The sequence below is a fragment of the Delftia sp. K82 genome (assembly GCF_002193035.1).
GTDB lineage: Bacteria > Pseudomonadota > Gammaproteobacteria > Burkholderiales > Burkholderiaceae_C > Comamonas > Comamonas acidovorans.
In genome coordinates, this window is the sequence record NZ_MYFL01000007.1 from 1 (window position 1) to 57,671 (window position 57,671).

The 57,671-nt window shown below is 57.0% G+C and carries 46 protein-coding genes, 6 pseudogenes and 1 other annotated feature (1 of these 53 running past the window's edge); of the genes and pseudogenes, 28 read left to right on the forward strand and 24 right to left on the reverse strand.

The annotated features are described in order from the left end of the window. The 6 genes and pseudogenes from KDK82_RS32335 to clpK form a co-directional block, all read left to right on the forward strand. Positions 1-489: hypothetical protein (locus KDK82_RS32335; RefSeq protein ID WP_218827100.1), on the forward strand; the 489-nt coding region annotated here is incomplete at its 5' end. A gap of 150 nt (positions 490-639) precedes the next feature. Then, positions 640-1,923 (forward strand): phage/plasmid replication protein, II/X family, encoded by a 1,284-nt coding sequence (locus tag KDK82_RS29100; RefSeq protein ID WP_179217993.1) that lies wholly within the window; start codon positions 640-642, stop codon positions 1,921-1,923. A 72-nt stretch (positions 1,924-1,995) separates the two neighbouring features. Continuing rightward, a complete protein-coding gene (locus KDK82_RS29105) occupies positions 1,996-3,387 on the forward strand; it encodes a Fic family protein (protein WP_088166927.1) in 1,392 nt (463 codons plus the stop codon). A gap of 205 nt (positions 3,388-3,592) precedes the next feature. Next, positions 3,593-3,823, forward strand: a pseudogene (locus KDK82_RS33500) (helix-turn-helix domain-containing protein). A gap of 28 nt (positions 3,824-3,851) precedes the next feature. Beyond that, positions 3,852-4,424 (forward strand): Hsp20/alpha crystallin family protein, encoded by a 573-nt coding sequence (locus tag KDK82_RS29115; protein ID WP_003052321.1) that lies wholly within the window; start codon positions 3,852-3,854, stop codon positions 4,422-4,424. Between the two features lie 100 nt (positions 4,425-4,524). Then, on the forward strand, positions 4,525-7,380 hold the full coding sequence (clpK, locus tag KDK82_RS29120) for a heat shock survival AAA family ATPase ClpK (protein WP_003052325.1): 2,856 nt from the start codon (positions 4,525-4,527) through the stop codon (positions 7,378-7,380). Positions 7,381-7,434: 54 nt separating this feature from the next. On the opposite strand, the pseudogene KDK82_RS29125 reads toward clpK, so the two are convergent. After that, positions 7,435-7,767 (reverse strand): annotated as a pseudogene (locus KDK82_RS29125) (integrase core domain-containing protein); the annotation flags it as partial. Between the two features lie 22 nt (positions 7,768-7,789). On the opposite strand from KDK82_RS29125, the gene KDK82_RS29130 reads away from it, so the two are divergent. The 4 genes from KDK82_RS29130 (at position 7,790) to KDK82_RS29145 (ending at position 13,029) form a co-directional block, all read left to right on the forward strand. Beyond that, complete coding sequence (locus KDK82_RS29130) at positions 7,790-10,597, forward strand: EAL domain-containing protein (RefSeq protein ID WP_088166928.1); 2,808 nt, start codon at positions 7,790-7,792, stop codon at positions 10,595-10,597. A 183-nt stretch (positions 10,598-10,780) separates the two neighbouring features. Further along, complete coding sequence (gene psiE-GI / locus KDK82_RS29135; RefSeq protein ID WP_088166929.1) at positions 10,781-11,281, forward strand: heat resistance protein PsiE-GI; 501 nt, start codon at positions 10,781-10,783, stop codon at positions 11,279-11,281. After that, a complete protein-coding gene (locus KDK82_RS29140; RefSeq protein ID WP_088166930.1) occupies positions 11,259-11,852 on the forward strand; it encodes a hypothetical protein in 594 nt (197 codons plus the stop codon). Before psiE-GI ends, KDK82_RS29140 begins: the two co-directional genes overlap by 23 nt. Positions 11,853-11,874: 22 nt before the next feature. Next, a complete protein-coding gene (locus tag KDK82_RS29145; protein ID WP_088166931.1) occupies positions 11,875-13,029 on the forward strand; it encodes a S1C family serine protease in 1,155 nt (384 codons plus the stop codon). A gap of 617 nt (positions 13,030-13,646) precedes the next feature. Here the strand turns inward: KDK82_RS29145 and KDK82_RS29150 are convergent. Next, positions 13,647-14,711 carry an alkene reductase gene (locus KDK82_RS29150; RefSeq protein ID WP_088166932.1) on the reverse strand — a complete coding sequence of 355 codons (1,065 nt, stop codon included), beginning with the start codon at positions 14,709-14,711 and terminating at the stop codon, positions 13,647-13,649. A 210-nt stretch (positions 14,712-14,921) separates the two neighbouring features. After that, the gene (locus KDK82_RS29155; protein WP_088167001.1) at positions 14,922-15,884 is read right to left on the reverse strand and encodes a GlxA family transcriptional regulator; all 963 of its coding nucleotides are present in this window, start codon (positions 15,882-15,884) and stop codon (positions 14,922-14,924) included. 117 nt (positions 15,885-16,001) lie between these two features. Here KDK82_RS29155 and KDK82_RS29160 point away from each other — a divergent pair, with 117 nt between their 5' ends. Then, a complete protein-coding gene (locus KDK82_RS29160) occupies positions 16,002-16,304 on the forward strand; it encodes a putative quinol monooxygenase (protein WP_007182542.1) in 303 nt (100 codons plus the stop codon). Between the two features lie 124 nt (positions 16,305-16,428). On the opposite strand, the pseudogene KDK82_RS29165 reads toward KDK82_RS29160, so the two are convergent. The 3 genes and pseudogenes from KDK82_RS29165 to KDK82_RS29180 all read right to left on the reverse strand — a co-directional run. Next, positions 16,429-16,941: pseudogene (locus tag KDK82_RS29165) on the reverse strand (N-6 DNA methylase); the annotation flags it as partial. A 14-nt stretch (positions 16,942-16,955) separates the two neighbouring features. Next, a pseudogene (locus KDK82_RS33310) lies at positions 16,956-17,536 on the reverse strand (transposase); the annotation flags it as partial. 338 nt (positions 17,537-17,874) lie between these two features. Further along, positions 17,875-18,201 (reverse strand): helix-turn-helix domain-containing protein, encoded by a 327-nt coding sequence (locus KDK82_RS29180; RefSeq protein WP_034383156.1) that lies wholly within the window; start codon positions 18,199-18,201, stop codon positions 17,875-17,877. 136 nt (positions 18,202-18,337) lie between these two features. Between KDK82_RS29180 and KDK82_RS29185 the strand changes: the two genes are divergently transcribed. After that, positions 18,338-18,952: a hypothetical protein gene (locus KDK82_RS29185; RefSeq protein ID WP_088166933.1), complete on the forward strand. Its 615-nt coding sequence runs from the start codon at positions 18,338-18,340 to the stop codon at positions 18,950-18,952. A 35-nt stretch (positions 18,953-18,987) separates the two neighbouring features. Next, the gene (locus KDK82_RS29190) at positions 18,988-20,526 is read left to right on the forward strand and encodes a flagellin (protein WP_088166934.1); all 1,539 of its coding nucleotides are present in this window, start codon (positions 18,988-18,990) and stop codon (positions 20,524-20,526) included. 236 nt (positions 20,527-20,762) lie between these two features. Here KDK82_RS29190 and KDK82_RS32340 read toward each other — a convergent pair whose 3' ends face one another. The 7 genes from KDK82_RS32340 to KDK82_RS29220 form a co-directional block, all read right to left on the reverse strand. Then, a complete protein-coding gene (locus KDK82_RS32340; protein WP_143343528.1) occupies positions 20,763-21,134 on the reverse strand; it encodes a hypothetical protein in 372 nt (123 codons plus the stop codon). 109 nt (positions 21,135-21,243) lie between these two features. Beyond that, entirely contained in the window at positions 21,244-21,717 is a 474-nt protein-coding gene (locus tag KDK82_RS29195) for a DUF6527 family protein (protein ID WP_218827102.1), read from the reverse strand. Beyond that, on the reverse strand, positions 21,714-22,895 hold the full coding sequence (locus tag KDK82_RS29200; protein ID WP_088166935.1) for a ThiF family adenylyltransferase: 1,182 nt from the start codon (positions 22,893-22,895) through the stop codon (positions 21,714-21,716). The genes KDK82_RS29195 and KDK82_RS29200 overlap by 4 nt, the downstream gene beginning before the upstream one ends. Continuing rightward, complete coding sequence (locus tag KDK82_RS29205; protein ID WP_088166936.1) at positions 22,870-23,619, reverse strand: multiubiquitin domain-containing protein; 750 nt, start codon at positions 23,617-23,619, stop codon at positions 22,870-22,872. Before KDK82_RS29205 ends, KDK82_RS29200 begins: the two co-directional genes overlap by 26 nt. 123 nt (positions 23,620-23,742) lie before the next feature. Beyond that, positions 23,743-26,835, reverse strand: a complete 3,093-nt coding sequence (locus KDK82_RS29210) for a UvrD-helicase domain-containing protein (RefSeq protein ID WP_256974579.1) — start codon at positions 26,833-26,835, stop codon at positions 23,743-23,745. Positions 26,836-26,839: 4 nt separating this feature from the next. Next, positions 26,840-28,023, reverse strand: a protein-coding gene (locus KDK82_RS29215) for an IS3 family transposase (protein WP_088165044.1) whose coding sequence is annotated in 2 segments (ribosomal slippage) — positions 26,840-27,732 and positions 27,732-28,023 — 1,185 coding nt in all. Because the reading frame shifts where the segments join, the coding sequence is not laid out codon by codon here. A 60-nt stretch (positions 28,024-28,083) separates the two neighbouring features. After that, a complete protein-coding gene (locus KDK82_RS29220) occupies positions 28,084-29,412 on the reverse strand; it encodes a DUF927 domain-containing protein (protein WP_088167002.1) in 1,329 nt (442 codons plus the stop codon). A 53-nt stretch (positions 29,413-29,465) separates the two neighbouring features. Here KDK82_RS29220 and KDK82_RS29225 point away from each other — a divergent pair. Beyond that, a pseudogene (locus KDK82_RS29225) lies at positions 29,466-30,625 on the forward strand (IS3 family transposase); the annotation flags it as partial. Beyond that, positions 29,669-29,785, forward strand: a sequence feature (AL1L pseudoknot). Its footprint overlaps the pseudogene before it by 117 nt. Positions 30,626-30,808: 183 nt before the next feature. Here the strand turns inward: KDK82_RS29225 and KDK82_RS29230 are convergent. Continuing rightward, a complete protein-coding gene (locus KDK82_RS29230; protein WP_080747018.1) occupies positions 30,809-31,153 on the reverse strand; it encodes a DUF4148 domain-containing protein in 345 nt (114 codons plus the stop codon). A 256-nt stretch (positions 31,154-31,409) separates the two neighbouring features. Between KDK82_RS29230 and KDK82_RS29235 the strand changes: the two genes are divergently transcribed. After that, entirely contained in the window at positions 31,410-32,435 is a 1,026-nt protein-coding gene (locus tag KDK82_RS29235) for an IS481 family transposase (RefSeq protein ID WP_088166938.1), read from the forward strand. A gap of 97 nt (positions 32,436-32,532) precedes the next feature. Continuing rightward, positions 32,533-32,817, forward strand: coding sequence for a heavy-metal-associated domain-containing protein (locus KDK82_RS29240; protein WP_034398819.1), 285 nt, complete (start codon positions 32,533-32,535; stop codon positions 32,815-32,817). 51 nt (positions 32,818-32,868) lie between these two features. Here KDK82_RS29240 and KDK82_RS29245 read toward each other — a convergent pair whose 3' ends face one another. Together KDK82_RS29245 and KDK82_RS29250 are read right to left on the reverse strand one after the other, a co-directional pair. Continuing rightward, a complete protein-coding gene (locus tag KDK82_RS29245) occupies positions 32,869-34,260 on the reverse strand; it encodes a heavy metal sensor histidine kinase (protein WP_088166939.1) in 1,392 nt (463 codons plus the stop codon). Beyond that, on the reverse strand, positions 34,261-34,944 hold the full coding sequence (locus KDK82_RS29250; protein ID WP_088166940.1) for a heavy metal response regulator transcription factor: 684 nt from the start codon (positions 34,942-34,944) through the stop codon (positions 34,261-34,263). It abuts the gene before it with no gap. Between the two features lie 365 nt (positions 34,945-35,309). Here KDK82_RS29250 and KDK82_RS29255 point away from each other — a divergent pair, with 365 nt between their 5' ends. The 5 genes from KDK82_RS29255 (at position 35,310) to KDK82_RS29275 (ending at position 42,423) form a co-directional block, all read left to right on the forward strand. Further along, positions 35,310-37,199, forward strand: a complete 1,890-nt coding sequence (locus tag KDK82_RS29255; RefSeq protein ID WP_088166941.1) for a copper resistance system multicopper oxidase — start codon at positions 35,310-35,312, stop codon at positions 37,197-37,199. Positions 37,200-37,224: 25 nt separating this feature from the next. Further along, positions 37,225-38,196 carry a copper resistance protein B gene (locus tag KDK82_RS29260; protein WP_179217995.1) on the forward strand — a complete coding sequence of 324 codons (972 nt, stop codon included), beginning with the start codon at positions 37,225-37,227 and terminating at the stop codon, positions 38,194-38,196. A gap of 107 nt (positions 38,197-38,303) precedes the next feature. Continuing rightward, the gene (copC, locus tag KDK82_RS29265; RefSeq protein WP_063664208.1) at positions 38,304-38,690 is read left to right on the forward strand and encodes a copper homeostasis periplasmic binding protein CopC; all 387 of its coding nucleotides are present in this window, start codon (positions 38,304-38,306) and stop codon (positions 38,688-38,690) included. A 4-nt stretch (positions 38,691-38,694) separates the two neighbouring features. Beyond that, positions 38,695-39,621 (forward strand): copper homeostasis membrane protein CopD, encoded by a 927-nt coding sequence (gene copD / locus KDK82_RS29270; protein ID WP_088166942.1) that lies wholly within the window; start codon positions 38,695-38,697, stop codon positions 39,619-39,621. Between the two features lie 351 nt (positions 39,622-39,972). Further along, positions 39,973-42,423, forward strand: coding sequence for a heavy metal translocating P-type ATPase (locus KDK82_RS29275; protein WP_088166943.1), 2,451 nt, complete (start codon positions 39,973-39,975; stop codon positions 42,421-42,423). A 185-nt stretch (positions 42,424-42,608) separates the two neighbouring features. On the opposite strand, the gene KDK82_RS29280 is transcribed toward KDK82_RS29275, so the two are convergent. Then, positions 42,609-43,792, reverse strand: a protein-coding gene (locus KDK82_RS29280; RefSeq protein WP_088165044.1) for an IS3 family transposase whose coding sequence is annotated in 2 segments (ribosomal slippage) — positions 42,609-43,501 and positions 43,501-43,792 — 1,185 coding nt in all. Because the reading frame shifts where the segments join, the coding sequence is not laid out codon by codon here. 4 nt (positions 43,793-43,796) lie between these two features. Here KDK82_RS29280 and KDK82_RS29285 point away from each other — a divergent pair. After that, a pseudogene (locus KDK82_RS29285) lies at positions 43,797-44,941 on the forward strand (IS3 family transposase). Between the two features lie 118 nt (positions 44,942-45,059). On the opposite strand, the gene KDK82_RS32350 reads toward KDK82_RS29285, so the two are convergent. Together KDK82_RS32350 and KDK82_RS33505 are read right to left on the reverse strand one after the other, a co-directional pair. After that, positions 45,060-46,409 carry a hypothetical protein gene (locus tag KDK82_RS32350; RefSeq protein WP_143343530.1) on the reverse strand — a complete coding sequence of 450 codons (1,350 nt, stop codon included), beginning with the start codon at positions 46,407-46,409 and terminating at the stop codon, positions 45,060-45,062. 273 nt (positions 46,410-46,682) lie between these two features. Beyond that, complete coding sequence (locus tag KDK82_RS33505) at positions 46,683-46,964, reverse strand: helix-turn-helix transcriptional regulator (RefSeq protein ID WP_368731472.1); 282 nt, start codon at positions 46,962-46,964, stop codon at positions 46,683-46,685. A 218-nt stretch (positions 46,965-47,182) separates the two neighbouring features. Between KDK82_RS33505 and KDK82_RS32355 the strand changes: the two genes are divergently transcribed. After that, on the forward strand, positions 47,183-48,052 hold the full coding sequence (locus KDK82_RS32355; protein ID WP_143343531.1) for a hypothetical protein: 870 nt from the start codon (positions 47,183-47,185) through the stop codon (positions 48,050-48,052). A gap of 218 nt (positions 48,053-48,270) precedes the next feature. On the opposite strand, the gene KDK82_RS29295 is transcribed toward KDK82_RS32355, so the two are convergent. The 3 genes from KDK82_RS29295 to KDK82_RS29305 all read right to left on the reverse strand — a co-directional run bounded on the left by KDK82_RS29295 (position 48,271) and on the right by KDK82_RS29305 (position 50,186). Beyond that, on the reverse strand, positions 48,271-48,627 hold the full coding sequence (locus KDK82_RS29295) for a DUF86 domain-containing protein (RefSeq protein WP_088166945.1): 357 nt from the start codon (positions 48,625-48,627) through the stop codon (positions 48,271-48,273). Beyond that, entirely contained in the window at positions 48,624-48,914 is a 291-nt protein-coding gene (locus tag KDK82_RS29300) for a nucleotidyltransferase family protein (RefSeq protein WP_088166946.1), read from the reverse strand. Before KDK82_RS29300 ends, KDK82_RS29295 begins: the two co-directional genes overlap by 4 nt. Before the next feature lie 81 nt (positions 48,915-48,995). Then, positions 48,996-50,186 carry a site-specific integrase gene (locus tag KDK82_RS29305; RefSeq protein WP_179217996.1) on the reverse strand — a complete coding sequence of 397 codons (1,191 nt, stop codon included), beginning with the start codon at positions 50,184-50,186 and terminating at the stop codon, positions 48,996-48,998. Positions 50,187-50,760: 574 nt separating this feature from the next. Here KDK82_RS29305 and KDK82_RS29310 point away from each other — a divergent pair. Beyond that, complete coding sequence (locus tag KDK82_RS29310; RefSeq protein ID WP_088166947.1) at positions 50,761-52,233, forward strand: glycosyltransferase family 39 protein; 1,473 nt, start codon at positions 50,761-50,763, stop codon at positions 52,231-52,233. Between the two features lie 24 nt (positions 52,234-52,257). Here KDK82_RS29310 and KDK82_RS29315 read toward each other — a convergent pair whose 3' ends face one another. After that, complete coding sequence (locus tag KDK82_RS29315) at positions 52,258-52,776, reverse strand: hypothetical protein (protein ID WP_088166948.1); 519 nt, start codon at positions 52,774-52,776, stop codon at positions 52,258-52,260. 197 nt (positions 52,777-52,973) lie between these two features. Beyond that, positions 52,974-53,633 (reverse strand): TetR/AcrR family transcriptional regulator, encoded by a 660-nt coding sequence (locus KDK82_RS29320; protein ID WP_088166949.1) that lies wholly within the window; start codon positions 53,631-53,633, stop codon positions 52,974-52,976. Between the two features lie 60 nt (positions 53,634-53,693). Here KDK82_RS29320 and KDK82_RS29325 point away from each other — a divergent pair, with 60 nt between their 5' ends. From KDK82_RS29325 to KDK82_RS29340, 4 genes are all read left to right on the forward strand, one after another. Beyond that, on the forward strand, positions 53,694-54,902 hold the full coding sequence (locus tag KDK82_RS29325; protein WP_088167004.1) for an arabinose transporter: 1,209 nt from the start codon (positions 53,694-53,696) through the stop codon (positions 54,900-54,902). After that, positions 54,895-55,668 (forward strand): siderophore-interacting protein, encoded by a 774-nt coding sequence (locus KDK82_RS29330; protein ID WP_088166950.1) that lies wholly within the window; start codon positions 54,895-54,897, stop codon positions 55,666-55,668. Before KDK82_RS29325 ends, KDK82_RS29330 begins: the two co-directional genes overlap by 8 nt. Positions 55,669-55,800: 132 nt before the next feature. Then, the gene (locus tag KDK82_RS29335) at positions 55,801-57,234 is read left to right on the forward strand and encodes an amidase (RefSeq protein ID WP_088166951.1); all 1,434 of its coding nucleotides are present in this window, start codon (positions 55,801-55,803) and stop codon (positions 57,232-57,234) included. 1 nt (position 57,235) lies between these two features. Then, positions 57,236-57,671, forward strand: the start of a protein-coding gene (locus KDK82_RS29340; RefSeq protein ID WP_013803733.1) for a polysaccharide deacetylase. It continues 440 nt past the right edge of the window; only the first 436 of its 876 coding nucleotides appear in the window; it begins with the start codon at positions 57,236-57,238; the stop codon falls past the right edge of the window.

Consider the following 57,671-nt stretch of genomic DNA (forward strand, 5'->3'; position numbering starts at 1 on the left):
CGTGGAAACGAGGCAGGGTCATGGTGTTGTGCAGGGATGCTGGCTAAAAAGTTCAATCTGCTGGACATTGATCGCAAAACCCTCGTTGCTTCCGTTCGCCTGGTGCTGGAGGAGCATTTGAAGCGCAACGTTCATGGCAGCCACAGCGTTGCCGAGCAAGTCGTGGCAACTGTACGTGCCTGTATTGACCAGAACGCGAGCAAGTTTCCTCCTCTCGCACAGTTCCATTCACCTGATCATTCACGCATCTATGGGTATCGCGTCGGTCACGGTGAGGATGCGGAGTATCTGTTCCTTCCTTCAGTTTTTGAACAGCTTGTTGGCCAGAAATTTGGCACAGAAGCCGCTGCACGCGCCCTTTTGGCTGCGGGGTTTCTGAAATGCACCAAGGTTGCTGGCTATCAGCATCAGAAGCGCGTTCCAAGCATGAACGGCGAATCAGAGCGCAAGCGTTTTTATGCAGTGCTCGGTCGAATTCGTTTCACCTGATCGCGCTGGATAGCTAGTTCCTGCTGTCACGTTGTCACAACGTCACAACGTCACAAGCACTAAGCATGACAGTGTGGCAGCAAGCATCACTCAATTCATGACGGGCTGTAATACATGACATCAGCCTGCTCAAGCCCCTGGATATTCCCAATGAATTTCAATAACTTAGCACGCAGCACAACAAAGTTGACTTTGCGTGAACGTTTGCTGGCAAATATTTGTAGTGCTTCACTTCCCGAGTTCAAGCGTGTTCCAAGCCTGGTGGGAGTAGATTTCAATTTGAATTCAAGCTCCCACGTAGGTTTGGCCTTTGACTTGGACTTGTCCTTGGACTCCAAAGCCAAAGCCAAAGCCAAAGCTGAAAGCAAAGCCAAGGCTAAAACCAAGGCATGGAAGCCGTTTTACTCATTGTTGATTGATACGGTCAAAGTCAAGGTGCGGGTGAAGCACCCACCCTTGCAAGAACTTGCGCTGAACAATGCCAACGTCAAGCAGGATGGCTACAAGTTCCTTATCAAATGCCCACTTACTGGTGCGTGCGTTCAAATGTTCAGCCAAGAAAACTGCCAGGCGTTGTTGCTGGAGTTCAGCGTACCCAAATTTCTAACAGGGCAAAACATCGTAGGTCACTTGGACCTGCACGCTGGAGCTCTTGCTGCTATCAAGAAGGCATTCAAGCTTTTGGGCTTTCTTCCATCACCGGAGGAGCGTGCAGCTATTGGTCGCGGTGACTACGCCCTCACGCGTGTTGATGTGGCGGTACATGTTGATTGCGGATCATCGGAGCATGCCCAAGCCTTGATGATTGCCCTGCGTGAATACATCGTCAGCAACGCTGGTGATGTGAGCTTGTATGGCTTAGAAACGGGCTACATTGGGCAGGGCTCGAAACGCCGAACCTTCAAGTGGTACCGCAAGGGTATCGAGTTGAAGAAGAAGGGGCGTGCAATTCCTGCTCATGTGCATGGGTGCGAATACTTGACGGAAGTTGCTGATCGTTTGGTGCGCTTTGAACTGACGCTGCGTGGCAAAGAATTGGCACGCCTCGGTTTGACTTCACCAATGGCGTGGGATGAAGGCGTAGCCAAAAAGCAGCTGTTGCCTTGGCTGCTCAAGTTGAAGCAAGCTGAGGGTGTGCTGCCTGACGTCAACGGCATCAATCGGCTCTCCCCAGTCATGCAAAACAAGCTTCGGCTTTGGCTTTTGGGTGATGTTCTAGCCTTTAGCCGTGGTGTTTCCAAGGATGCCTATCGTGATGCCCGCAAGAAGGTCAAAACGGCAACAGGCTTGGACATCGAGCTGACTCGGAGCCCAGTGCAGCAAGCGGCTGCATTCACAACTATTCGCCAGCTGTTTGAGCGTGGCCTAGGCTTTAAAACCTACGGGGAAAAGTGGGGTCTGTTGGTTCAGAGTGCCCACCAGGGCAGCGCCTAGCAGTTGTCACAACGTTCTCTTATTGCGTCAATTGATTGGCGCAATTCATAGTATTGCGTCATAATTCGCGTCATGAATAGCGTCAAACCAAAGCAAGAGCTCGACTTGTTGGCCAGCGTCATTGAGCGTCACCCAGAAGGGGTGAGCGCCGAAGAGGTGCGGCATGAGTCTGGGTTGGCCTTGCAACGCCGTAGCCTTCAGCGCCGATTGGCCTTATTGGTTGAACAAGGGCGCATTAGGGTGCAGGGGCAAGCGCGGGCCGTGCGCTACTTTCCTGTTCTGGAAGATGAAAGCGCAGGTGGCGTAGGTTCTTCAGGCACAGAGGCTGCGATCGAGCCATATGTTCCTGTCAGCGCTGAAGGCGAAGCCATCAAAGCGTATGTGCGTCAGCCCCGGCACCTGCGCAAGCCCGTGGTCTATCGCACAGAATTTTTAGAACAGTATCACCCCAACCACACCGCGTACCTGCCTTTGAAGCTGCGTGAGCAGCTACATGCACTGGGGCGCTCACCTGCCGAGCAAACACCAGCAGGTACATTTGCCAAGGACATTCTTAACCGCTTGCTGATCGACCTTTCTTGGGCTTCGTCACAGCTGGAAGGCAATACCTACAGTCGTTTGGATACAGCACGGCTGATTGAGTTTGGCCAGGTGGCAGAGGGTAAGGATGCGTTTGAGACGCAGATGATCCTGAACCACAAGCAGGCCATCGAATTTCTGGTGCATTCGCCCGAGCAAGCCTTGGTGTCACAAGACACCATCGTGGCCTTGCATGCGTTGCTTTCCGATGGCTTGATGCCTGACCCTGCCATGTGTGGTCGTATTCGCAGCCGTGCAGTTGAAATTGGCGGCAGCGTCTACCTGCCAGTGGCGTTGCCTCAACGCCTGGAAGAGCTGTTCGGCATCGTGGTGGGCATGGCCGCTGAAATCGAAGATCCCTTCGAGCAGGCATTCTTTTTGATGGTGCACTTGCCTTACTTGCAGCCTTTCGAGGATGTGAACAAGCGGGTGTCGCGCCTGGCTGCCAACATTCCGTTCATTCGCCACAACCTGTGCCCGCTGTCATTCATTGATGTGCCGCGGCAAGCCTATGTGGACGCCATGATCGGTGTGTACGAACTCAATCAGGTGGACCTGCTGCGGGATGTCTTTGTGTGGGCCTATGAGCGCTCATGCCAGCAGTACGTGGCTGTGCAGCAAAGCTTGGTGCCACCCGACATCTTGCGACTGCGCTATCGGCAGGTGCTTGGCGAAGTGATTGCAGCTGTTGTTCGCGGCGGCCTGCCCGTGAATGAGGCCAGCGTCCAAGCCATGCTGCCTGGAAGTGTGCAGCCTGAAGACCGCGAGCACTTCACACAACTCGTACTCAAGGAACTAGCTGGCTTGCATGCAGGGAACGCCGTTCGGTTTGGACTACGGCCGCTTGAAATGATCGATTGGAAGCAAGGGCAAACTCGGTCTTAACAAGGTGTTTTTGAAACCGGAGGTAGCCCATCCATAGGCAGCCATGATCGACATGAGGGTGGACACGTCTATGTGTCTAGTGCGCCTTGACAACGTTTCTGTCTAGCACATACTTTGCAAAGATCTGCAAGAACTCCCAATCGTTTGTATAGATGAAGGAGCATGGAGAAGGTGCGATGAAAGCCTGGAGTGCTCCCCGTATTTGATGCTCGCTAATCGAACACTGTATGGACTCGCCGCGAAAGGGTAGATCCGCGCGTTCAAAGTGGGTGGTGTATGGCGATTTCGGAGAGGTGAGATTGATCAGTGGATTGCCGATCAGATGCAAGTCAGCACAAAGAAGAAGGAGGTGATGCGCAAATGTGAAAAGCAGAAATCAGCCGATCAGGTCTTGTCGCAACTGCGCGATGTTCGTCGCAGCAGGCTAACGAAATGACCGAATCTTCTCTATGTGGAGGTGTGATATGGATATTGACTTCAAGAAGTTGGCACCCTGGAACTGGTTCAAAAAGGAGCAGGAGGAGCAGCAAACAGCCTCTTCCGCTCTGCCCGTGCAGCGCAATGATCGGCTGGTGACAGCTGGTGCGGTCAGTCCGATTTTGCAGTTGCATCGCGAAATTGACCGTCTGTTCGACAATGCATTTCGGGGCGGCGGATTTCCTGCACTAGCAGTGCAGCGCTTACCAGCCGACTGGTCGGGCATGCTAATGCCGGCTCTGGACATCCAGGAAGCCGATAAACAGTACAAGATCGCTTTGGAACTTCCCGGTGTTGAGGAGAAGGATATCCAGATTACCCTCGACAACGACGTACTGGTAGTGCGTGGTGAGAAGCGTCAGGAGCAGGAAAAGAAAGAGAGTGGCTTTCACCGCATCGAACGCTCCTATGGCAGTTTCCAGCGCGCCCTGAATCTGCCAGATGATGCCAACCAGGATTCGATCAAAGCCAATTTTAAGAACGGAGTGCTCACGATCACCATGGACAAGCGTGAGGTCAGTGCACCAAAACAGGGGCGTTCAATCCCGGTCAATAACTGACGCCCTCAACCAACTCTTTCACATCGAAACTGATCAAACGACCGGCGCGGCACTGTGCCATACGGTGCCTCGCTGCCTATCTAAGTTAAGGAGTGTCAGCATGGCCAGAAAACAATGCCAAGTCTGCGGTCAGCCCGCCACGGTGCGGGTGGAAGCCAATCTCAATGGTCGCCACAGCACCATGCTGCTCTGTGACGATCATTACCGTCAACTCGTGCGCCAGCAGAAGCGCACCGTTTCTCCGCTGGAAGCCTTGTTTGGCGCGCGCAGCGGTCTGTTTGAGGACTTTCTGGGTAGCGACTTTTTCCGTATTGGTGACGAGTCGGCGACTGTTGCTGCCGATGCCGATGATGTGGTCGATGCCTCCTTTGGCGAACCGGCTTCGGCGGGTTCAGGTGCACCGCGCCGTCGAGGCAGCGGACTCGCTAGCCGCATCAGCGAGCAATCAGAGGAGTTGCTTCAGGAAGCCGCCAAGTATGCGGCCGAGTTCGGTCGTCCGGAAGTGGATACTGAGCACCTGCTTTTGGCACTGAACCACAGCGACGTAATCAAGACCATCCTCGGTCAGTTCAAGATCAAGGTCGATGATCTCACGCGACAGATCGAATCCGAAGCCAAACGCGGTGACAAGCCGTTCGAGGGCGAAATTGGCGTGTCGCCGCGCGTCAAGGATGCACTGAGTCGTGCTTTCGTGGCATCCAACGAACTGGGTCACTCGTATGTCGGCCCGGAACACTTCCTGATCGGCTTGGCAGAGGAAGGCGAAGGTTTGGCCGCCAACCTGCTGCGCCGATATGGCCTCACGCCGCAGGCGCTGCGTCAACAGGTGAGCAAGGTGGTCGGCAAGGGGGCCGAGGACGGTCGCGCTGAGACGCCGACCAACACACCTGAGCTCGACAAGTACTCGCGAGACCTCACCAAAATGGCGCGCGACGGCAAGCTCGATCCGGTCATCGGCCGCGCACAGGAGATTGAGACCACCATCGAGGTGCTGGCCCGGCGCAAGAAGAACAATCCGGTACTGATCGGCGAGCCGGGGGTGGGCAAGACAGCCATCGTCGAGGGACTGGCGCAGCGCATGGTAGCTGGCGAAGTACCCGAGACATTACGCGACAAGCGCTTGGTGGAGCTGAATATTAACGCGATGGTCGCGGGGGCCAAGTACCGGGGTGAGTTCGAGGAGCGTGTACAGAAGGTGCTCAAGGAAGTGACCGAGCACCAGGGCGAGCTCATCTTGTTTATCGACGAGGTGCACACCATCGTTGGTGCTGGCCAGGGTGGTGGCGAAGGCGGGCTCGACGTGGCCAACGTCTTCAAGCCGATGATGGCGCGCGGCGAACTCAACCTGATCGGTGCCACCACGCTCAACGAGTACCAAAAGTACATTGAAAAGGATGCCGCGCTGGAGCGTCGCTTCCAGCCGGTGATGGTGCCCGAGCCGACGGTAGCACAGACCATGATGATCCTTCGTGGTCTGCGCGACACCTTTGAAGCGCACCACAAGGTCAGCATTACGGAGGACGCGATCATTGCTGCGGCTGAGCTCTCTGACCGGTATATCACAGCACGCTTTCTCCCCGACAAAGCCATCGACTTGTTGGATCAGGCCGCCGCGCGCGTGAAGCTGTCGGCCACGGCGCGCCCGGTGGCGGTGCAGGAGCTTGAATCCGAACTGCACCAATTACGCCGCGAGCAAGACTATCTGGCATCGCGCAAGCAGTATGACAAGGCTGCTGAACTTGGCAAGCGCATCGAGGTCAAGGAAGCCGAACTCAAGAAACTCGTCGAAGACTGGGAGCGTGAGCGTGCTTCGGGCAGTGCCGAGGTCAAGGCCCAGCACGTAGCGCAGATCGTGTCGCGTCTAACTGGCATCCCGGTCAACGAACTGACGGTAGAGGAGCGCGAAAAGCTGCTGCACCTGGAGCAACGGCTACACGAGCGTTTGGTGGGGCAAGACGAGGCCGTGCGGGCGGTGGCCGACGCGGTACGACTGTCACGGGCGGGGCTGCGCGAAGGCAGCAAGCCGGTGGCTACGTTCCTGTTCCTCGGCCCGACCGGCGTGGGTAAGACCGAACTCGCCAAGGCTTTGGCTGAAGCCATCTACGGCGATGAGGGGGCGCTCTTGCGCATCGACATGTCTGAGTACGGCGAACGCCATACCGTCGCACGTTTGGTAGGCGCACCTCCGGGCTATGTCGGTTATGACGAAGGCGGACAACTCACGGAAAAAGTACGTCGCAAACCGTACAGTGTGTTGCTGCTTGATGAGATCGAGAAAGCACATCCCGATGTCTACAACATTCTGTTGCAGGTCTTCGACGATGGGCGCCTTACCGATGGCAAGGGACGGGTGGTGGACTTCACCAACACCATCATCATCGCCACGTCCAACCTCGGCTCGGACATCATCCAGCGGCGCTTGAAGGCTCGCGGTGCCGCAGATGAGGAGTACGAAAAGACCAAGGCCGAAGTGATGGACGTGTTGCGCGGGCACTTCCGCCCCGAGTTTCTCAATCGCATCGATGAGATCATCGTATTCCACTCCCTGGGCAAGGAGGAGATTCGCCATATCGTCAGCCTGCAGCTCGAGCGCGTGGCGCGTAACGCGGCCAGCCAAGGGGTCACACTGACTTACGACCAGACGCTCATCGACCACTTTGCCCAAGAAGGTTACAAACCCGAGTTTGGGGCGCGTGAGCTCAAGCGATTGATTCGCAGCGAGTTGGAAACCGCGCTGGCGAGGGAAATGCTCGGTGGCGGCATCGGCAAGGACGATCATGCCAATGCACGCTGGGACGAGAAAGCTGAGCGCCTGAGCTTCGAGCGCAAGGAGCAGCCGGAGGCCGAGGCCGAGGTCGGAACGGAGAAACCTAACGAAGCCAAGACCGCCGAGGAGCCGCAAAGCGATACGGGCAAGACGGGGCGCAAGAAGAAACCGTCGAGCGGGCAAATATGATGTAGAAGTTGCGATCTGATCTGACAGTTGTTCCCGTTTCGATCGGGTCAGTTGTCAGATTAGTTCAGTGCTTGTACCTTCGTCGCACACCTCTTTTGCTTCGATCAGCGTTTGCATAGGCGGCCTGCCGCAGCACATTTTGCCCTGATGTGTGCGCTGGCCGCTGTAGTAGTCGATCCAGTCATCTAGATCCACCTGCAATTTGTCGATGGATCGGTAGATCTTGCGCCGCAATGCCACTTGGTAGAACTCCTGCAAGATGGTCTTGTGGAATCGTTTGCAGATGCTATTGGTCTGGGGGGCTTTGGTCTTGGTGTGTTTAATGTCATTAACGGCCAGGTATAGCTGGTAGTCATGCGTCTCGGCCTTGCCGCAATACTCCGCACCGCACCAATAAGGAGCGTCATCTTTGAATGAGAATCCTCAAATCTCAGCACGATACTGTGGCCAGATTAACCAGAATGCCCATTTGGGCAGTTGGCGTCTCGATCTTGGCTCGCAACTCCTCACTTGCTCCGATGAAGCCTGCCGCGTGCTCGGCCTGGATGTTGGTGCGCCAATAGCCTTCGAGCGATTCCTGCAGTGCATTCACCCTGAAGACCGCCCCCTCTTCGATAGGGCATGGGATGCTGCCATGTGCGGAAAGTCCCTTGATCTGCGGTATCGCATCGTCAGCGGAGGGCAGGTTCGCTGGATACACCTGCGGGCAACATTCAAGGGCGACACCTCTGGTCGGCCCAGAGCGGCAGACGGGACGGTAGAGGACATCACCGATCTCAAGAGGGTCGAGCAGGCGCTGAACTCTATGCGCCGACAGCGAGAAGAGTTGGCCAGCCACGTTCCCGGTATGCTTTACCAATACCGTCTTCGTCCGGACGGCAGCTCGCACTTCCCTTATGCCAGCACGAGAATACAGGAAATATACGGGGTTGCACCGGAGGATGTTGTTGAAGATGCCACTCCTGCGTTCGCTGCGCTACATCCTGAAGACCGCGACCGTGTGCATGAAACCATACAGGCGTCGGGGCAGTCACTCGCGCTTTGGCATGACGAGTACCGAGTGCAGTTTCCAGACGGTCGGGTGATCTGGGTCGAAGGCGAGGCATCGCCTGAAGCCATGCCTGATGGGAGCATCCTCTGGCACGGCTATATCCATGATGTCACCTCACGCAGAAGATCCGCGGAAGAGCTTCGCCTTGCGGCTAAAGTTTTTGAGCACGCAGGAGAGGGCATCCTCGTTACGGACGCTCAAGGCCACATTGTCAACGTCAATCTGGCGTTTTCCGTGATCACTGGTTATGCGCGGGAGGAAGTAATGGGGCAGACACCTCGTCTGCTCGAGTCCGATCGCTATGACGATGAGTTCTATCAGACCGTTTGGCAGGCTCTGCGTGAGCACGACTATTGGCACGGAGAGCTCTGGTGCCGACGCAAGAACGGCAGTCAGTTTGCCGCGCTGCTGACGATCAGTGCAGTCCCGGATATGCGGGGCAATATCGAGCATTACGCAGCCATGTTTTCCGACATCACAGCGCTGAAGGAGAACCAGCAACAGCTTGAACGCGTTGCTCATTACGACCTGCTCACCGGCTTGCCCAATCGACTATTGCTTGGAGACCGCCTTAAGCAGGCCATTCGTCAGACACGTCGGCGTGGCATGCACCTGGCGGTTGTCTTCATCGATCTGGATGGATTCAAGAAGGTCAACGACCAGCACGGCCACGGAGTCGGCGACAAATTGCTTTCCGTCCTGTCCAGGCGTATGACGCAGGTGTTGCGCGAAGACGATACCTTGGCCCGTCTTGGTGGCGATGAGTTTGTCGCTATTCTGGTCGACCTGCCGGATATTTCCATCAGCGTACCGATTCTCGATCGCTTGATCCAGGTGGCTGCACAGCCCGTACCGATTGGTGACGCACTGTGCGAGGTGAGCGCGAGTATCGGTGTGAGCTACTACCCGCAAGGCGAAGATATCGACGCCGACCAACTGCTGCGGCAGGCAGATCAGGCTATGTATCGTGCCAAGCAAGCCGGCAAGAATCGATATCACGTTTTCGATACGGAGAAGGATCGTACGCTGCGCACCCGTCACGAAGGATTTGACAGCATAGAGAATGCACTTGTCAATGGGCAGTTTCTGCTTTATTTCCAACCTAAGGTCAACATGCGCACCGGTGAGGTGCTGGGCGCCGAAGCCTTGATCCGCTGGCAACATCCGACGCGTGGCTTGTTATCTCCTGCCTCCTTCATACCCATCATTGAGAACCATCCGCTCGGGATTGACGTGGGGAAATGGACCATCGAGGCTGCGCTGACCCAGATCGAAGTTTGGCGCAAGGCCGGCCTTCATGTCCCGATCAGCGTGAATATCGGTGCGCGGCACTTGCTGCAACCGGACTTCATCATGCATCTACGGGGTATGCTGTCACGACATCCCGGCGCCCAGCCGCAAGACCTTGAACTGGAAATCCTCGAAACCAGCGCCGTGGAGGACTTCGTTCAAGTGTCTCAGTTGATGACGCTGTGCGAGCGGATGGGATTGCGTTTTGCCCTCGACGATTTCGGCAGCGGCTATTCATCGCTGACCTATCTGAAGCGCCTGCCCGCGCACCTGCTCAAGATCGACCAAGGTTTTATACGCGACATGCTCGAGGATCCGGACGATATCGCCATCCTGGATGCGCTACTGGCACTGGCAAGGTCGTTTGGCAGGAACTGCATAGCGGAGGGAGTCGAATCCATTCAGCATGGTGAAATGCTGCTGCGTATGGGATGCGAGTGGGGCCAGGGTTATGCCATCGGGCATCCGATGCCGGCGCATGAATTCGAGCAATGGCTACACACCTGGCAGGTACCCTTATCCTGGAAGGGATTCAAACCTGACAGTCGCTCCGCGCTGCCCGTGCCGTTCACATACGTCGACCACCGGGTCTGGATTTCCCAGATGATCGACTATCTGTCAGGTAAGACCCAAGTGCCGCCTCAACCCGAAGCACTCCAATACTGGCGGGATCAAAGTGGCCGCCCTACGTTCTTCGGCAAGGATCCTGATGATCAGGTCGATGTCCTGCATCAGAGCATCCAGCAGTTAGCGCACACCCTGAGTGAAATGAAAAATGCCGGCCGTGTCGAGGCATTGAGGGCTGGCATCGACAAGTTGCAACATTTGCAGGCGGATCTGCTGGGATTGCTGCCGCCAGACCAGAAGCCGGATTGATGCCATGCATGGGACAAAGGGTTGACGTGCAAGAGGCTGATCCACCCATCGGCGGCGCCACGGGCGCGCAGGACACTATGCGCTGGGTGGCTTCGCAATTGCCTCGGCAATCCAGGTGTAATCGAGTCGTCTTCTCGGACTCCCCGTTCCATTAACGTTTCATTGAAAGAGAGAGCAACGCTTATGCATAAGGAATCTGACCACACGGCCCTTGACGAGATGCGCTCCCAGTGGCGGTTGATGACGGTTTACGAGCGCTTCGAGCAGGTCGTCGCCCTCGTTCTGTCGGCGGTAATTGCCGTCATCATCGTGGTGTCGCTGTTCCAGCTCATCGCCATCGTCTTCACGCTGCTGGTCCTCGATGCCTTCAATCCCCTGGATCACAAGGTATTCCAAAGTGTGTTCGGCATGATCATGACGCTCTTGATCGCGATGGAGTTCAAGCATTCCATCGTGCGCGTGGCGCTGCGTCGGGACAGCATCATCCAGGTCAAGACCGTGATCCTCATCGGTCTGATCGCGCTGGCGCGCAAGTTCGTGATCCTTGACCCCGAGGCGAGCCCCGCAAAGATAGCCGCGCTGGCAGGCGCCACGCTGGCTCTGGGTGCGACCTACTGGCTGCTGCGCAAGCGCGGCGACCGCGCCGCCGAGACCTCTGAGCATGACCCGTCATCATCCCAGTGATCCGCGCACGGCGCTGTTGCAACACCGCTGGCTCAACCGCCTGCAGACCGGGCTGTTGGTCCTGACCCTGGTCGGGATCGCAGCCGCAGCAGGGAGACTGTCGTTTGGGGAAGGCGGCCTGTGGCTCGCGCTGTTTGCCGTTGCAGGTGCGTTGCTGCTGGAACCGGTAGCCGTGTCAGCGCTGAGCTTGCGCCTGTACCGCGTACGGGCCTTGCACCCGCAAGAAGCGCCCGAGATTTGGGCCATGTTGCGCGAACTGTCCGCCCGTGCCGGTTTGTCCGCCACGCCGGTGCCGCACTACGTGCCCAGCGGCATCGTCAATGTCAATGCCTTTGCCACCGGCTCCAGGCGCCTTGCCTCCATTGCCCTCACGGATGGTCTGCCCGGCTGGGGAAATCCCGAGCCGTCTTGGCTGCGCACGCATACGGCGGCAGAGGCTCGTATCGCGCGCCTGATGGAGCTGGCGCCTCAGCCATCGCAGACCCTGCCGTTCCAAACGGATTATCTCGTGCCAAGGTCGTTCGCCCCGATGTGCCCACCATGCCGGGGCCTGAGCGGCCTTTGGCGCTAAATCACTCGAAGGAGCCTCCGTCATGTCTTCCCCCGGTCCTTACCCACAACGCCCAGCTCCGGATCATTTCGTCCGGCGGTGGCTCGTCATCACTGCGTGCGTTGCAGCACTCATGCTGTTCTGGCAGTTCCTGCCCGCCATCGAAGCCTGGTTCAGCCCGCGCCAAGCCGCTGAGCGCACCGTCACGCCGCGTGGCGATCTGGCCGCTGACGAACAGGCCACCATCGAGCTGTTCGAGAAATCCCGGACGTCGGTGGTCTACATCACGACGTCCCAACTGGTACGAGATGTCTGGACGCGCAACGTCTTTTCTGTGCCGCGCGGCACGGGTTCGGGTTTTATCTGGGATGACGCCGGTCATGTTGTTACCAACTTTCATGTGATTCAGGGGGCGTCGGATGCCACGGTCAAACTGGCCGACGGCCGCGATTACCAAGCCGCGCTGGTCGGCGTGAGTCCGGCCCACGATATCGCGGTGCTCAAAATCGGCGTCGGCTTCCAGCGCCCGCCCGCCGTTCCGGTCGGCACCAGCGCAGACCTCAAGGTGGGACAAAAGGTGTTCGCCATCGGCAACCCCTTCGGCCTGGATTGGACACTCACCAACGGCATCGTGTCCGCGCTAGATCGATCGCTGCCCGGAGAATCCGGCGGAGTGACCATCGAACACCTGATTCAAACCGATGCCGCTATCAACCCCGGCAACTCGGGTGGGCCGTTGCTCGATTCCGCCGGCCGCCTGATTGGCATCAACACAGCGATCTACAGCCCTTCCGGTGCATCGGCTGGGATTGGCTTCGCCGTACCGGTGGACACGGTCATGCGTGTGGTGCCACAACTCATCAAGACAGGAAAATACATCCGCCCGGCGCTTGGGATCGAGGTAGACGAGCAGCTCAACCGCCGATTGCAGGCACTGACCAGTACCCAAGGCGTGTTCGTGCTCCGTGTCGCCCCTGGCTCAGCGGCGCAAAAGGCGGGCCTGAGCGGTATCACCGTTGGCCCCGAAGGCATCGTGCCGGGAGACCGTATCACAGGCATAGGTGGCGCTCCCGTCGACGATGTCGCCAAGCTGCTCGCACGGCTTGACGACCAAAAGGTGGGGGATGTGGTTGTCTTGTCAGTTGAGCGGGCCGGTAAGCCAAGGGAGGTGCGCGTGGAGTTGCAACCTGGCGCCTGATCTGAAGTTGAGAACTTCTGGGGATCGGTAAAAAATAACGATGGATGCATCAAGTATTCGAGCCGCAGAAACTTGATGCCCTACACTTTGGTTGCCAAGGCTTTTTGCTTTTGGGCTCGGACCTCTTCTTGCGCTAGTCCTTATATCGGCAGCAGCTAGCACCTCAGTTCTCGACGCACAGCAGAAGATCACGCTTGCATCTTGAGCCGCCGGTAAGTAGCGGCGGGCTGCCGTTCGCGGCCTAACCGTCACCTCAGGGCGTCTTACAGATAACCGTTATCCGATTGCCCGCAGTTTTACCAAGCCAAGGGCAGCTGACACTGGCGGTGCGCAGAATTACAGCGGTGTCTCGAGCGGCTGCTGCCGTAGATTGCGACCAGGAATTTACGAACCTGACTGAACTCGATATGGGAGGATAGCGCGGCCTCGGCGCTACCTGAGCCGGAGACGATGTACGAGTTCGGCGGGCGGCGAAGCAAACCGAGGCAACTTATCAATTAAAGATCGTGATGGCGCACAACACTCGGTAGACGCCATCGATTCACAGCTTCGCAAGATCGAAGAGCAGAGCCTTGGGTATAAAGTGGCTCGTTTCTTCGGTCTTCTGGGGCGGTGATTTACGCGACCTGCAGTGTCGGGTAATCTGTATAGCCCTTGGCGCCACCTGCGTAGAACGTGTTGGAGTCAGGCGCGTTCAGCGGTGCCTTGGCCCTGATGCGTGCGGGCAGGTCCGGGTTAGCCAAGAAGGCGGTGCCAAAGGCCACAGCGTCAAGCTTACCTTCGGCAATAGCTGCCTCTGCCTCATCAGCGCTGTAACCCATATTGCCCACCAACACACCCTTGTACTTTTCACGCGCTACGGGCATGACATCGGCCTTCTGCACGCCGAAGAAATCGGCGCGCATCACGTGCAGGTAGGCTAGCTTGAAGGCATTGAGCCTATCGGCCAGGAAGCCGATGAGGGCCAGCGGGTCGCTGTCTTTCATGCTGTTGAAGCTGTTGAGGGGCGACAGGCGCAGACCCACACGTTCGGAACCGATCGCCTGGGTCACGGCAGTGAGTACCTCGAACAGCAAACGTGCACGGTTTTCCAGCGATCCGCCGTAAGCATCGGTGCGCTGGTTGGGCGTGTCGCGCAGAAACTGGTCAATCAGGTAGCCGTTGGCGCCGTGTACTTCCACACCATCAAAGCCGGCGGCAATGGCGTTGCGTGCGCCTTGAGCAAACGCAGCCACGATGCCGGGAATCTCTTCGGCGGTCAGGGGGCGGGGCACCGCGTGCGGCACCTTGCCTTGGGGCGTGTGGATCTCACCCTCAATAGCGGTGGCGCTGCTGGAGACAATGGGGGCGCCATCGGCAGCGCCAGGGTAGGCTGCGCGGCCAGCGTGCCAGATCTGCATGAAGATGCGTCCGCCCTTGGCGTGCACCGCGTCGGTCACCTGCCTCCAGGCTGCAATCTGCGCGTCGTTGTAGATGCCAGGCTCATTGACGAAGGCCGATGTACCGGGCGCCACCATGGTGCATTCGGAAATCAGCAGGCCGCCGGTGGCTCGCTGGCTGTAGTACTCGGCCATCAGCGCGTTGGGCATGTGGCCAGCGTCGGCACGGGCGCGTGTCAGTGGTGCCAGAAGGATGCGGTTGGGCAGGGTGAGAGAACCTACTTGAAGTGGATTGAATAGCATGCGAATGAAAACCCAGATTAGTGAACAGAAAACAGTGGTAAAGCTAACAGTATTCCCAATACTCAGACCTTTGAAAGGTCACTGAAGACTGCTTTGGCACGGCTGGTGCTTTTGCACCCAACGCACGATGTAGTAGACACAAGTGGGTAAGCCTTTGCTTCCGACAGTTTCGCGGCGGTCTCCAGCCGTACATGCACCAAACGCCTTTGGTCATCCACCACGTCGCAACTCCCTGACACCCCTGCCCAGCTTGCGGCGCAACAGGGCCCGCAGCGTCACTCCATCCGAGTACCCGACCTGTGCGGCGACCTGGTCGACGCTGGCGTTGCTTGTGCGCAAGAGATGGACGGCATGCTCCACGCGCAAGTCCTGGAAATACGACAGTGGTGTCTTGCCCAAAACGCTTTGCAGCCGCCGCGCCAAGGTGCGCTCGCTTGTGCCCACGGCGCTGGCCGCCTCGGCCAGCGAGAACCCCTGCGCGAGCCGACTTCTGGCCCAGCACTCGAAGCGCTCTACCATCGGGTCGGCATGCGCAAGGTGGTCGGGAATCACGAACTCGGCTTGCGAACTGCGTGTCTCGACCAGCAGATAGCGTGCCACCAGGGCCGCTAGCGCCGGACTGCGCCCTCGGATGATGCGCAAGGCCAAGTCGACGTGGGCCAAAGCGGCACCCGCGGTGGTGAAGCGTGTCGAGTTCACGATCATGCGTGACTCGTCCAGCGCGACGTTCGGATAGCGCTGCCGAAACATCGGCCCCAGCCACCATGATGTCGTCGCACGATGCCCATCAAGCAGGCCACTCTCTGCAAGCAAGAAACTACCGGAGCAAGCGGCACCAAGGTGCGCGCCAGAGGTGGACCACTGCTGAAGCGCGGCGACCGCATCGGGCACATCGGGGCGTGTGAGTCGAGCCGAGAGCGTGTCAGGCATCTTGTCGCCAAACGCTGGCACGAGCACGACGTCTGGTTCGGGCACACCACGCGCAGTGACCACGGGCACCGTCAAGCCTTGCGCTGTTCGGATGCGACGCCGCACACCCACCAGCGTGAGCTCTATGTGCGCGGGAGCCTGTGGCAGCGATCCCGCCATCGCATTGGCTAAGCCCACTGTGTCAGTGAGCGCCGCAAGCCCCAGATCAAACACGCCATCACAAACAAGGAGGTGGAGTTTCATGGCAACAATGATATCAATGTTGTCATTATTGCCTATAGAGAAGTCTGTCATGAAGACTTAGACTGCAGTCTCTTCGATCCCTTCACCCACTTTTCCATTTACCCAAAGGAATACAGCATGACCAAGCTCGCCCTGTTTGTTCGCCTCGAAGCTAAACCCGGCCAGGAGGCTGCGCTTGCCGACTTCCTGGCCAGCGCACTGCCGCTCGCCAACGCCGAGTCCGGCACCACGGCCTGGTTCGCATTGAAGTTTGGCCCTTCGACGTTTGGTGTGTTCGATGCCTTTGCTGATGAGGCAGGTCGCCAGGCACATCTGAACGGCCAGATCGCCGCGGCCTTGATGGCCAACGCAGCGACCTTGCTCAGTTCTCCGCCCAATATCGAGAAGGTCGAACTGCTTGCAGCCAAACTGCCTGCATGACAACTCGGCCTTGACCCAATCAGGTCACGCTGCAGGATGGGGGTCAAACAGCCCTACGTGCGATCCCAACCTCCTTGCTGTCATTCTTGCAGTCTATGGATTTTCCGGCGAGAAAAGGGCAGATTCAAACCTGCCCACCCACACCCTTGAACTTCTCCACAAACGCAGCTATCTTTTGAAACACCGTCTGCTTCTTGGTCAGATATTGAGGGTTCAGCGGGCTCATCTTGGGCAGCACGCTATTCAACTCGGTTCCGCTGTCGCTGGCAAATTCGCGCTTCAGGGAGTTGGTGATGTAGCGCTTGGCAGCATAAGTATTGAGCTTTTCTTCGTCAATCAATGCCTGTGCTTCACGCTGCTGCTCAGCCTCAGCCTCGACATAGCTGCTGACCGACAGGTTGTAGTCATTGCCTGCCACCTTCTCAAAAGGCACAGACTGGGCAAAGTGATCCACATGGGCCTTGCTGTCAAACACGGCCATGATCTGCTCGATGTGTTCATCCAGCAGCACGTTGTTGTTGGTCTCTTTCTTGAACAGACCGCTGGCATCAATGAACTGGGTGGTGGTGTCGGTCTTGCTCTTGGACAGCACCAGAATGTTCACGGCAATCGTGGTGCCAAAGAACAGATTGGGTGACCGCCTCGGGGGCTGGGACGTCTGCGGTAACCCCGCTGAGCCTGCAAGCCTTCTTGCTTGAGCAGCTTGGCCACCCGGTGTTTGCTGCACCGCTCGCCCAGGTCACGCATGTCCAGGGTGAGTTTGCGGTAACCGTACACCCCACCGCTTTCCAGCCAGGCGTGTTTGAGCAAACCCAGTAACCTGCGGTCGTCCTGGGCACGGGCACTTTGCGGTTGCGTCTTCCAGGCGTAGTACCCGCTGGGGTGCAGCCGCAAAACACGGCACATGCCTCGCACGCTGTACAGAGCTTGGTGCTGAGCGATGAATGCGTACTTCAGCGGGACTGCCGCGCGAAGTACGCCGCCGCTTTTTTTAGGATGTCACGCTCCTCGGTGACCCGTTTGAGCTCGGCCTTCAGGCTGCGCAGTTCATCGCTTTGGCTCAGTTGCTGGGTGCGTGCTGCCAGTAGCATTTGGCGTTCACGCACCCATTTGTACAGGCTGTGGGTGCTTACGCCCAGGCGGTTGGAGACATCGGCCACGCTGTGGCCGTGGTCAAGGATTTGTTTGACCGCCTCGGTCTTGAATTCTTCGGGGTAACGTTGACTGCTCATACTGGCTCCTATTGGACAGGAAATAGGAGGCTCTTGACTGTCTACAAAATCCTGGGCGATTCAGTTCAGGCTGGTTGCCGCTACTGAGATTTGGCAAGCCGGTGACCGCTGCCGCCGATACCAGACGTTGATCTGCTATCTGACAAGACGTCCGCTGAGGACCTCAAACCGAAAGCTGGCTGCATCGTAGTGCGCCAGACAACTTGAACGACAGTTCTTCTAAGCTGCGAACTGGTGCTGCCGACCCGTAGCAGTCCATCAAGCCTATCCGGCCAATGACTGCAGTGCAGCCAACGTCGGCGAGGTGGTATAGCCCGTGCTTAGCGCAAACCTAGCGACTACATGTCTCGCGGAGGCTGCTCAGCAAGGAGCGCTTGAATCCTCAGGCGAACTTCTTCATCAGCATTTCCGTACCTGAACAACAGCTCGGCAATTTCATCGTCCGTGTCGGCGTAGAAAAACGCCACAGGCACCTTCAGCACCTGAGCCAACTTGCGCACAGTCAGCAAGTCTGGCTTGTGGATGCCAAGCTCATAGCGATTGATGCGCGTGCTGGCCACGAACGCATCAATTCCCGCTTCAATACCCAGCATCTTTTGCGACAGCCCCGCAGCCAAGCGGGCCTGCTTGAGCCTCGCGCCCCATTGTTCATCCGCGTCGGACATCTCGCACCTTCAAAAGGCTACGAGATTCGTAGTTATGCTTTATTCTCGATACTACGAGTTACGTAGTTTTGCTGGTTGATGCTCAAACCAGCAAAGCGCGCAAATTGGCTTATCAGAACAATCCATCGAGGGAAGCATGGCTACGACCAAAAAAGAGGACGATCAGAACGCAGCGCTGCTGTATTGCATACCAGCCATCCTGGCAACACTGGCCTTTTCGCTGTATCACTTTTCCAAGCTCAAAAAGCACTACTTGGCCGGTGCCAATGCCAGGCGCGTGTTCGACATTGGGGCACAAGGCGCTGAGCTGGCTGCCAGCGGCTTCTTTGGTCTGGCCTGCTACATGGTGGGCGTGTGGCTGTATTGGCTCACGCCCCTGTCGCTGGTTGTGACACTGCCTTTGGGCGTGTTCTTGTTGAACTGGGCAGGCAAGGCCCAGGCTTACGCCTTCTTGGGCGTCATCGTTGACTATGACCAAGGGCTGGTGTTCTTTCCACCCAATACGGAAAGCTTGGACATCGTGGATCGCTTGATGGTGATACCAATGATCAAGCAAATGACATCGATGGATTCTGTGCCGCTGGCCAGCATTGAACGCATCACGCGCCAAGCAGGCAAACGGGTGTTGCTGCACGGTGAGTTTGGCTCTCGCCATATCACTTTCACCGACAAGCTCAAGCGCGATGAATGTCTGCATTTGCTCATGGCCGGAAACAGCCGACGCCGTACCTTGATGCAGGAGCTGGAATGACAGTTCGCCATACCGCCTCAGCCAAGTAGCTCGACATGCCCACGATCAACACGAACTTGCCATCGCTGACTGCGCAGCGGCATCTGAGCGCTTCGCAGCTGAGCTTGACTACTACCATGCAGCGCCTGTCTTCGGGCCTGCGTGTCAACAGCGCCAAGGACGATGCTGCAGGCTTGGCCATCAGCGAGCGCATGAACACCCAGGTGCGGGGGATGGCCGTAGCCAGCCGCAACGCCAACGACGGAATTTCTCTGTCCCAGGTGGCCGAAGGTGCGATGCAAAAGCTCACAGACATTTTGCAACGCAGTTGTGAACTGGCGGTTCAAGCGGCCAACGGAACCAATTCCAGCAGCGACCGCCAAGCTTTGGACAGTGAACGTGCGCAGTTGCTGCAGGAGTTTTCTCGCATCGCCAGCACCAGCAGCTTCAATGGGCAAAAGCTCATTGACGGCAGCTTTATGGCGCAAAGCTTTCAGGTGGGAGCCAATGCCGGTGAAGTGATCGGCGTGAACTTGCCTTCACTGCAAGCGCCGAACCTTGGTGCGTATGGCTGGCCGCTGCAGCAAAGCCCCACCACCAACAGCTATGCGATTGCCCGAGGTAACGACGAAATGGTGCCCGCTGGTGATTTGGTGCTGCGCGACAAGCCAATTGCTATTGAGCGCAATGAAAGCATGGCTTCGATTGCGCAGAAGATCAACGATGCCGGGTTTGATCCCAAAATTTACACTCAAGCCAGCACCAGTGCCGTGCTTTCATTCAACAAGTCACTTCCACCCTCAACACCGTCTGTGGCTGTCACGGTGAAGCTGATCGCAGGCGATGACTTGTCCAAGGCGCAGTCGGTTTCTTTTACCTGGGATCATGCCAACCCTGATATCGCCAGCATCAAGCAGGCGATTAACGCGGTCAGTGGTCAAACCGGCGTCCGAGCGGAAGATGGGCCTTACGTGGATGACGTGCGCCTGGCGAATGACGCAGGGGAAACAATCCGGGTACTCAACGATTCAGCACCAGGCGTAAGCATGTTCATTCGTAACAACCTAGGTGCAGCCAATGCGTGGACCAATGGTATGACAGTGCCAGGTGCCAATGGTGCGGGCGTCCTAGGCGCAGGTGCCCACGACATTCAAGTGCAGGGCAATTTGGCGATGATGTCCGAAGACTCCTTCGCTATGGATGGAGGGGATTACGACTTGGACGGCGATCCCACTGGGCCATTTCCATCCATGCAGAGGACAGTGCAAAAGTTCAAGCTGACAGATGCTCGCTTGGATACGGCGGAACACGCCAGGCAAGCCCTGATCATCTACGACGCAGCCTTAAGGCAAGTGACCAGTGCTCGTGCTGACATGGGGGCGGTGCAGTCGCGCTTTGAATCAGTCATTGCCAATATCGACATCGCTGCAGAAAACATGGCGGCATCGCGTAGCCGCATTGTGGATGCTGACTATGCGGTGGAAACAGCCAAGCTGGCTCAGCAGCAAATCTTGCAGGATGCCGGTACCGCTATGTTGGCCCAGGCACATTCGGTCGTGGCTGAGCAAGCGCTGGCATTACTCAAGGATGTGTAATTGACACACGAAATATGCCTAGTAGTTGCTTGGCAGGGCTGGTGCTGAATCGGAGGCTTTCAAAGGTGCAACTGCAGTGCTCTCCCCAGCCGCTCACATTGGCCAGTTTCCGTTTTGCAGCGATTACGGTCCTTCAAGCTCGCTGCAGGAAAGGCTGCTCTTTGCTATACAGCAGTCATTCACAAAAATCGAAGATGCAATTTTGTGAAGTAGGGAGCTATCTAGGAAGTGCTGGTCTATTCACTTTCCAATCCATGCTTGCCGCGAAGGTGTCGCACCAAGTCTGCTGTACGCAGCTCTACCTGACTCAGTTTCCGAGCAGGAATACCCAAATCATCTGGCATTGTTGCTACCTCAATCTCTGCTGCCTCCTTTGCCATGCCATCTAGATAAGCAAATCCATGAACTTCGATCGAGTGACCGTCAGAAAACACCAATTGCAAAAATCCACTATCGTCATCAGAATCCTCTAATTTCCCGGTAGGGAACACACGCACCCCCGTGTACATGTGGGTTAGCATCCCATCGATATCTGAAGAGTAATGAAACTGCGGCAACTGCTTCAAAGCGTTGATGTAACGGCAACTCAGATTCACAGAGTTTTTCATATCGATTTACTGAAGATAGATTAAGAAGTCAATCTGCGCACGAATCCACACTGCATCACCCAGCTACTCCAGATTCGATGATTGGTCAGCAGAATGGAGTTCATACCGGTTATTTCCAAAACAAGGATTTAATGATCGACCAGATAGTGGGTGGCTGATTTATCGATTTTTGAGTGGAAGCACCTTTCTTTTCAGTACTTGCACTGGAGTGATCGTTACCTGAAGGACTCTTGCTGAGTCGGCCATAGTGCGCTGCCTTGGCACTCTTATCTCTACGGCGTTCAGCTTCAACCTGCGCTTCCGTCCAGGGCCCGGATTCCAATACACGGCCACGTTGGATCACATAATGCGAGCGGCACTTCTGATTCCAGTTCCCTACTGATGGGCTCAACGAGATGGTCTCGCCATCAAACGTCATGCGCCAGTCAGTGGGCGTGAATGGCGTCACCACTCTCTCACCGCAACCGCAGCAGCAAGAGTGAACTGCAGTCGCGTAGTCAATCGAGATGTACAACACGCCCGGCTCCAACTCGCGCGGCACTGTACGGACAAAACGATGCACCAGAGTCTGGTGAAGCATCATGGCTGGTCTCCGTTGAGTAACATGCCGCCATCAGTCGTATACGTACTGTGGTGTTCGTTCTCCAGATCGCGATAGAACCCGCGTAGCTTCTTCCACTTCACTACCGCTAAGCAGGCATTCAGTGCGTTCAAATCCGCCACCTGGATGTTGGACGCGTACACATCCTGCCCGCCACCACCCTCAAAAGAGATGCGTCCGGCATGGACATGATCGCGCTTCTCTGGCGTACTCGTGGTCACCCGCAGGATGCCCCCCAGGCTGCCATTGGCTGCCAAATCCAGCCCCATACCAACATCAACGAACGGTACGCCCAGCGCTTCCAGCTTCGTGACCACGGCACGCTTTTCTTCACCGGCATCCATGCTAATGAACGCGAAGGTGATGCCATCCAGCAGACCCAGCGTTTGCACTTCCAGCTTCACGGCATGCGGAACGATGTTGCGGTGCATGCGGCTGTAGATACCTTGGAGGTAGTCCACCTTTTTCGGAGCTTCACGCAGCTCCTCCAACGATGGGGCTCCCGGCGCACGGAAAGCGTTGTGTGACAGAAACTCATCGCTGTCATAAAGACGGATTTCCTTGACCGGCGTCTTGGCCACCAAGTCCAGGATGTAGCTACCGGTGCCTCCAACTCCCAAGATGCCCACCACCTCATTCTCGAGCTTACGGGCAAGCGCACCCAGGCCAACCCGGCTGGAAGCGGTATCGATGTAGTTGAAAACGCTCAACTCCTCTTCCTCGTCAGTCCCTCGGATCACCCGAGGGCTCATGCCTGGCTTCAGGACATTCGCCGGTCCAGCCAAGATGGTCGCATACGTCGACATCTTGTGGTGATAGTCGGTGTAGCCCTGGAGCGGCTTGTTGGAGAAACTGTGGCGCGCCTTGAGCCCATACCCCAGGTCAGTGTTTGCAGACTGATGAGCAATCGCAGGTAAGGGCGTTCCATTGGCGTTGCACGGAAAGTCACCATCCCAATGGATCACGTGATTCTCCGGCCTACAGGTGCGGTCCCCAGCCAAGTTCAGGTCGGACACCAGTGTTCCGGTACGCACTTGTCGCTGTGAGTCGACGTAGGGCACTTCGCGCATCACCAAGAGGTTTCCCTCAACGCGCACGAAGTAGCCATCGGCCCGCAGGCGAGCCAGGTCCGGATTAAGACTGAACAGTTTTTGAGACATTGAAGATGCTCCCACGCTTCTTGACTTCCACAGAGCCGCCCTCGCCGAGTTCACCGGAGTGTGGGTGCGATGCCGCATTGCGGTACGTCATAGATAACTTGACGTTGGTCTCGACCGGCGCGTTCGGGAACGCCAGCTCCACGACCTGCTCGAAGGTGACATGCTTGTCCGGCACGTTCTCTTCGGAAGCATTGACCACGATCACATAGCCCTTGTTAGGGCGCGGAGCGGTGATGAAGCGCTCAATGCCGGGTTCATCGAGGTCGATGTGGTCGTCGGACTCGATAAGACGATCCTCTCCACCTCGCACCTCAAGGAAGATGGCTTCATCTGGGGAAGGATCGGCCAGGTCGTACAAAACGCTGCTTGGCAGGTCAGCACGGCCCCACGTCATCTGGCGTTCGTTCAGCATGAACTTGAAGGCGCGGTCAGACTTGAACGCAATGAAACGTTCGGCGCCTTTACCTCGCAAGTCCACTGTCTCATCGAGACGAATGTCTTCAAAGTCACCCGAGTCCAGGAGCGCGAAGAGCAGGTAGTCAATGCGGCAGTCCAGGCCCGCGCTGTCGAGAATTTGCCGCCCAGTGGGGACCGGGTCCGGCACATCAATGTTGCGGAAGGTCAGCCCTTCCAAGCCAAAGCGAATACGGTAAGCAGCCGCTGCTTTCAGCGGGCGATCCTCACGAATCGCATCGCCAACGTCGTCAAAGTCAAGTTGGTTCATATGAGCCTTTAGGTTGTTGAGGCAAGGTTGTCTTGCCTACAACTACTCAATCGACCCCACTGATCCGAACCGGGAAGCTTTCCTTAAATTTTTCAAAAATATTTGGAGCCCTCGCCTACGCGCTCAAACTGATGGCAAGGATGGACAAACGTATGAGTACGTACAGCGTGCGCAAGGGAATTTGGTGGGGGCTTGATTGAACTTGCCAGTAACAAGCCCTGTGGCAAGCGTAGAAATAGCTGACCGATCTGTCACGTACTGGGGCTGAACCTCTCTCGAGGTAAGGCGGATAATGTCGTACAAGGTTGCAGCTCTGATACGCGATTCAGTGGTTGACGTTAATTGCATCAGCTGACCAAGAATTCTGTCCTGACGGTCACGATTCCCACCTGAATTCGGGTAGAAATCGACACAGTGCAGGCGTAGACCTCCAGGCTCATTTGTCACCAGTCCCCACGGCAGAGCTACGGACACACCTTTGACTGTCGTAATAGCTTCAAAGAAGCTGCCGCCAACTCCGTTGAGGTATGTCGCTCCCGCATACAAAGCGGCCCAGGACTGTGCCCACAACTGAGGATCGTCAGCTGGCTTCGGCAACCTTGCTGCATCCCATCCCCTCCTGAAAGTATCTTCAAGGAGGTCGTATCGGCCAGACGGAGCAAGCTCTTTGAGCGCCCGCTTAACTAAGGCGCGAGCCTGCAGCGACGGGTTGGGCGAAAGCTCTTGCCCCATCTCAAGGCCGAACCTGTAGAGGAATTGGCGCGGACATCGGTCATAAGAAAGGAATTGCTCGTTGGTAACGCTACTCCAGCCTGCTTGGGCTGTTGGTTCTGATGCGATCTGAGGCATAACTCCGGCGGCCCGAACGCTGCCTAACTGCAGAACCCTGTGTTGGACAACATGTTCAAGAGCATCCACGGGCTGGTGGGGATATTCCTTCGTGTCCTCATAGATGGTCAGGGCATCCTTCGCCCGTGAAACGGCGACATACAGCAGGTTGTGCGATTCGAGATTAGATTCCTTATCGTATTGTTCCCTGGTGCTGTTGATTGCCTCAGGCGGAAGCAGTGAGCTGGGCACGTTCGCTCCTGAGAAATCCGAACCGTTGACAGCTACTAGATGAACAGAGCGGAACTCTAGCCCCTTGCTTGAGTGGAGTGTCATGACTCTCACTCCCTCGAGCGCATTGGTTTCGGGAGGCAACTCGCGGTCAATGAAGACATCCCGAAGCTGTTGACGCAGTCGGAGACGGTGTAGCAAGCGGAAGAGCGTGGGCCTTTTCTTGTCTCCGTCGCCGACCCGCGACATGTAAGCAAACTGCCATTGAGCAAGACGACGCATATGACCGTCGATGCTGGTGTCATGTATGTCCGCAAGAAGGAATCGTCGCTCTAGCAGCAACTCACAAAAGAAGTCCCATGGACTTGTCGACCACGTCAACCCGCGCAGTATGTGAGCAAGATTCTGTCTGCCTTGGTTCCCTTGGGCAGAGATGCCCAGCGTGCTCGTCTTAAGCCAAGCACTCCGTTGGAGCTCTCGATTCGCAGAAACGGCCTCAAGTATCGCCGTCACATCCGCACTCTTGATTTCTGGCGCGGTGAGCTGTGCTACACGCAGCAGCGCTCTGGGACTTCGTTCAACAATGAGCTGAATGACCGCGAGGATGTCCTTGACCTCAGGCCGTCCCGTCAATTCGCCGACATATACGACAGGGATGCCTCGGGTCTTCAGCTCAGAGGCAGCGGAAGCAACTGCCGCCCCTTTCCGAGCGATGACGACCTGCTCGTGCAATGGAATTCCGATGGCTAAATCGTTACTGATCCTACTAGCAAGCTCAGCCCAAAGCACCGGCCGACCAGGCGCTTTAAAAAGCAACGGTACTCGTGTGCTGCGACCTCGCGCGCACTCTGCTTGAACAAGCGGCAAAGTGTCTTCTAGAGGGTGGTGCCTACCGACAGCCGTGGTCACGTCAATGACCTCTTGAACGCTCCGCCTGTTCATTACCAGGTCGTAGCGCTTGGCAGAAGCGAAGCGCCCCTCGAAATCCAGAAGTGCTTTAAGCGATGCGCCCCGCCAGTGATAGATCGCTTGACGGACGTCACCGACCACCCAGAGACTAGCGTTTACCGTCAACTGAGACGTCAGGGACAGCATGGCCGTGGTGAGGTCCTGAAATTCATCAACCAAGACATGCTCGTACCCATCCGCAATCTCTGTGTAGAGGGTGCGGTCTTCTGCGATGGCTATTGCTGGTTGCGCTACAAGGTCAACGAAATCCACGATGCCAGCATCCGTGAGAGCCGCCTCGTATGCACGGGCGACAGTCGCGACGTCGCGAAATATTTTCCGCTCCTCATCATCGGCTGCAACTGCCAGAGACTCCTTCAGGTAGTCGTCAATCGAAACCAACTCCTCCTTGACTCTCAACACGCTGTCTAGCACCGGCTGCAGCCACTCATACGGATCGTCTGTGCGACGGTAATGCTCAAGCTGAACATTGGCCAACGCCTTCGCGGTCTGAGTCAACTGGGTAAGCTTGTCGGCAACCGAGACATCTTGGGCTACGCCAAAGTGCTGGTAATACTTTCGCAGAAACTCGAGACCAAACGCATGGAAGGTTCCAGCCCATATTTCTGAAGCGCCCTTAACGCCGGCACGTTGCAGTCGGTCAACGAGCTCAGCAGCCGCCTTGTTGCTGAATGTCAGCACGAGAACCTTGCGTGGATCGACGCCGCCAACCTCAATCAGCTTCTTGACTCTATGGACGAGCGTGGTTGTTTTACCCGTACCAGGTCCAGCTACGACATGAACGTGCTTTTCCGTCGCATTGATAGCAGCTTGCTGGTCAGGACTTGGTACGGGAAGCGGACCTAGTGGCTTTGGTACATACGGGGGCAGAAGTACGGCGTCGAGCACTTGCTGCCTTGCCACCTCTAGCGGAATCTCCAGTTTTCCGGCTATAGCCCTGGGGCCATCTCCAGCAAAGAACAACTGTCTGGCCAACGAGCGTGGAAGGAGAAGCTCGCGCCCAAATACGTTCTTCTGAAGCTCATCCCGTTCTCTTGCCCCATATGCCTCCACATAAGCAGAAGCAGGTGAGGCAGGCACGAACTCATCTGCCGTGCGATGGACAGTGTCTTCATCTACATCAGGGTCGAGCCGAAGATGACCCAGCTCGTGCCCGATGAGGTGACCCTGCCTCGTTTCCACGTACACCAAGTCATGCAGCCAAACGAGCGTTCTCCCAGGTCACTGGGGGCAGGAAGCCGTTGGCCGAGTGCAGGCGCTGGCGGTTGTACCAGCCCTCGATCCAATCGACTATGTCCAGCCTGGCCTGCGCTCGCGTGTCGTAGCGTACCTGATGGATGCGCTCGACCTTCAGCGTCTTGAAGAAGCTCTCCATCGGCGCGTTGTCCCAGGCATTGGCCTTCCTGCTCATGGACATCGTGATGCCCAGCTCGGCGGCCAGTGCCCGGTAGCGCCCGCCGGCATACTGCGACCCGCGGTCGGTGTGGACCAGCAGCCCCTTGGCAGGTTTGCGCAGCCACCATGCCGACTTCAAAGCGGAGCACACCAGCGTGGCGTCGATGGTCTCGGACATCGACCAGCCGACGATGCGCCGACTGGCCAGGTCCAGCACGGCGGCCAGGTACAGCCAGCCCTCGCAGGTGGGCACGTACGTGATGTCCGCCACCCACGCCTGGTCGCTCTGCCAACCATCAAAGCGCCGATCCAGCAGATTCGGCGCCACCGGCAAACGGTGCGCCGAGTCGGTGGTCGTCACGAACGGCTTTCTGTACACCGGGCGCAGGCCCTGGCGCCGCAGGCTCTTTCGCACTCGCTCGGCGCTGACGACCTCTCCCTGCTGGCGCAGCTTGTGAACGATCCGAGGGCGGCCATAGCTTCGACGGCTGGCATCGTGGATGGCCGCCACCTTGGCGTCCAGAGCCTGGTTGGCCAGCGTGTTGGGACTGGGCGGGCGCACGCGCCATTGGCAGTAGCCGCTGCGAGACACCTGCAGCACGCGGCAAAGCCGACTGACGGTGTATTGGTCGCGATGCTCGTCGATCCAGGCGTACTTCATCGCGACCCCCTGGCGAAGTACGCCGTCGCTTTTCGAAGGACTTCCACATCCAGCTTCGCGTCGGCCAGTTCTCTGCGCAGGCGGCTGTTCTCCGCCTCCAGTTCACTCACGGGGCGGCGCGCAGGCGCCTCGGTGGGCGGCACAGCCGCGCCACTGCCGCCGCTCGCTGCGACACCTCGCCTGGACCAGTTGCCCAACGTTGCCACCGGCACGCCCAGGCGACGTGCTGCCTCGTGTCCGCCGACTGACGCCGCGAGTCTGACGGCCTCAGCCTTGAATTCCTGTGTGTACTGCCGCTTGGGCAGCTTGCCTTCTTTCATTTCGATTCTCCGTACCTCTGAAGTTATCAACTTCTTGCTGTACGTGAAATCGAGGCAGGGTCACCAAGCAGCCATGCCCTGCACCAGACGGGCCGTGACAGGGTTGTTGACAGGCAACCCTTCCAACAACTCCTCCTCAAACAGAGCAAGATTTTTGTCAAGCCCATTGCGGATATAGGATGCATTTTTAGCCACGCTATGCACCCATGTGTCCCAAACTGCACCATACACACGAGACGTAGCAAGCTTCATGTGCTCAGCGAACTGCTTGGCAGTCATGTTGTCAGGCAAAACATGGAAGGTGCCGTGTGGCGCCTGAATGTGTAGTTCAAGCAAACGTGCGGCAAGACCTTCGTTGACCTTGATCCCCCGCGCACCCGACGTCATTTCGGCCACTGTGCTTTCGTTGGCAGCCACCAGCGTGACTCGAATGGCACCCCGCTGAACGACCTTCTGCGCACCTGAACTAACTTTGCGATTTGCTCCGTTCTCAATGTCAAAAACCAGCTTGATCAAATCGAAAGGTGCATCGGCCTGTCGAAGTTCATCCATGAACGCAGGTGCGTCCGAATGTTCGCGTAACTTCAGTTCAATGCCTTTAGTGGTTCCCGCAAAGGTTTCAATATTCTTGCCAGAGTTGATAAGCGACTGCCCCACACGCAGCAGTGTTGTTTTGCCTTGGCTGCTGGGGCCGACAAACATGAGCACCAATTTCGGCAACGCGAATGCTTGGTTCAGTAAGGGAGTCAAGCCAGCCAGTACGGCAATCAGCATGTAGGGGTTACGAACAACGTACACCCCAACTTCTGACTTCCACTGTTCTACAGTTCCAGATGCAGGTGGATAAGTCGCAACGCCCAGCAAAATGCGCAGCGCGATGGGCGAAGGCTCATCACCAAACATATGGATCTTGTCGCGCCACACAAAAAACTCGATGACATGACCGTCATAGTCCACCCGATGGTAGCCATCATGCTCAGCGATGTAAGCAGGCTGATGGTATGGGGGCTGGCGGATCAGCGCTGCAAGCTCATTGGCTCCTTTTCGAGATTGGAAGGGAAACAAGTCTGAGTCGACAGCGAGCGCAGCCACCTCTTCCAAGTTTCCATTGCTCATCTTCTTCAGGTCAATTTGACTCAGCACTTTTTCACCGGCTTCATTCACTGACTCGACAGCAATGTGACCAGTTCGCTTACCGTGTGCATCGACAACACGAAAGACAGCTTTGATGGCCTTAGGCAAAGGGGAGAGAACATTTTCCTCGTCGAGGCCGGGTTGTTCTTTGGTTCGTTTATCCTTCTTTGGTGAAGAAGGAGTGTCCTGCTGTGGGCTTTGCGTTGTGGGATCGGTGTGCAGCGCGGGGCTGCCATGAGCCTTCTTGCGCTTCATGCTGCCCACTCAATTGTCAACCGATCGGAAATCAAGTCGCTATTGAACGAAGCTACCCTTCGCTGTGGGCCGCCATTGAATCAATAGCCCCCAAGATTGGTTGCGTAGCGCACACCCTTCACGAATGGGTCAAGAAGGCCGAGGTCGACAGCGGCCAGCGTGCCGGTACCACCACGTCAGAAGCCCAGCGCATCAAGGAGCTGGAACGTGAGGTCAAGGAGCTGCGCCGGGCCAACGACATCCTGAAGACGGCCAGCGCGTTTTTTGCGCAGGCGGAGCTCGACCGCCGATTGAAGTCTTGAAGAACTACATCGACCGCCACCGTGACGACTACGGGGTCGAGCCCATCTGCCGGGTGCTGCAGATGGCCCCGTCGTGTTACTGGCGCCACGCAGCCCGGCGGCGTAACCCGCAACTGCGCAGTCAACGCGCCCAGCGTGACGAGTGCTTGCAGGCCGACATCCAGCGCGTGTGGCATGCCAACTGGCAGGTCTACGGGGCCGATAAGGTCTGGCTGCAGATGAACCGCGAGGGCATCCCGGTGGCACGTTGTACTGTGGAGCGACTGATGCGTGCCATGGGCTTGCAAGGGGCTCGCCGTGGCAGGGCGGTACGTACCACCACGCCTGACACATCAGCGCCGTGCCCGCTGGACCACGTCAACCGGCACTTCAAGGCCAGCCGTCCCAACGAGCTGTGGGTATCGGACTTCACCTACGTCTCCACCTGGCAGGGCTGGCTGTACGTGGCCTTCGTGGTGGATGTGTACGCCCGGCGCATCGTGGGCTGGCGGGTCAGCCGCAGCATGCAAACGGACTTCGTGCTGGATGCGCTGGAGCAGGCGCTGTATGCCCGCCAGCCAGCAGCCCATGCCTTGACGCACCATTCCGACAGGGGCAGTCAATACGTCAGCATCCGCTACACCGAACGGTTGGACCAGGCGGGCATACAGCCCTCGGTGGGCAGCCGGGGTGACAGCTACGACAACGCGCTGGCCGAGACCATCAACGGTCTGTACAAGGCCGAGCTGATTCACCGCCGGGGCCCCTGGAAGACCAGGGAATCCGTGGAGCTGGCCACCTTGCAGTGGGTGCACTGGTTCAACCATGTCCGACTACTCACGCCGATTGGGGGCATCCCTCCGGCAGAAGCTGAGGCAAACTACTGGAGGCAACTAGCCGTCAGCGACACCTCGGCAGAGGTGTCAACTTAAACCAATCGGCCTCCTCAAAACCCGGTGCGATTCATATGGGCCGAAATTCTTCCGGGCAATTTGTAGTTTGCTCAAGCTGATGTTCTACATGCAGAGGCCTCTGTTGCTTGAGACCTCTGAGGTAGATCGGAACAAAGATGCAGGAAAGAGCTGCATCCACGATGCATGCGTCTTTGATGGAGATCAGCCTGCAAATGATTGGAGGCGAGCATCTCGCTCAGTTGGCGTTTCATTACGCATTTCGTTGATCACTTGCTCGCGGGTTTTGCTCGATCCAGCCTCGGGAGTTCCACGTGGGTAATTGCTTTCACCGTAAGAAAGGCGGCCCTGCTTCATTGCGGCTTCAGTCTCTGCCTTGACTTGAGCTCGGGTTTTCTGGCTTACAAAGTGCTCCGGATGCACGATCACTCCTTGTTCATTGTTGGCTGGATGCTCGTAGGCTGCAGAGGCCATTCCAGGGAGAGCCAGTGTGATAACAGCAGCAACGCTTGCGAGTACAGAGGAAATGGAGATGCGGTTTTGAGACATGGTTGGCTCCTAAGACAGTTGATGAACACATCTCCTGGACCTTGATCAAGGTGAGGAGAAGATGGGTTGATCTTAGGAGTCGGAGCCCAACAAAATCAGGACTGCCCGGTGACATTGTTGTCAGCTTTTTCGGGGCAGTTCTTATTTGTCGCATCCCGGACGATTGCATAGACTCTAAACGCTATCCACTCTTCATGGCCCGAGCCGTTCTAAAGGAGTTGATAGAGTCCTTGCAATCCACCCAGGGAGTGAAGCCATGTTGATAGCCCTGCACAAGAACGCCCGCACCACGCCCGCCGTGCGTGCCGAGATCGCAGCCAGCGATGAACCAGCCAGCATCCTGGCCCAGCGCTTTGGGATCACTGAGCAGACGGTCTACAAGTGGAAGAAGCGCGATGTCTTTGCAGACCGCTCGCACACGGCCCATCGCCTGCAGACGGTGCTCACGCCTGCGCAAGAGACCGTGGTGGTTCACTTGCGCCGTACCTTGCTGCTACCTTTGGATGACCTGCTGGCCGTGACACGGGAGTTCATCTGTCCCCATGTCTCGCGCTCCGGGCTGGACAGGTGCTTGCGCCGCCATGGAGCGGGCAACCTCAACGCCCTCAAGCCCCAGGAGCCTGCGGTAGCCCACAAGGCCTTCAAGAGCTACGAGCCAGGCTACGTGCACATGGACGTGAAGTACCTGCCCCAGATGCAGGATGAGAGCAGCCGGCGCTACCTATTCGTGGCCATCGACAGGGCCACGCGTTGGGTGTTTGTGCAGCTCAAGTCCAACAAGACCGCCGCCAGTGCACAGGCCTTCCTCAAGGCGTTGCACAAGGCCTGTCCGATCAGGATCAACAAGCTGTTGACCGACAACGGCAAAGAGTTCACGGACCGTCTGTTTGCCAGCAAGGAACGCGAACCCAGCGGCAACCATGAATTCGATCAACTGTGCCGGGAGTTGGGCATAGAGCACCGATTGACCAAGCCCAGGACGCCCAGAACCAACGGCATGGTGGAGCGGTTCAATGGACGCATTGCGGACGTTCTGAAGACCCACCGGTTCAACAGCCGCGAGGACATGGAGGAGACCTTGCTGCGCTATGTGGCCTTGTACAACCACCAGTTGCCGCAGTCAGCGCTCAAGAGCAGTACGCCGATGCAGGCCATGAAAGATTGGTACCAGACCCACCCGCACCTGTTTCACAAGCGACCATATGATCGTACGGGATGCGACACTTATTCAAATCTTCGCACCAATAAACCCGAAACGAAAAGTGAAGAACAACGTTGTTGACGCGCACTGCGTGCTCCAGTGCTTGTGCAGATAGATGCTTGACATTCACATCATGTGAAGGATGAGACTCTAGCCACAAGCTTTAAAGGAGTACGTAATGGCTATTTTTCGCATCAATGACATGAAATGTGGTGCCTGTGCCGCGCGGATTCAGCGCTCCATTTTGGCAATCGATGATGAAGCAAATATCGGAGTGCATGCGCGCGATAAAACGGTGCAAGTCTCCGGCGATCTGAGCGACACCGACTACATGTTGGCTATCCAGGCCGCTGGATACACTCCAGAATTATTGGCGTTAGCCGAAACCGAGCAGGCAAATGCTGAGGAGCCGCAGTCGAAATGTTGCGGCTCAACTTCAGCAAAGACCTCTTGCTGTGGATAGCGTCTTCCTTCGCTCAATAAAAACCGGTTTTCGATCTGCTTAGGAAGTCGGCTACGGCTTGGGGAATTTCAAGGTGAAGCGAGTTCGTCCATCAGCAGAAGTGGCCGCAATGGAGCCGCCATGGGCTTCAACAATCGCTCTGGTGATCGCCAGCCCCAATCCGCTACCGTCTGAGTCCGGATGTGCCCTGGAAGGGTCAGCTCGATAGAAGCGGTCAAATAACCTGGGCAGGACTTTGGGATCAATGTCCTGCCCTGTGTTTTCCACAGTGACAAGTGTCCAGGGCGCTGAAGTCCCAATGTCGATGGTGACCATGCCAGCCTGCGGCGTATAGCGCAAAGCATTAGATAGCAAATTACTCACAGCACGATGAAACATCAGCCGATCACCATCAACGAGTCCATCACCATTTAACCTCAAATGAATTTGCTTTTCTTCCGCTACAGCCTCATAGAACTCCAGCAATGCATACGCTTCTTGCTGTGCGGAGAACTGTTCCTTGCGCGGTAGGCTCACGCCCCGTTCGGTTTTGGCCAGGAACAACATGTCTGACACCATGCGTGCTAAGCGCTGAAACTCTTCGGCATTAGAGGCAAGAATGTCTCGGTATGTCGCGGCATCACGCTTGGATGCCAGCACTACCTGAGTCTGCGTCAACAGGTTGCTGATGGGCGTACGTAGTTCATGGGCCAAATCAGAAGCGAAATCTGTCAGTCGCTGAAAATCGTCCTGCAATCGATCCAGCATGCGATTGAGCTCATGCGCCAAATCGGCCATTTCTACAGGTACAGCCTCGACCGGCATGCGTTCACTCATCTTCTGTCCCGTCACAACAGCCGCACGTGATTTCATCTCTCGCAGCGGTGCTAGCCCTTGTCGCGCCGCGAGCCAAGACAGAAGTGAGCAAAGCAAAATTGCTGCGATCACATAAATAGCAAAGCTTGTGCGAATTCCGTTGAGGAATTGAATGTGATGCTTGGTGTCTGCTGCGATCACTACCTTTAATGGCGACGGTGCGTAGGCCGGGAGCGTCTCAAAGCTCAAGGTGTGGAATTCTGCATCTGCGTGCCGCCACACCTCAAACGATCCTTCCTTGTCGATAAAAGTCGAATTGCGATCAGGCACTGCAAAGCCAGATGCGGGCGATTGAAATACGGTTTCTCCTTGGGCATCCTTCACTTGGACCTGAAGATCCTCGTGATAGTTCAGTGCCTCATTTAAACGCCAACGAGCATCATCGACCGACTTGGTGTTCTGGAGAATCTTTTCGATCAAATGGCGCTTGTCCTGAAGCGTCATTCGGTCCAATTCCACGAAATGCTTTTCTGTAACGACGAGAAATAGACCGCCTAAACCAAGCACTACGGCTGTCGCAACAACCGTAAAAAAAAGGGCCAAACGACTCGTCAAAGAGAGCTTTCCCTTGCGAATGAGATGCTGCACCTACTCCTCCTCGGGGACTTCAAGCACATAGCCCATTCCCCGTACAGTCTGGATCAGTTTGATCGAATGGCCTTCGTCAATTTTGACTCGCAGACGGCGCATGGCCACCTCGATGACATTGGTGTCACTGTCGAAGTTCATGTCCCATACCTGCGATGCGATCAACGAACGTGGAAGCACTTCACCATGTCGACGCATCAGCAACTCCAAGAGTCCGAACTCTTTGGCCGTGAGGTCAACACGTTTGCCACTGCGAGATACGCGGCGACGCAGTAGGTCTAGCTCGAGATCTGCAACAGTCAGAGTAGTGCCTTCATTGGCCGGATGTCCGCGTCTAAGAATGATGCGAACTCTGGCAAGTAACTCTGCAAACGAAAACGGCTTCACCAGGTAATCATCTGCACCGAGCTCGAGCCCTTTGACGCGATCCTCGACATGGTCCCGTGCAGTAAGAAACAGGACCGGCATATGTAGTCCCCGATCACGCAGAGACTGGAGCACCTGCCAACCATTGAGGCCCGGCAGCATGACATCCAAGATCACCAGTGAGTATTCACCTTGCAGAGCCAGATGTAAGCCGTCTGAGCCATTTGGGACAAGGTCAGCAATGTATCCAGCCTCGGTTAGTCCTTGGCGCAGGTACTCACCTGTTTTAGGCTCATCCTCGACAATCAAAATCCTCATGTAATCGCTCCGCTGCAGTAGACGCTCGAGAGTGTGCCGAGTTTGACGCCCTCTGACATGAAGATAAGAAAAATGTAATGTTCTTGAAATCCTGGCGATAGAAAGGCTCAACACTGCCTCGTTGTTCCTTCCTGGGCAGTCATCAAGCGTGGCGACCAGAGTGAACCTTCTAGCTGCAACGAAGGCATTTCTGGATAGGAGCCGCCCATCGCACCGAACATGACGTGAGCATTACATGAATGTAATGAATGAGTCACCCCACAGAAATTCAGCAGGCCCTAGCATATTAAACATATCGAGCGCTTGTTGTTTCAGCCAGCGTCGCCGAAAACGAATTTCTTAACAGCTCTGGAGGATTTCACCCTATGCCGCGTCGTTCGCCATTTCTTGTTACTCCCTCACAAGGGTTCTCTCGTCGGCGTTTTGTTCAGGGGCTAGCCGCAGGTGGCGTTCTAGCAGGACTGTCGACACAGTCGCTCATGGCCTTCGCCCAACAAGGCGCTACGGTGCGTGGCGCTGCGCCAGTACTGCGTGGCAATGAGTTCGATTTGGTGATCGCCGAGTCCCCGGTGAACTTCACCGGGAAGCCAGGTATGGCGACCACCATCAATGGTTCTCTTCCTGGGCCTACCCTGCGCTGGCGTGAGGGAGAAACTGTGACCATTCGCGTCACGAACAAGCTACGGGAGGCAACTTCTATCCACTGGCACGGCATTATCTTGCCCTATCAGATGGACGGGGTCCCTGGCATTAGCTTTGCTGGCATCCCTCCAGGAGAGACGTTCACTTACCGTTTCAAGGTCCAGCAAAGCGGTTCCTACTGGTATCACTCACATTCAGGCATGCAGGAACTCACCGGCATGTATGGATCGATCATCATCGATCCCGCAGGACCTGAGACTATCCGTTCAGATCGTGACCATGTCGTGCTCTTCTCCGATTGGACTGACGAAGACCCCATGCGCGTTTTCGCAAAGCTCAAGGTTCAGGGCGACTACTACAACTACAACCAACCCACGGTCTTTGATTTCTTCCGTGATGCATCGCGTGATGGCGTGTCAGCGGCATTAGACAAGCGCAAGATGTGGAACGAGATGCGCATGAATCCAACGGATTTAGCCGACCTCTCTTCTGCGACTCTGACCTACCTCGCAAATGGCGTCACACCTGCCGGCAATTGGACAGCTCTTTTCCGTCCGGGCGAGCGTGTCCGACTGCGCATGGTCAACGGGGCGGGCAATACCTTCTATGACGTACGTATTCCGGGTCTGAAGCTCACTGTCGTGCATGTTGACGGCGTCGACGTAGAGCCTGTGACTGTCGATGAATTCCGATTCGGCCCTGGCGAAACAATAGACGTGATTGTCGAGCCACGTGATGACGCCTATACGATCTTTGCTCAGTCGATGGACCGAACAGGCTACGCACGCGCTACGTTAGCAGTGCGCGAAGGACTGCAAGCTCCAGTCCCCGCACTCGATCCCGTCGAATGGCTGGGTATGAGCGACATGATGGGCGCCATGAGCCATGGCACTTCCGGAGCCGACATGGACATGACCGGCATGTCTGGGATGTCTGGGATGTCTGGGATGACGGGCATGGCCGGGATGGCTGGTATGTCGGGGGCAATGGCCGGCATGGATCATGGTGCGATGGGCGGCATGAATCACGGTGGTATGGCAATGGACCATAGTCAGCATGCCATGTCTGCTGGGGGCTTGGCAGTGCCCAGCACCACAGCACGCCATGCTCGCACTGAATATGGCGCGAGAACAGATATGCGAGTCGATATGGCCCGCACCAATCTCGACGATCCCGGTATCGGTCTGCGCAATAACGGCAGACGCGTGCTGACCTTGGCCGATCTACATACACCTTCAGGTCCGATGGACTCGCGCGGTCCTGGACGAGAGGTGGAGTTGCACCTGACGGGCAATATGGAGCGTTATTCCTGGTCTCTTGATGGATTGGAGTTCGGGCAATCAACGCCTGTTCACTTCCGTCACGGCGAGCGTTTGCGGGTCATCCTACACAACGACACCATGATGACTCACCCTATGCACTTGCATGGGATGTGGAGTGAACTGGAGAGCCCTGATGGTCGATTCCTCGCCCGTCGACACACCTTGCCAGTACAGCCTGCGCAACGCATCAGCTTCTTGGTGACGGCAGATGCTCTGGGGCGCTGGGCATGGCATTGCCACCTGATGTTCCACATGGATGCAGGCATGTTCCGCGAAGTCGTAGTGTCTTGAACAAACCTCACAAGGAAGATCAAAAATGTCCAAAGCACTCCCTATTCGTGCATTGTCCACTGCGCTCCTCGCTCTGGTGAGTATTGCGGCCCAGGCGCAAAGCGACCATTCATCGCATGGCCAAGCGGATATGCAAATGGAAGCACCGGCAAGCCCTGCCACAACTGCAGCTGATCCACATGCAGGTCATGGTGCTATGACTGGCAGCGCTGCAAGCGGCCCTGCGATGGATCACGGCAGCATGCAGATGCAAGGGGGATCCGCACCTCCAGATGCTCGCGACCCGCATGGGTATTCCAATGGGCTGACCTTGGGATCGGGCGATTACGCGGTGCCTGGCGTCCCGCGCTTGATGCTTGCGGACGAGCATACCTTTGCCTCGCTGCGTGGTGAGACCCTGGAACGCCGTTTTTCACGCAGAGGTGATGATTCAACGGCCTATGACTTGCAAGCATGGTATGGGACCTCATACAACAAAGCTGTCTTGAAGGCAGAAGGTGACGTCGCCAAAGGAAAGCTCGAAGAGTCTCGCACCGAACTGCTATGGAGCCGTGCTGCCACAACCTATTGGGATACACAGCTTGGTCTGCGCTTAGACAACGGCGTGGGACCTAGCCGTCAATGGCTGGCATTTGGTGTACAGGGCCTAGCCCCTTACTGGTTCGAGCTGGAGGCTACAGCCTATGTTGGCAGTGGCGGCAGAACTGCGCTTCGCCTAAATGCAAGCTACGAACTATTGCTGACTCAGCGCCTGATCCTTGAGCCTAGGGCTGAAATGCAGTTTTACGGCAAGGATGATCCAGAGCGCCATATCGGCAAGGGCCTAGCCGAAGCATCTGCTGGCCTGCGACTGCGCTACGAGTTCAGCCGTCAGTTCGCTCCATATATCGGAGTGGAACGTGCGGGAAGTTTCGGGCGTACCGCAGATCTCGTTCGCGCAGAAGGTGGCCGTGCTCGGCAAACACGTTGGGTGGCCGGTGTCCGTTTCTGGTTCTAGCCTGACCAATGTCTCTTCCTAGTTGGCACGTCCTTGGGGGTGCCAACTCCTCCGACCTAGATTCGACATCCCTTTCAAACCACCATCACACTTAAATAGGAGTCCTCATGCACCGCTCAAACCTGGTCGCAAAATTCCTCGCGCCAATCACCGCAACAATGTTCGCTTCCGCAGCATTTGCACATCCTTCGTTAGTTTCCTCCTCTCCCGCGGATAAGTCGCAGGTCGCGGCACCTGCCACGATTGAGTTGAAGTTCTCTGAGACGCTGGTTCCTCAGTTCTCGGCAGCGAACTTGATCATGACGGGGATGCCCGGAATGCCGAATCACGGCGCAATGAAGGTCAGCGCAAGCGTCTCTGGCGCTAGCGATGGCAAAACCATGGTCATTACTCCCGCTCAGACGCTTCAACCCGGTGCCTATCGCGTGGATTGGCGTGCAGTGTCGTCAGACACACACCCTATCAATGGCAACGTCACATTCCAGGTGAAGTAAGCAAATGGCCGAGGATTGGTTCACCATCGTATTGCGCCTTGCGCTTTATCTGGACATGGCAGCGGCCTTTGGCGTCGCCATTTTTGGCGTTTATGCCCTTGGCCGTGACGAGCGATCCTTGGCAATTGCGCGCAGCTATCGAATATGTGTCGGTGCATTTGCCGCATTCGGAATTGGGCTGTCCGTGGTCAGCATGACAGTCCTTGCCAAGGCGATGTCTGGTGCGCAAACATATGCCGAGTTATCAACACATGTTTTCGAGATGCTCATCACCGGCACCCACATGGGCCTTGCTTGGTGCATTCGTATTCTTGCGTTGGTGCTTTGCATCTTGATCGCACTGGTGAACTTCAATCCAACGTTGCGCTTTGTTGCCATGTCCGTATCTAGCGGTGTGGCACTGGCGACCCTGGCTTGGACTGGTCATGGTGCGATGGACGATGGAATGCGTGGATACGTCCACCTTGCTTCAGATATCTTCCATCTCTGGGCAGCAGGTGCATGGGTCGGCGCGTTACTTGCTTTTTTGATCTTAGCAACAAGTAGGGCAAATGCGACACAGGACACTGTCGCCATATTGAGCCGAACATCAAACGGCTTCGCCCACATCGGAACTCTTATCGTTTTCGTTCTTGCGGCCAGTGGTGTAGTCAACTATGTATTGATCGCAGGGCCTTCGCTTGATCCGCTTGTTTCGACACTCTATGGTCAGTTGCTGCTAGGCAAGCTAGTGCTGGTTCTCGGAATGCTTGCTTTGGCAGCTGCAAATCGGTTCCGGCTTAGTCCAAGTCTGGAGGCATCATTGGGCTCAGGGAATCGCGCGCAAGCAGTCGCTAAGCTACGCCAGAGCCTGTTCATGGAGACAACACTTGCAGTTCTGGTTTTGGCGAGTGTGGCTTGGCTAGGGATTCTTTCCCCAAAAGGAATTTGATCCTCCGAGATCAACCACCGACAGCAGAAGCGGAGCTGCTCTAAGCAGACGTAGACACTGATAGGAAGGGTAAAACGCTTCCGTCGATTCATGCTTGGATGGCGTCCGCGTCATGTAGTCAGACAAAGGCCATCTCAACAAAGAACTATTTCTTAAATTGAGATGGCCACAAGCAGCGAACTCTGATTGCGCTATCTCAGAATAGGTGGATAGAGTTGTTTTTCGAGCAGATTCTGGCTTGACATTCACATGGTGTAAGGGCCAAGAATCGATCCAACATCGTGAAGGGCCATCGGCATGCATCATCATCAGCATCGATCTTCTTCAGAGTCAGTTGAGTTGGAAAACACCATGACTGAGGCTGAGCCTTTGAAGGATCCTGTTTGCGGCATGACTGTCTCTCTACAGTCGCCTCATCAGATAGTTCACGAGGGACGGACCTATCGCTTCTGTAGTGCCGATTGCCAGCAAAAATTTGCTCATGCCCCTGCGCAATTCATATCGAGTAGCGGGCAGGCGGATCACGCAGTAGAGGGCTCAGTCTATGTATGCCCAATGCATCCTGAAGTCCATCAAGATCATCCGGGGCGTTGTCCTAAATGCCAAATGCATTTAGTGCCTGAGGCCCAGTTGCTCAGCTCGCACGAACATGCTCATGTGGCTGCAAGTCATTCAGATCAGAAATCGTTTGATGACTCGGGCGTGGTTCCCGCCGGAACGATCTATACCTGCCCGATGCATCCGGAGGTCCGGCAAGATCATCCCGGAAACTGCCCTAAATGCGGAATGACTCTGGAGCCACTGATCCCGGTTGGAGAAGAGGACAACAGCGAGTTGCAAGACTTTCAACGGCGATTCTGGTGGACGCTACCACTCACCCTGATTGTTACCACTCTGGCCATGTTCGGACACAAGTTCGGCTGGTTCACTATGCAGACCCAAACATGGGTCGAGTTGACTCTTTCCCTGCCCGTGGTGCTATGGACGGGCTGGCCCTTTTTTGTTCGAGGCTGGCAGTCAATCATCCACCGCAGTCCGAACATGTGGACGTTGATCAGCTTGGGATCGGGAGCCGCCTTTGTCTACAGCCTCGTAGCGACGCTGGCACCTGGTGTGTTTCCCGACTCGTTCGTATCCATGGGCCGTGTAGCTGTTTATTTCGAGGCAGCGGTGGTCATCATTTCTTTGACCATGTTGGGGCAGATCATTGAGCTGAAGGCTCGCTCTCAGACCTCGGCCGCTATCAAATCATTGCTTAGCCTAGCTCCTAAGACGGCAAGGCGTATCAATGCAGATGGCAGTGAGGAAGATGTTCCCCTCAGCCACGTGCATGTCGGAGACCTGCTGCGCGTACGTCCAGGCGAGAAAGTACCCGTGGATGGCATTGTCACGGAAGGTCAAAGCGCCGTTGATGAATCGATGCTCACGGGCGAGCCAATACCTGTGACAAAGCGCGTTGACGACAAACTGATCGGCGCCACACTCAATACGAGTGGAGCTCTGGTCATGAGGTCAGAAAAGGTGGGCACTGCCACCATGCTCTCCCAGATAGTTCAGATGGTTGCATCGGCCCAACGGTCTAAGGCACCGATGCAGCGAATGGCCGACGTAGTGGCTGGAAAGTTCGTTCTGGTTGTCGTGCTAGTTGCTGTAGTGACCTTCTTCGTCTGGGGAATTTTTGGCCCAGAGCCCAGTTGGGTGTTTGGGTTGATCAATGCCGTCGCGGTACTCATCATCGCCTGCCCATGTGCGCTAGGTTTGGCCACACCCATGTCAGTAATGGTGGCCACAGGGCGCGCTGCAGAGCAAGGCGTTTTGTTCCGTGACGCGGGCGCCATCGAAAAAATGCGTGAAGTGGATACGCTCATCGTAGATAAAACGGGCACCCTTACAGAAGGTCGGCCTGCGTTCGATAAAGCGATTCCTGCTCCAGATTTCACCGCTGACGAAGTTTTGAGGCTTGCCGCTAGCTTGGATCAGGGTAGCGAGCATCCGCTTGCGGATGCCATCGTCCGAGCTGCACGTGAACAAGGCTTGCAGCTCGCTAAACCTGTGGACTTCGATTCCGCCAGCGGTATTGGTGTACGTGGAACCGTTGAGGGGCGGCGCTTGGCATTAGGCAACACCACATTGATGGCTCAAGAAGGCGTATCTGTATCTTCCTTGCAAGCGGACGGAGAACGCCTGCGAGGAGAGGGTGCAAGCATCATGCATTTAGCGGCTGATGGGAAGTTCGCGGGCATTCTGGCGGTAACAGACCCTATCAAAGCTAGCACTCTGGATGCCATCCAAACGCTTCATGCAAGCGGCTTGCGAATTGTCATGGCAACCGGAGATGGTCTGACCACAGCCAAGGCTGTTGGTGCCAAGCTTGGAATTGATGAAGTCCATGGCGAAGTCAAGCCCGCCGACAAGCTAGCTCTCGTGGAGCGATTGCAAAGTGAAGGCCATGTGGTTGCCATGGCTGGTGACGGGATCAACGATGCGCCGGCCTTGGCAAAAGCTGATGTAGGTGTAGCCATGGGAACAGGGACCGACGTAGCAATGAACAGCGGTCAGATCACGCTGGTCAAGGGTGATTTGCGTGGCATTGCCCAGTCTCGTGAAATCTCAACTGACACAGTGCGCAACATGCGTCAGAACTTGCTGTTTGCCTTTATATACAACGGAATTGGTGTGCCGATTGCTGCGGGAGTTCTCTATCCCTTCACGGGATGGCTGTTGTCGCCAATGATTGCAGCGTTAGCAATGAGCTTAAGTTCGGCATCTGTGATCTTCAACGCTCTACGCTTGAGGAGGTAACGTTGCAATCGGCAAAGAACGGCGACTGGGCTGCTGCCGGTTTCAAAGACACCTTGTTAAGGTGTCTTTGAAACCGGAGGTGGTTTATGGGGACGAGACGGCAGTTCAGCCGGGAATTCAAGGTTGAAGCGGTCAAGCTGGTTGACCGAGCGAGGTGACCCTGCCTCGTTTCCACGTACACCAAGTCATGCAGCCAAACGAGCGTTCTCCCAGGTCACTGGGGGCAGGAAGCCGTTGGCCGAGTGCAGGCGCTGGCGGTTGTACCAGCCCTCGATCCAATCGACTATGTCCAGCCTGGCCTGCGCTCGCGTGTCGTAGCGTACCTGATGGATGCGCTCGACCTTCAGCGTCTTGAAGAAGCTCTCCATCGGCGCGTTGTCCCAGGCATTGGCCTTCCTGCTCATGGACATCGTGATGCCCAGCTCGGCGGCCAGTGCCCGGTAGCGCCCGCCGGCATACTGCGACCCGCGGTCGGTGTGGACCAGCAGCCCCTTGGCAGGTTTGCGCAGCCACCATGCCGACTTCAAAGCGGAGCACACCAGCGTGGCGTCGATGGTCTCGGACATCGACCAGCCGACGATGCGCCGACTGGCCAGGTCCAGCACGGCGGCCAGGTACAGCCAGCCCTCGCAGGTGGGCACGTACGTGATGTCCGCCACCCACGCCTGGTCGCTCTGCCAACCATCAAAGCGCCGATCCAGCAGATTCGGCGCCACCGGCAAACGGTGCGCCGAGTCGGTGGTCGTCACGAACGGCTTTCTGTACACCGGGCGCAGGCCCTGGCGCCGCAGGCTCTTTCGCACTCGCTCGGCGCTGACGACCTCTCCCTGCTGGCGCAGCTTGTGAACGATCCGAGGGCGGCCATAGCTTCGACGGCTGGCATCGTGGATGGCCGCCACCTTGGCGTCCAGAGCCTGGTTGGCCAGCGTGTTGGGACTGGGCGGGCGCACGCGCCATTGGCAGTAGCCGCTGCGAGACACCTGCAGCACGCGGCAAAGCCGACTGACGGTGTATTGGTCGCGATGCTCGTCGATCCAGGCGTACTTCATCGCGACCCCCTGGCGAAGTACGCCGTCGCTTTTCGAAGGACTTCCACATCCAGCTTCGCGTCGGCCAGTTCTCTGCGCAGGCGGCTGTTCTCCGCCTCCAGTTCACTCACGGGGCGGCGCGCAGGCGCCTCGGTGGGCGGCACAGCCGCGCCACTGCCGCCGCTCGCTGCGACACCTCGCCTGGACCAGTTGCCCAACGTTGCCACCGGCACGCCCAGGCGACGTGCTGCCTCGTGTCCGCCGACTGACGCCGCGAGTCTGACGGCCTCAGCCTTGAATTCCTGTGTGTACTGCCGCTTGGGCAGCTTGCCTTCTTTCATTTCGATTCTCCGTACCTCTGAAGTTATCAACTTCTTGCTGTACGTGAAATCGAGGCAGGGTCAAGGCGTTGCAGTGGAGCAAGCTGCGCGCGACCTAGATGTGCACGAGACGCGGCTGAGGGCATGGATGCGCGAGCTGACGGCAGACTCGCAGCAGGCGTTCCCCGGCAAGGGCGTGATGAAGCCCGAGCAGGCCGGGATAGAGCGGCTGCGCAAGGAGGTTGCCAAGCTCAAGATGGAGCGCGACATCCTGAAAAAAGCCGCGGCCTTCTTCGCCAAGGAGTCGATGTGAAGTTCGGCTTCGTTGCGAAACACCGAGGGGCCTGGCCGGTGAATCTGATGTGCGAGGCACTCGGTGTCTCGCGAAGTGGCTTCTATGCCTGGTTGGTGAGGCCGCGCAGCCAGCGTAGCCTGAGTGATGAGCGGTTGGGTGCGCAGGTACGACAAAGCTTCTTGGGTAGCGACCGAACATACGGAGCACGGCGCATCTGGCATGACGTGCTGGCATGACGTGCTGGCATTGGGGGAGCACACCGCATTGAGCGACTGATGCGTGAACAGGCGCTACGCGCACGGCCGCGTCGCCGAGGTCTGCCTAAGGACCATGGCGAGCGCAGTGCCATCGCCGACAACTTGCTGGATCGCCAGTTCAAGGCCGATGCACCGAACCGCAAGTGGATGGCCGACTTTACCTATATCTGGACGGCTGAAGGCTGGCTGTATGTGGCGGTGGTGCTGGACCTGTACTCGCGACGCATCGTGGGTTGGTCGATGCAGTCCAGCATGACCAGCCAACTCGTGGCTGATGCGCTGATGATGGCTGTTTGGCGTCGTGGACGGCCGCAGGAATTGCTGCATCAATCTGACCAGGGCAGCCAGTACACCAGCGAGCACTTCCAGCGTCTGCTGAATGAGCAAGGCATCGTGTGCAGCATGAGCCGTGCTGGCGAAGTCTGGGACAACTCGGCAATGAAAAGCTTCTTCAGTAGCCTGAAGACGGAGCGTACGGCTCGCAAGATCTACTGCTCGCGCAAGCAAGCGAAGTCAGATGGGTTCGACTACATCGAGCGGTTCTACAACCCGACGCATCGGCACTCGACGCTTGGGTACAACAGTCCGATAGCGTTCGAGGAAGCTCGAGAAGCTTAGGCTGGTGTCGACGAAACCGGCAGCAGCCCAAATCTCGACTGCGACTGTGACGACAACGGTACAAAAAAGGGCGTGCAACCAATAAGTCACACGCCCTCTTCATTTTTTAGACTCCTGCTCAATCATCAGCCATGTTTGCATGGTTTGGGATTTTCAAACTGCCAATACCTCGATAGGGCTTGGCAGCCACAGCCTCGACACAGGGCTCATCGCCCATCAGGTCAGAGACATCTGAAGTTTGGGATTCAACGTTCGGCTTGTACGCCCAGACGGCACCAGCATTTTTCACCTTTTTCAAGAACATTGGCATATTTCTGCGATTGAAAACATAGGGCCAAAGCTCACGATACTTTTTTGAAAGCACTGGAGGCTTTGGTTGCACGAGCCAATCCATCGCCTTCAGTCGCTTGTGATATTTCCATGGAATAGAGATATCAATCCGCGTTTTCTCATGAATTTTCTTCTTCAGCTCATAACGCTGGCTTTTTGTCATCTCATCGAGAGTCGGCAATTTTTCAGAAGAATCACCCTCTTCGTTTTTGCAATTCTCCTTACCAGCATAGTAAGAAGTCAAGAATTTTTGAATATTATCGTCTAGCTTGGCAAGGTCATAAGAACGATGCTTGTTGTGACGAAAATCCTCATCTAAACGCAACATTAAACGTAACTTTTGAAAGACATCAGCGATTACTTTTTCTGATTTTTTTGGATCTTTCCACTCCATAACGCTCATCATATCTGAATGGTTTTTCTTCAAGTAAGCTTCGGTGATTTTTAGCTCGATACGCAAACCACATTTACTCACACTATAGATTTTCTCCTTAACCTTGGGATCTAAAGAATCCGCACCATCATATAGCCCATACTTCTTTTTACTAGGATTATCCTGCCATTTTATATATGCAAGCAAAGATGGATAATTGCGGACATTCAAGTAAACTGACCTACTTATATCCTCACCAATATGAGGTCTATCGGTTGTGGGCAGATAGTGATAGATTGAATTTATACGAAGCTCAAGCTCATCGCGCATAGCCATTGCTTCCTCAACACTATCGAATTTGAGCAAATAGGTAAGATCCAAGCTTTTAATAAAAGCATTCCTCAACTTTATTAGTTCAATATATTTCTCATTAACTCCAATATTTTTCAAATATTCCTTCAAAAAAGTCATGGCAATCTTTGCAGATTCATACACCAAAATATGCAGGAATGCGTTATTACCGATAACGCACGCAGGAATATTGATACTCACAAAAAAACCAATTAAGTTTTCCTTAGCCTTATCTAAGCAAGGTGCAACCTTGAACTCACCTCCCGTGACGCGCGACACTAAAGTAATCATTCGACCTCCCGTAACTCCATCCCCAGAGAATGATGGCCAAAAATTACACTTAAAGTACTTTTCAGCCTTTTTGTAAGGCATTGGCTTTTTAAGAAAAAACATTATCCCAGGTGAATCACACATTTCTTTTCACTCCATAAATTGATTTCTTAATGTTGGTTTACAGCTATACGATAGTTACTTCATTACTACCTTGATAAGTGCCTTGCTAGCTAGTGCCTACATTTAATTATCTCTAGGCTCAAATAATGACTTTGCAAGCTGCTTTTCAACAAAAAAACTAATCGATCATCAAATTTCATCTTATTTAACCGGCATAAATTTTCTTTTTATGCCATGCAAATACACCTGACTTTTACAGTTTTTGGTATGCAAAAGTCAGGCAATGAATAAGCGTCAATTCATCTCCATCAGGTGCTTACGCAACGAGCCAACCTGCCAAGCAGTTATGCGCGTTGAGATCTTCACAGGGACAGGGATATGACCGGCTTTAACGTGACGCCAAACGGTTGCGCGTGAGCACGCATACAGCCCTTGCACCACATCTATGCGGACATGGGCGGAATTGGGAAGCTGATCGAAGTCCAGCAAAGGATCAAGGCGTGGACGGGCAAGCTTGGTTGAGGCAGCTGCGCAGTCAGCGCCTGTAGCAAGGATAGGTTTTTGGCGATATGCCATAGCAAGCTCCTAGTGCTACGGACGACATGCAGGATGCAGTCGCCCAGCTACCAGGCTTTACAGATTTAGAAAATTTGCAGGCAGGGCAGTTGCTTGCTTTGCTGAACTGTTAGGTGTGAGGTACGATGGTTAGGTATGTGTTAGGCCATCTGTTAGGCATATTGTTAGGTACCAATCTTCATTGCTCAGCAAGATAAAAATATTCATCCAATAAAACCATGACAAAAATCTTTCAACATGATATTTATCACTGGTCACTTGAAGAATTCATTCGATTGATCGTCATTAAAACTGAAATACCCATCAATAACGAACAGCTTAGAAAGCATATTTTTCATGAGATCAAAAAAAATAGAGTTACTGAAAATCAGTATCAACCGCCTGACGAAATCGATACTTGTCTAGTAGAAGCGGCTGAAAGAATCGTAGGAGTGCTATCCAATACCATAGCGCACATTTCATTAGAAATGAGTTTGCCGATTATTTTTTGGATGAGAATCGCACTGAGTCTTCACAACCAATACCAAATCAATATTGATAGTGTTGTAGAGGATTACTCAAAGTGGCGCAATAATGAGGGTAAAAACCTACAATTGGTTTATTCACCAAGAATAAGTAAAAGTAAATCGGAAATCATTCCTTTTGATCTCTTCCTAGTACAGACAGGTTATAAGAGGATTCCTCAAGTTTTAAAAACTTCCGAGTGGCACCTTGAGGAAATCAAAGGAATAGTCGCAAAAAATACAAAAAAGGCAAAAGACCCATATTGCAATATTGGAGAGCCAGCTTTCATAAAACTAAAAGAAATGATGAAAAAAGCCGCCTTGAATATACAAATAAAAAATCTTCTCCCATATCATGGAGACGGGAAAGTAAAACATTTATTTTATGGAAAAAGAGAAGACCTATACAATATATTAGTTGAAAAATATTCTTTAGATATCGCTTTCAGCTCATACTGCCAAGCCTCCCCTAAGTTCGTTAACCTGACCCGAAAGAAATTAAATCTATCTTCTGCTCAGATTCAAATCATCAAACTCAGAAAAACAAAACCTTTAACACCATTAAAACCAGTACATGAAATTTAATTTCACAATCACTTAAGTCAATCATTTCATTTCTATATTCTCAAAAATACACCTCTTTTCTCCAGCTGTAGCGATTCCAATTTACAAGAATTTTCATCCGATAAACTTAGCCTTCAGGCTGAGAAATTTAAATAACGTACAAACAAAAAAAGGGACACATTTTTTGTCCCTTTTTTCTGAATAGTAGTACTGAAAATTATCTTCAACTCACATAGAAATCATAAATCAGTATTTTTTCCAACTGCGATTAGTTGTTTCTTTAATTCAGGCAATGCTGTTTCTACGGTATCCCAGACCACATCTAGATTGATATCGAAATATCCATGGGCGATGCGATTGCGCATCCCGCGCATAGCTCTCCAAGGAACATTAGGATTCGCTGCTGCAAAATCACCATAGCCATCCATGACCTTGGTGGCTGCTTCGCCAAGAATGATGAGGCTCATGATGACCGCTTGCTGCGTCTTCTTGTCTGCCTCAAATTCGTCTCGGGTCATGCCCACAACAAAGCCACATGCATCTGCAGCCGCCTGCTGCATATGATCAATGTAATCAGGCAACCTGTTCATATTCATACAGGCCGGGCCTCCAAAAGGACTTGATCGCGGAATTTGGCGGGTAAATCGTAGGGGGTCAGCAAATCGACCTGAATACCAAGGATGCTCTCCAATTCATCCTGCAAGCCCCCCAGATCAAAGAGCGTGGCACCCGGAAGAGCATCAACGATCAAATCCAAGTCGCTGCCTTCTTGATCGGTTCCATGCACGACGGAGCCAAATACACGCGGGTTTTCAGTGCGATAACGGCCCACTGCTGCGCGTACATCGCTACGCCTAATTTCAAGTGCTTGTGATGGTCGCATGGGAAGCTCCTTGCTCTACTCAATTATGCGCAATGCGCCACAGGGAAGAAAAGGCTGGCGATCACTTCCAAAGCCTTAGCGCTAAAGAATGAATTCGGCCCACTTCTGCATCATCTCACGACGCTTCTCCAGCATGTCGCCTCGCCGGTAAGCTGCTTCTACCTTGTTGCTGACCACGTGTGCCAGCGCCATCTCAGCCATTTCCTGGGGATAGTCCGTCGCTTCCGCAGCCCAGTCACGGAAGGTCGAGCGAAAGCCGTGCACCGTCAAATCATTGCGCTGCATCCGGCGAAGCACCGCCGTGAGCGTCATATCCGAAAGAGGCTTATGGTCCCGCACACTGGGGAAAACGACGTTCGTGCCAGCCAAAAGCACTTGTTCCTGCTGACGCAGCAAGGCCACGGCAGCATCTGACAATGGAATCCGGTGTTCGCGCCCCGCCTTCATGCGTTCAGCAGGTACAACCCACAGACGAGCTGACAAGTCAACCTCGTCCCATACCATGCCTCGCACCTCACCGGATCGAGCAGCAGTGAGGATGGTGAAGCGCAACGCCAAAGCACCAACACCGGCCTGCGCCTCCAGCGAAGTCATGAACGGTCGCATGTCCTTCCACGGAAGTGCCGCGAAGTGGCGCGTCCGAGAGACCTTGGTGCGGGCAGGAAACAGCGAGTCAAGGTGCCCTTTCCAACGCGCTGGGTTGTCTCCACTGCGCAGGCGGCGGGCACTGGCCCAGCCAAGGATGGATTCAATGCGCCCTCGCAAACGAGAAGCCGTTTCAGGCTTACTGTTCCAAATAGGCTCAAGCACGCGCACCACATGTTCGGTCTCCACCAGAGCCACATCCATCTTGCCCACCACAGGTTCAGCGTACATGGCCAACGTGCTGACCCACTGCTCTGCATGCTTGGCATTTTTCCAACCAGCACGATGCGACTCGATGTACTGCGCCGCACACCAGGCGAACGTGACCTTTTTAGCTTGCTCCGCTCGTGCGGTCGCCATGGCCTCCTGCTTGACCTTCATCGGATCAACGCCTTCACGCACCTGCTTGCGCCATGCCATGGCTTTGTCCCGTGCTTCGGCCAGCGAAACATCAGGGTATGGCCCAAGCCCCGTCCAACGCTCTCGCCCGGCCATCGTGTAGCGCAAGATCCAGGATTTGGAGCCACCTTCCGTGACCTTCAGCCACAGCCCGGCACCATCGCCATGCATGCCAGCTTCCTTGATTCGGCTGGCTTGCAACTGCGTCAATTTATTCGCTTTCACCATACGTTTAAGTTCGACGGAAACTGGAGGCCCATTTTGCTCTCGTTATACGGAATAGTATACGGAAAAAACAGAATATTGTGCGATGCACAATGAGTCAATCTGAGACAATCAAAATCATAACTCATTGTTTTTTATTAAAAAAACTCTGAATTTTGATGTTTTATGATGTGAAATGAAACATCAGTTCGACTGTCACAGCCTCCGCCAGATTCAGATGATCAGAAACAAAGCGCCTGCCCAGGCGCTTTTTTCTTGTCCATCGCGCACCAGGCAGGTTCAACCAGCGCCCTGCCCCCGGCTGCAGCCACGCAGCCCGCCGTGAGCCCGCAGGCAACGGCCTCCACACATTCTTCACACAGTCTTTACATTGGATTAACCAAGCAGACATAAGCTGCAGGGCTTCTAGCGCCCGCGTAAGCAAAGAGTCCGTAGCCAACGCTGAAGCTCCCGTTCGACCGCCTCCCTGGGAATTTCCCCTGTGCCAGCGCACTTGTCATCGCCGCTGGCAATTCCTATGACCCATCCCGTTCCTTCACAAGCAGCGAGCGCGATTACGCGAAGCGCTCCGCTGACCATGCCCGCACCGTCGCTTTCGCTGGACATCAAGGTCCTCATCGGCCTCTTGCTCTTTTCGGTGGTCTGGCTGCTGCAGATCGACAGCTCCAGCCTCACGGCACCCAAGGACAACCTCGAACAGCTGACCTGGGTGCACAGCCTGGAGTGGGGCTACTACAAGCACCCGCCCCTGCCGACCTGGCTGCTTTCGGTGCCGGTTCATCTGTTCGGGCTGTCTGCGCGCACCAGCTACGCCACCGGCGCGCTTTTCACGCTGGCGGGCCTGTTCCTTTTCTGGAAGCTGCTGAATGACTTGCGCGGCAGCGGCTACGCCACGCTGGCCCTGTTGGCGGCCATGTGCATCACCTACTACAACGAGCGGATGCACTTCTTCAACCATGAAGTGGTGCTGATGCCCTTCTTCGCGGCCAGCGCCCTGCTGGTGTGGCGTGCGGTGGGCAGCAGGCAGCTGCGCTGGTGGGCCGCCCTGGGCTGCTGCCTGGGGCTGGGCGCACTGGCCAAGTACCAGATGATCCTGGCCGCCGTGGCGGTATTCCTGTTCTGGCTGGCGTCAGGCGCCTGGCGCGAGCGGGTGCACATGATCGGCCTGGTGCTGGCGGCAGCCATCTCGCTGGCCATCATCTCGCCGCACCTGTACTGGCTTTTCCTGAACGACTTCGGCCCCATCCGCTATGCCACCGAATCCTCGCTGGGCGCCAGCCTGGGCGGCGGCGCAAGACTGCTCAATACGCTGCACTGGCTGGCCGACCAGCTGCTCAACCGTGCATTGCTCGCCTGGGTGCTGCTGGGACTGGTGATAGCCCTGCACCGCCGCAGCCGCCTTGTGCCGCAGGACACACCGCAGCGTCCCGGGACAGCCGATGCATCGCGCGCGCTGATCCTATGCTTCGGCCTCACGCCCATCGTGCTGACCTGCGCCATCGGCATCTTTGCGGGCTCGTCGCTGCAGCTGCACTGGGGCACGCCCTTTCTGCTGCTGGCCGTTCCCGTCGCCATGGAGCTGGCCGGTGCCAGGCTGCACCCGTCGCGCATATCGATCACCACCGCCATCAAGTGCTTCGTGGCGATTCAACTGGCCTTGCTGCTCGTGGCCCAGATGACCTCGGCGCGCAGTGAACTGCGGCTTAACAGCCGGCACTGGAGAAACTTCGATTCAAAGGCCTTGAGCCAGGCGCTTGCCGAACCCGCGCGCGAAGCGCTGGGCGGCGATATCCGCGTGATCGCAGGCCCCACGGCCGAGGCCAAGGCCCTGGCCATGAAGCTGCGCGAAAAGCCGCTGGTGCTGATCGACGGGCGCATGGACATCAGCCCGTGGATTTCCCAGCACATGGTGGATGCCTGCGGCGTGCTGCATCTGCAGCTGGCTGCGTCGCAGCCGCCCGGCCATCAGCCGGTGGGAGAAGGATTTCCATCCCTCTTCTGGCGTGTCACCCCGCCGGAGGAAGATGCGGGCAGCTGCGTCCCAAGCTGAACAGGGTGATGGCCGGGCCCGGCACTAGCGAACCAGCACGTGCCGCACATCGATGGCAAAGCCGCTCAAACCCTTGCCCGGGGTTTCGCCGTCTTCGACGTCCACATCGAACAACTGCCAGTGCGCTTGCCTGCCTTGCGGCAAAGGCAGACAGGAGATCTGCGGCCCCATGTCGATCATGGCTGCGATGTTGTTGACCGCCTGCACCTGTGCCGCGCGCACCAGGGGCATCAGCAGGTCGTCGGCAATGCCCAACGCGCGCAGGCGGCCCAGCGCCTGCTGCGCATCGCTGAGCAACGGGCCTTCGTTGACGTTCACATTTCCTTGGTGCAGTTGCTCCAGCCAGCGGCTGTCGCCGGCAGCCGCCACCTCGCTGCACAACCCGTGAACCAGTGCCGCCATAGCCACGGCGGGCTCTCCGCGGCTTTCGCTCAGAGCCCATAGCACGGGCTCGGTCATACCAAGCGATTCGTAATAAGGGAACAGCCCGTGCAGCTCGGGATGCTGTTCGAGCAGGTACTCGCTGTAGGACTTTTTGGGCATGGGCGTGCAGTGTGTTTTCAGATCAGGGCTTGGGGATTTTCTGAGCAGATGGCGATATCTGGCTCATTGGCTCCGTGCTTTTTCTTGCGCCGGAGGAAGACAGCAGAATCCGGGTCATATTTGCGGGCAGCCTGCCTTCGGGGCTGAAGAGGCTTTCGCGCCCTGAGGACCTGGCGACCAAATCGCTCCTTGCATCCTCAACCCAGGGCAGGCGCTCGCAGATACCCCATCAGCACCTGCACGATGCCATCCTCCAGGGCCTGGGGGGTGAACATGACCGGCGGATCGATGACGGCGGCATGCACCAGGGACTCCATGGTCTGCAGCAGCATCCAGGTGGCCAGGTCCAGATCGCGGTGGGCGAGCTGACTGCGGTGCAGCTCCAGGAGCTGGCGCACCTGGCGGAAGATGCCGCCGTCCGCCGCGCTTTGCTCGCGCGGCGCGTCGAAGAAGGGGAACTCCTTTTCCAGCACCCGGTGCAGATCGGGCTCGACCCGGTGCGCCGCCAGCAGCGCGCGGACCATGGCCTGCACATGGCCTTGCAGGCCCTGCGGCCGCTCGGCCGCAAGCACGGCGGCAATGGCCGCGTACATCTGCGCGGCGTGGCGCTCGTGCAAGGCCGTGATCAGCGAGTCCTTGTTGGGAAAGTACTGGTAGAGCGAACCCACGCTCACGCCTGCGCGCTCGGCCACCAGATTGGTGTTGGTGGCGGCGTAGCCGCGTTCTGCAAGAACGCGAGCCGCGGCCTCCAGAATGGCCTCGACCGTGGCAAGGGAACGCGCCTGCCGTGGCTGCTTGCGGGGCTGGGGCAGCTGCCGCTGCGCCGCCTGCGAATGCGAGTTTTCAATGCGAGCCATGGCTCATATTCTCCTGGACATGTGACCTGAGTTTTTACTCGTATTTGAAAGGGAATGCACATGTCTTCCGGAATTTCGCCATCCGCGGCCGCGTCGCCGCCGGTGAACGCATTCGCGCGGCTGCTGCCGCTGACGCTGGCGGTCTTCGTCAGCTTTCTCTGCCTGGGCATGCCCATGCCCGTGCTGCCCCTGCACCTGAGCCAGACCCTGGGACTGGGCACGCTGGGCGTGGGCACGGTGATGGGCTGCCAGTTCGCGGCGGCCCTGCTGTCGCGGGCCTGGGCCGGCTCTCTGGCCGACACGCGCGGCGCCAGGCGTGCCGTGGTGCTGGGTATGTTGCTGGCCGCCGCTTCGGGCGCGGCCTACCTGATGTCCCGCGCATTCGAGGGCGGACAGGCCGCAGTCTGGGTACTGGCCGCCGGCCGCGTGATGCTGGGCTGCGCCGAGAGCCTGATCATCACCGGCGCCCTGAGCTGGGGCATGGCAATGATCGGCCCGCAACATGCCGGCAAGGTGATGGCCTGGGTGGGCATTGCCATGTACGGCGCCTATGCGGCGGGCGCGCCGGCCGGCGTGGCAGTGCAGGCCGTCTGGGGCTTCTCGGGCATTGCCGTGGCCACCATCGTGCTGCCGCTGGCCGCCCTGGCCATGGTCTGGGGCCTGCGCGCCACGCCGGCTGCGGCCCAGCGCCGCACACCGTTCTACAAGGTGCTGGGCACGGTGTGGCTGCCCGGCCTGGGGCTGGCCCTGTCCAGCGCGGGCTTTGGCGTGATCACCACTTTTGCGGCGCTGCTGTTCGCGTCGCGCGGGTGGGGCGCGGCCTCGCTGGCCTTCACAGCCTTCGGCCTGGCCTTCATCGGGGCGCGTTTGTTCTTCGGCCATCTGCCTGACAGGCTGGGCGGCGTGCGGGTGGCGCTGGCCAGCATTCCGCTGGAGGCGGCGGGCCTGCTGCTGATCTGGGGCGGCGGCGATGCGGCCTGGGCCTACGCGGGAGCCGCACTCACCGGCTTCGGCTATTCGCTGGCCTTCCCGGCCTTCGGCGTGGAAGCCGTCCGCCGTGCGCCACCCCAGGCGCGCGGTGCGGCCATGGGCGCCTATGTGGCCTTCTTCGACCTGTCCATGGGATTGACGGCCCCCGCCGCCGGGCTGCTGGCCAGTGTCACGGGCGTCGGAGACGTGTATTTCGCCGCCGCCGTGAGCGTGGCCCTGTCCATTGTCGTGGCCCTGCTGCTGCGCGTGAACGCAGCCCGGGGAGCCTCCCATGGCTGAGCCGCTTCACACCCCCGCCGGCACGCAGCGCGCCCTGGGCACCGTGGTGAACGTGCAGTCCATCACCCCGCGCATGCGCCGCATCACGCTGGGCGGCGAGCAGATTGCCGCCTTCTCGCGAGCGCCCGCCGCGGATGCGCCCGCCGCCTGGGTCAAGCTGTTCCTGCCGTCCGGCGAAGGCCGGGCCTATACGCTGCGCAGCGTGGACCGCCAGGCCGGCACGCTGGACATTGACCTGGTGCTGCATGGCGATGCGTTCAATGCCAACCATCAGAACAACACCTCCGCTGGCGGCGACGGCCCCGCCTCCCGCTGGGCCGCCCAGGCCCGCGTGGGCGAGCAGGTGGCCATTGCCGGCCCGCGCAGTGGCGGCTTCGCTCCACCGGCCGACACCGATTGGATGATGCTGGCAGGCGATGCATCGGCCCTTCCGGCCATGCAGTCCATCGCCGCGAGTCTGCCGGCCTCCGCCCGGGTCAAGGCCTATGTGGAAATCGTCGACGACGGCGAATGCCAACCCATGGACAGCGCCGCCAACTGGCGCACCGAGTGGATCACCGCTGCGCCAGGCCAGCCCGGCCAGAGGCTGTGCCAGCGGCTCATGTACCGGCCGCTGCCGCTGGGCATCGGCTATCTGTGGATGGCCGGCGAGTCCGGCGCCATGCGCACGTTGAAGATGCACTTCCTGGACCGTGGCATCGCCCGCACGCAGCTGAGCACCAAGGGCTACTGGAAATCCGGCGAGGCGGACCACAAGGATCGCTAGGGCCGCTAGGGCCGCGCACGCAGCTTTCTCCCCCCATCAACAGCGCCACATCCCCCGGGTAACCACCCGGACGCGGGATGCAGGCGCTCACTAGAATCAAAAAATGAACTTTGACATCAACATTCAAATTCAATGAAAACCAATGGCTGCCAGACGGCGCCTCCCTCGGCCTCCGAACTGCATGCGGCCTATGCAGCCGGCACGCTGACGCCCATGCAAGCCACCGAGCACTGCCTGCGCGTTGCCTGCGCAAGCCAGTCCGTGTTCACGCGCATCACGGCGGACCGCGCGCTCGAAGAGGCCCGGCAGTCCACCGAGCGCTGGTGCGCGGGCCGGCCGCTGGGGCCGCTGGACGGCATCCCCATCAGCTGGAAAGACTTGTTCGACGTGCGCGGCACGCCGACCACGGCGGCCTCGGCCCTGCTGCAGTCGGCCGCACCAGCCCGGGCCGACGCCACCGTGGTGGCGCGTGCCGCAGCGGCCGGCATGGTCTGCCTGGGCAAAACCAATCTCAGTGAGTTCGCCTACTCGGGCCTGGGGCTCAATCCCTGCTTCGGCACGCCGGTGTTTGCACATGAGGGAGGCCACGACCGGGCGCCCGGAGGCTCGTCCAGCGGCGCTGCGCTGGCCGTGGCCCTGGGGTGCGGGCCGCTGGCCATGGGCACGGACACGGCGGGGTCCGTGCGCATTCCCGCCGCCTTCAACGGGCTGGTGGGCTATCGCGCCAGCAGGGGACGCTATTGCCTGCAGGGCGTGTTTGCGCTGGCGCCGTCCCTGGACACGCTGGGGCCGCTGGCCCTGAGCGTGGCCGACTGCATGGCGCTGGACCGCGTGCTGCGCGGGCTGACCGACGACGGCCATGCCAACGCATCCCCCGCCGCGGACCTGCGCAATCAGGTGTTCTGCACGGACCTCAGCCTGCTGGATGACGACCGCGTGCAAGCTCCCGTGCGCAACAACCTCCTGTCCTCCCTGGCCTTGCTGGAGACCCGGGGCGCCCGCGTGGAGCGCCGCACGCTGCGCAGCCTGCGCGCCGTACGGACGCTGACCCGGCGCCATGGCTGGCTGGGCGCCCATGAAGCCTTTGCCACCCACCGCGCGCGCCTGGACGATGCCGATCAGGCCGCACGCATGGACCCGCGCGTGCGCCAGCGCCTGGAGGCGGCCAGGCATCTGAGTCCTGACAGCTACCGGACATTGATCGCCCAGCGCGCACCACTGATGGCCTTGTTCGCGCAGGAGCTGGGCGATGCCACCCTGGTGCTGCCCACCACGGGCCACACCGCACCCCTGCTGCTGCCGCTGCTGGACGACGACAGGCTGTTTGCCGAAACCAACCTCGCCACGCTGCGGCTGACCATGCCCGGCAGCTACCTGGACACGCCGGCCGTGGCCCTGCCCAGCGGCGTGCAGCGCATTCCCGGCCTGGACGGCAGGCCTGCGTTTCTGCCCACGGGCCTGCAGCTCATGCGCCCCCGGGGCGATGACGACCGGCTGCTGCGCATTGCGCTGAGCGTCGAACAGGTTCTTTCCCCCTCCACCGTTCCCATTGATAGGAGTGCATGACATGAGCAAGGAAATCCAGATCACGTTTGGCGTGGACGTCGATGCCGTCGGCGGCTGGCTCGGTTCGTATGGCGGGGAAGACTCGCCCGACGACATCTCGCGCGGCATGTTCGCGGGCGAGGTCGGCTCGCTGCGGCTGCTCAAGCTGTTCCACAAATACGGCCTGAAGACCACCTGGTTCATTCCGGGCCACTCCGCCGAGACCTTTCCCGAGCAGATGAAGGCCGTGGTGGACGCGGGCCACGAAATCGGCATCCACGGCTACAGCCATGAGAACCCGATTGCCATGACGCCCGAGCAGGAAGAGGCCGTGCTGGACCGCAGCATCGAAGTCATCACGCGGCTGGCCGGCCGCGCGCCCACGGGCTACGTCGCTCCGTGGTGGGAATTCAGCCCGGTCACCAACGAGCTGCTGCTCAAGAAAGGCATCAAGTACG

Excerpts from the sequence above, each read along its gene's own strand:
- KDK82_RS29105 (WP_088166927.1), top strand. The coding sequence starts at position 1,996 with ATGAATAGCGTCAAACCAAAGCAAGAGCTCGACTTGTTGGCCAGCGTC.
- KDK82_RS29325 (WP_088167004.1), top strand. The coding sequence starts at position 53,694 with ATGTCTTCCGGAATTTCGCCATCCGCGGCCGCGTCGCCGCCGGTGAAC.
- KDK82_RS29180 (WP_034383156.1), bottom strand. The coding sequence starts at position 18,201 with ATGTCCGACGCGGATGAACAATGGGGCGCGAGGCTCAAGCAGGCCCGC.
- KDK82_RS29155 (WP_088167001.1), bottom strand. The coding sequence starts at position 15,884 with ATGAAACTCCACCTCCTTGTTTGTGATGGCGTGTTTGATCTGGGGCTT.
- KDK82_RS29230 (WP_080747018.1), bottom strand. The coding sequence starts at position 31,153 with ATGTCTCAAAACCGCATCTCCATTTCCTCTGTACTCGCAAGCGTTGCT.
- KDK82_RS29150 (WP_088166932.1), bottom strand. The coding sequence starts at position 14,711 with ATGCTATTCAATCCACTTCAAGTAGGTTCTCTCACCCTGCCCAACCGC.
- copD (WP_088166942.1), top strand. The coding sequence starts at position 38,695 with ATGGCCGAGGATTGGTTCACCATCGTATTGCGCCTTGCGCTTTATCTG.
- KDK82_RS29235 (WP_088166938.1), top strand. The coding sequence starts at position 31,410 with ATGTTGATAGCCCTGCACAAGAACGCCCGCACCACGCCCGCCGTGCGT.
- KDK82_RS29260 (WP_179217995.1), top strand. The coding sequence starts at position 37,225 with ATGTCCAAAGCACTCCCTATTCGTGCATTGTCCACTGCGCTCCTCGCT.
- copC (WP_063664208.1), top strand. The coding sequence starts at position 38,304 with ATGCACCGCTCAAACCTGGTCGCAAAATTCCTCGCGCCAATCACCGCA.
- KDK82_RS32340 (WP_143343528.1), bottom strand. The coding sequence starts at position 21,134 with ATGAAAAACTCTGTGAATCTGAGTTGCCGTTACATCAACGCTTTGAAG.
- KDK82_RS32355 (WP_143343531.1), top strand. The coding sequence starts at position 47,183 with ATGACAAAAATCTTTCAACATGATATTTATCACTGGTCACTTGAAGAA.
- KDK82_RS29275 (WP_088166943.1), top strand. The coding sequence starts at position 39,973 with ATGACTGAGGCTGAGCCTTTGAAGGATCCTGTTTGCGGCATGACTGTC.
- KDK82_RS29255 (WP_088166941.1), top strand. The coding sequence starts at position 35,310 with ATGCCGCGTCGTTCGCCATTTCTTGTTACTCCCTCACAAGGGTTCTCT.
- KDK82_RS29305 (WP_179217996.1), bottom strand. The coding sequence starts at position 50,186 with ATGGTGAAAGCGAATAAATTGACGCAGTTGCAAGCCAGCCGAATCAAG.
- KDK82_RS29145 (WP_088166931.1), top strand. The coding sequence starts at position 11,875 with ATGTCTTCCCCCGGTCCTTACCCACAACGCCCAGCTCCGGATCATTTC.
- KDK82_RS29115 (WP_003052321.1), top strand. The coding sequence starts at position 3,852 with ATGGATATTGACTTCAAGAAGTTGGCACCCTGGAACTGGTTCAAAAAG.
- KDK82_RS33505 (WP_368731472.1), bottom strand. The coding sequence starts at position 46,964 with ATGGCATATCGCCAAAAACCTATCCTTGCTACAGGCGCTGACTGCGCA.
- KDK82_RS29250 (WP_088166940.1), bottom strand. The coding sequence starts at position 34,944 with ATGAGGATTTTGATTGTCGAGGATGAGCCTAAAACAGGTGAGTACCTG.
- KDK82_RS32350 (WP_143343530.1), bottom strand. The coding sequence starts at position 46,409 with ATGTGTGATTCACCTGGGATAATGTTTTTTCTTAAAAAGCCAATGCCT.
- KDK82_RS29100 (WP_179217993.1), top strand. The coding sequence starts at position 640 with ATGAATTTCAATAACTTAGCACGCAGCACAACAAAGTTGACTTTGCGT.
- KDK82_RS29140 (WP_088166930.1), top strand. The coding sequence starts at position 11,259 with ATGACCCGTCATCATCCCAGTGATCCGCGCACGGCGCTGTTGCAACAC.
- KDK82_RS29300 (WP_088166946.1), bottom strand. The coding sequence starts at position 48,914 with ATGCGACCATCACAAGCACTTGAAATTAGGCGTAGCGATGTACGCGCA.
- KDK82_RS29310 (WP_088166947.1), top strand. The coding sequence starts at position 50,761 with ATGCCCGCACCGTCGCTTTCGCTGGACATCAAGGTCCTCATCGGCCTC.
- KDK82_RS29205 (WP_088166936.1), bottom strand. The coding sequence starts at position 23,619 with ATGAACCAACTTGACTTTGACGACGTTGGCGATGCGATTCGTGAGGAT.
- KDK82_RS29315 (WP_088166948.1), bottom strand. The coding sequence starts at position 52,776 with ATGCCCAAAAAGTCCTACAGCGAGTACCTGCTCGAACAGCATCCCGAG.
- KDK82_RS29330 (WP_088166950.1), top strand. The coding sequence starts at position 54,895 with ATGGCTGAGCCGCTTCACACCCCCGCCGGCACGCAGCGCGCCCTGGGC.
- clpK (WP_003052325.1), top strand. The coding sequence starts at position 4,525 with ATGGCCAGAAAACAATGCCAAGTCTGCGGTCAGCCCGCCACGGTGCGG.
- KDK82_RS29185 (WP_088166933.1), top strand. The coding sequence starts at position 18,338 with ATGGCTACGACCAAAAAAGAGGACGATCAGAACGCAGCGCTGCTGTAT.
- KDK82_RS29200 (WP_088166935.1), bottom strand. The coding sequence starts at position 22,895 with ATGTCTCAAAAACTGTTCAGTCTTAATCCGGACCTGGCTCGCCTGCGG.
- KDK82_RS29220 (WP_088167002.1), bottom strand. The coding sequence starts at position 29,412 with ATGAAGCGCAAGAAGGCTCATGGCAGCCCCGCGCTGCACACCGATCCC.
- KDK82_RS29160 (WP_007182542.1), top strand. The coding sequence starts at position 16,002 with ATGACCAAGCTCGCCCTGTTTGTTCGCCTCGAAGCTAAACCCGGCCAG.
- KDK82_RS29190 (WP_088166934.1), top strand. The coding sequence starts at position 18,988 with ATGCCCACGATCAACACGAACTTGCCATCGCTGACTGCGCAGCGGCAT.
- KDK82_RS29320 (WP_088166949.1), bottom strand. The coding sequence starts at position 53,633 with ATGGCTCGCATTGAAAACTCGCATTCGCAGGCGGCGCAGCGGCAGCTG.
- KDK82_RS29240 (WP_034398819.1), top strand. The coding sequence starts at position 32,533 with ATGGCTATTTTTCGCATCAATGACATGAAATGTGGTGCCTGTGCCGCG.
- psiE-GI (WP_088166929.1), top strand. The coding sequence starts at position 10,781 with ATGCATAAGGAATCTGACCACACGGCCCTTGACGAGATGCGCTCCCAG.
- KDK82_RS29295 (WP_088166945.1), bottom strand. The coding sequence starts at position 48,627 with ATGAATATGAACAGGTTGCCTGATTACATTGATCATATGCAGCAGGCG.
- KDK82_RS29195 (WP_218827102.1), bottom strand. The coding sequence starts at position 21,717 with ATGATGCTTCACCAGACTCTGGTGCATCGTTTTGTCCGTACAGTGCCG.
- KDK82_RS29335 (WP_088166951.1), top strand. The coding sequence starts at position 55,801 with ATGAAAACCAATGGCTGCCAGACGGCGCCTCCCTCGGCCTCCGAACTG.